This is a genomic window from Lentimicrobiaceae bacterium, assembly GCA_020636745.1.
GTDB lineage: Bacteria > Bacteroidota > Bacteroidia > Bacteroidales > Lentimicrobiaceae > Lentimicrobium.
Genome location: JACJXH010000002.1, coordinates 634,387 through 692,057 on the forward strand (window position 1 = coordinate 634,387; position 57,671 = coordinate 692,057).

41 protein-coding genes (2 of these 41 only partly in view) are annotated in these 57,671 nt (G+C 41.5%); 14 read left to right on the forward strand and 27 right to left on the reverse strand.

Going from position 1 to position 57,671, the window contains the following annotated elements; all coding sequences use genetic code 11:
• Positions 1 to 45: the 5' portion of a PorT family protein gene (locus H6541_05210; GenBank protein MCB9015175.1), read on the reverse strand. Its footprint begins 549 nt before the window's first position; 45 of the gene's 594 nt are visible here — the first part of the coding sequence; it begins with the start codon at positions 43 to 45; its stop codon lies beyond the left edge, outside the window.
• 266 nt (positions 46 to 311) lie between these two features.
• Between H6541_05210 and H6541_05215 the strand changes: the two genes are divergently transcribed.
• Entirely contained in the window at positions 312 to 1,007 is a 696-nt protein-coding gene (locus H6541_05215; GenBank protein MCB9015176.1) for a PorT family protein, read from the forward strand.
• Between the two features lie 42 nt (positions 1,008 to 1,049).
• Complete coding sequence (locus tag H6541_05220) at positions 1,050 to 2,699, forward strand: NAD+ synthase (protein MCB9015177.1); 1,650 nt, start codon at positions 1,050 to 1,052, stop codon at positions 2,697 to 2,699.
• Positions 2,700 to 2,751: 52 nt separating this feature from the next.
• On the opposite strand, the gene H6541_05225 is transcribed toward H6541_05220, so the two are convergent.
• The 3 genes from H6541_05225 to H6541_05235 form a co-directional block, all read right to left on the reverse strand.
• Entirely contained in the window at positions 2,752 to 5,157 is a 2,406-nt protein-coding gene (locus tag H6541_05225) for an ABC transporter permease (GenBank protein MCB9015178.1), read from the reverse strand.
• Positions 5,158 to 5,571: 414 nt separating this feature from the next.
• Entirely contained in the window at positions 5,572 to 5,820 is a 249-nt protein-coding gene (locus H6541_05230; GenBank protein ID MCB9015179.1) for a NifU family protein, read from the reverse strand.
• Positions 5,821 to 5,852: 32 nt separating this feature from the next.
• Positions 5,853 to 6,953, reverse strand: a complete 1,101-nt coding sequence (locus H6541_05235) for an Mrp/NBP35 family ATP-binding protein (GenBank protein MCB9015180.1) — start codon at positions 6,951 to 6,953, stop codon at positions 5,853 to 5,855.
• 242 nt (positions 6,954 to 7,195) lie between these two features.
• Between H6541_05235 and H6541_05240 the strand changes: the two genes are divergently transcribed.
• Positions 7,196 to 8,116: a hypothetical protein gene (locus tag H6541_05240; protein ID MCB9015181.1), complete on the forward strand. Its 921-nt coding sequence runs from the start codon at positions 7,196 to 7,198 to the stop codon at positions 8,114 to 8,116.
• 27 nt (positions 8,117 to 8,143) lie between these two features.
• Here the strand turns inward: H6541_05240 and H6541_05245 are convergent, their stop codons facing one another.
• A complete protein-coding gene (locus tag H6541_05245; GenBank protein ID MCB9015182.1) occupies positions 8,144 to 9,799 on the reverse strand; it encodes an ABC-F family ATP-binding cassette domain-containing protein in 1,656 nt (551 codons plus the stop codon).
• A 301-nt stretch (positions 9,800 to 10,100) separates the two neighbouring features.
• Between H6541_05245 and H6541_05250 the strand changes: the two genes are divergently transcribed.
• Genes H6541_05250 through H6541_05265 form a run of 4 tightly spaced genes read left to right on the forward strand, consistent with a single transcriptional unit; the run spans position 10,101 to position 16,447 of the window.
• On the forward strand, positions 10,101 to 10,808 hold the full coding sequence (locus H6541_05250) for a hypothetical protein (protein MCB9015183.1): 708 nt from the start codon (positions 10,101 to 10,103) through the stop codon (positions 10,806 to 10,808).
• Positions 10,805 to 13,579 carry a carboxypeptidase-like regulatory domain-containing protein gene (locus H6541_05255; GenBank protein MCB9015184.1) on the forward strand — a complete coding sequence of 925 codons (2,775 nt, stop codon included), beginning with the start codon at positions 10,805 to 10,807 and terminating at the stop codon, positions 13,577 to 13,579. Before H6541_05250 ends, H6541_05255 begins: the two co-directional genes overlap by 4 nt.
• On the forward strand, positions 13,566 to 14,726 hold the full coding sequence (locus H6541_05260; protein MCB9015185.1) for a DUF4249 domain-containing protein: 1,161 nt from the start codon (positions 13,566 to 13,568) through the stop codon (positions 14,724 to 14,726). The genes H6541_05255 and H6541_05260 overlap by 14 nt, the downstream gene beginning before the upstream one ends.
• Before the next feature lie 26 nt (positions 14,727 to 14,752).
• The gene (locus H6541_05265; GenBank protein ID MCB9015186.1) at positions 14,753 to 16,447 is read left to right on the forward strand and encodes a hypothetical protein; all 1,695 of its coding nucleotides are present in this window, start codon (positions 14,753 to 14,755) and stop codon (positions 16,445 to 16,447) included.
• A gap of 81 nt (positions 16,448 to 16,528) precedes the next feature.
• On the opposite strand, the gene H6541_05270 is transcribed toward H6541_05265, so the two are convergent.
• On the reverse strand, positions 16,529 to 17,308 hold the full coding sequence (locus H6541_05270; GenBank protein MCB9015187.1) for a hypothetical protein: 780 nt from the start codon (positions 17,306 to 17,308) through the stop codon (positions 16,529 to 16,531).
• Positions 17,298 to 18,092, reverse strand: a complete 795-nt coding sequence (locus tag H6541_05275; GenBank protein ID MCB9015188.1) for a sigma-70 family RNA polymerase sigma factor — start codon at positions 18,090 to 18,092, stop codon at positions 17,298 to 17,300. Before H6541_05275 ends, H6541_05270 begins: the two co-directional genes overlap by 11 nt.
• A 419-nt stretch (positions 18,093 to 18,511) precedes the next feature.
• On the opposite strand from H6541_05275, the gene H6541_05280 reads away from it, so the two are divergent.
• Positions 18,512 to 21,457: a CHAT domain-containing protein gene (locus tag H6541_05280; protein MCB9015189.1), complete on the forward strand. Its 2,946-nt coding sequence runs from the start codon at positions 18,512 to 18,514 to the stop codon at positions 21,455 to 21,457.
• 139 nt (positions 21,458 to 21,596) lie between these two features.
• Here the strand turns inward: H6541_05280 and H6541_05285 are convergent, their stop codons facing one another.
• From H6541_05285 to H6541_05295, 3 genes are read right to left on the reverse strand one after another with little or no spacing between them, the layout of a single operon-like run.
• Positions 21,597 to 22,544: a tetratricopeptide repeat protein gene (locus H6541_05285; GenBank protein ID MCB9015190.1), complete on the reverse strand. Its 948-nt coding sequence runs from the start codon at positions 22,542 to 22,544 to the stop codon at positions 21,597 to 21,599.
• 9 nt (positions 22,545 to 22,553) lie between these two features.
• A complete protein-coding gene (locus H6541_05290; protein MCB9015191.1) occupies positions 22,554 to 23,078 on the reverse strand; it encodes a hypothetical protein in 525 nt (174 codons plus the stop codon).
• Between the two features lie 53 nt (positions 23,079 to 23,131).
• Complete coding sequence (locus tag H6541_05295; protein ID MCB9015192.1) at positions 23,132 to 25,345, reverse strand: hypothetical protein; 2,214 nt, start codon at positions 25,343 to 25,345, stop codon at positions 23,132 to 23,134.
• A 357-nt stretch (positions 25,346 to 25,702) separates the two neighbouring features.
• Between H6541_05295 and H6541_05300 the strand changes: the two genes are divergently transcribed.
• Positions 25,703 to 26,728 (forward strand): trypsin-like peptidase domain-containing protein, encoded by a 1,026-nt coding sequence (locus H6541_05300; protein MCB9015193.1) that lies wholly within the window; start codon positions 25,703 to 25,705, stop codon positions 26,726 to 26,728.
• Positions 26,729 to 26,745: 17 nt separating this feature from the next.
• Here the strand turns inward: H6541_05300 and H6541_05305 are convergent, their stop codons facing one another.
• The 6 genes from H6541_05305 to H6541_05330 form a co-directional block, all read right to left on the reverse strand.
• The gene (locus tag H6541_05305; protein MCB9015194.1) at positions 26,746 to 27,099 is read right to left on the reverse strand and encodes an MGMT family protein; all 354 of its coding nucleotides are present in this window, start codon (positions 27,097 to 27,099) and stop codon (positions 26,746 to 26,748) included.
• A 3-nt stretch (positions 27,100 to 27,102) separates the two neighbouring features.
• Positions 27,103 to 27,759, reverse strand: a complete 657-nt coding sequence (gene trmB / locus H6541_05310; protein MCB9015195.1) for a tRNA (guanosine(46)-N7)-methyltransferase TrmB — start codon at positions 27,757 to 27,759, stop codon at positions 27,103 to 27,105.
• A 145-nt stretch (positions 27,760 to 27,904) separates the two neighbouring features.
• Entirely contained in the window at positions 27,905 to 28,894 is a 990-nt protein-coding gene (locus tag H6541_05315) for an HU-CCDC81 and SPOR domain-containing protein (protein ID MCB9015196.1), read from the reverse strand.
• Positions 28,895 to 29,019: 125 nt separating this feature from the next.
• Positions 29,020 to 29,766, reverse strand: a complete 747-nt coding sequence (kdsB, locus tag H6541_05320) for a 3-deoxy-manno-octulosonate cytidylyltransferase (GenBank protein ID MCB9015197.1) — start codon at positions 29,764 to 29,766, stop codon at positions 29,020 to 29,022.
• Positions 29,767 to 29,773: 7 nt separating this feature from the next.
• Positions 29,774 to 30,388: a deoxynucleoside kinase gene (locus tag H6541_05325; protein ID MCB9015198.1), complete on the reverse strand. Its 615-nt coding sequence runs from the start codon at positions 30,386 to 30,388 to the stop codon at positions 29,774 to 29,776.
• A gap of 181 nt (positions 30,389 to 30,569) precedes the next feature.
• Positions 30,570 to 32,093 carry a GH3 auxin-responsive promoter family protein gene (locus H6541_05330; GenBank protein ID MCB9015199.1) on the reverse strand — a complete coding sequence of 508 codons (1,524 nt, stop codon included), beginning with the start codon at positions 32,091 to 32,093 and terminating at the stop codon, positions 30,570 to 30,572.
• A 188-nt stretch (positions 32,094 to 32,281) separates the two neighbouring features.
• On the opposite strand from H6541_05330, the gene H6541_05335 reads away from it, so the two are divergent.
• Complete coding sequence (locus tag H6541_05335; protein ID MCB9015200.1) at positions 32,282 to 33,100, forward strand: 4-(cytidine 5'-diphospho)-2-C-methyl-D-erythritol kinase; 819 nt, start codon at positions 32,282 to 32,284, stop codon at positions 33,098 to 33,100.
• A gap of 7 nt (positions 33,101 to 33,107) precedes the next feature.
• On the opposite strand, the gene H6541_05340 is transcribed toward H6541_05335, so the two are convergent.
• From H6541_05340 to H6541_05380, 9 genes are all read right to left on the reverse strand, one after another.
• Positions 33,108 to 34,184, reverse strand: coding sequence for an LptF/LptG family permease (locus H6541_05340; protein MCB9015201.1), 1,077 nt, complete (start codon positions 34,182 to 34,184; stop codon positions 33,108 to 33,110).
• Positions 34,185 to 34,241: 57 nt separating this feature from the next.
• Positions 34,242 to 35,372, reverse strand: a complete 1,131-nt coding sequence (tgt, locus tag H6541_05345; GenBank protein MCB9015202.1) for a tRNA guanosine(34) transglycosylase Tgt — start codon at positions 35,370 to 35,372, stop codon at positions 34,242 to 34,244.
• A 190-nt stretch (positions 35,373 to 35,562) separates the two neighbouring features.
• Positions 35,563 to 37,893, reverse strand: coding sequence for a glycoside hydrolase family 3 C-terminal domain-containing protein (locus H6541_05350; GenBank protein ID MCB9015203.1), 2,331 nt, complete (start codon positions 37,891 to 37,893; stop codon positions 35,563 to 35,565).
• Between the two features lie 29 nt (positions 37,894 to 37,922).
• On the reverse strand, positions 37,923 to 38,945 hold the full coding sequence (locus H6541_05355; GenBank protein MCB9015204.1) for a glycoside hydrolase family 16 protein: 1,023 nt from the start codon (positions 38,943 to 38,945) through the stop codon (positions 37,923 to 37,925).
• 284 nt (positions 38,946 to 39,229) lie between these two features.
• Entirely contained in the window at positions 39,230 to 40,786 is a 1,557-nt protein-coding gene (locus H6541_05360; protein ID MCB9015205.1) for a RagB/SusD family nutrient uptake outer membrane protein, read from the reverse strand.
• Positions 40,787 to 40,804: 18 nt separating this feature from the next.
• On the reverse strand, positions 40,805 to 43,897 hold the full coding sequence (locus H6541_05365) for a TonB-dependent receptor (GenBank protein ID MCB9015206.1): 3,093 nt from the start codon (positions 43,895 to 43,897) through the stop codon (positions 40,805 to 40,807).
• A gap of 90 nt (positions 43,898 to 43,987) precedes the next feature.
• A complete protein-coding gene (locus H6541_05370) occupies positions 43,988 to 45,061 on the reverse strand; it encodes a glycoside hydrolase family 16 protein (GenBank protein ID MCB9015207.1) in 1,074 nt (357 codons plus the stop codon).
• 90 nt (positions 45,062 to 45,151) lie between these two features.
• The gene (locus H6541_05375) at positions 45,152 to 46,636 is read right to left on the reverse strand and encodes a PKD domain-containing protein (GenBank protein MCB9015208.1); all 1,485 of its coding nucleotides are present in this window, start codon (positions 46,634 to 46,636) and stop codon (positions 45,152 to 45,154) included.
• A 562-nt stretch (positions 46,637 to 47,198) separates the two neighbouring features.
• A complete protein-coding gene (locus tag H6541_05380; protein MCB9015209.1) occupies positions 47,199 to 50,147 on the reverse strand; it encodes a hypothetical protein in 2,949 nt (982 codons plus the stop codon).
• Positions 50,148 to 50,450: 303 nt separating this feature from the next.
• Here H6541_05380 and H6541_05385 point away from each other — a divergent pair, with 303 nt between their 5' ends.
• The 4 genes from H6541_05385 (at position 50,451) to H6541_05400 (ending at position 56,270) form a co-directional block, all read left to right on the forward strand.
• Entirely contained in the window at positions 50,451 to 51,587 is a 1,137-nt protein-coding gene (locus H6541_05385) for a glycosyltransferase (GenBank protein ID MCB9015210.1), read from the forward strand.
• A complete protein-coding gene (locus H6541_05390) occupies positions 51,581 to 52,168 on the forward strand; it encodes a sigma-70 family RNA polymerase sigma factor (GenBank protein ID MCB9015211.1) in 588 nt (195 codons plus the stop codon). The genes H6541_05385 and H6541_05390 overlap by 7 nt, the downstream gene beginning before the upstream one ends.
• A 255-nt stretch (positions 52,169 to 52,423) precedes the next feature.
• The gene (locus H6541_05395; GenBank protein MCB9015212.1) at positions 52,424 to 53,569 is read left to right on the forward strand and encodes an FIST C-terminal domain-containing protein; all 1,146 of its coding nucleotides are present in this window, start codon (positions 52,424 to 52,426) and stop codon (positions 53,567 to 53,569) included.
• 10 nt (positions 53,570 to 53,579) lie between these two features.
• Complete coding sequence (locus H6541_05400; GenBank protein MCB9015213.1) at positions 53,580 to 56,270, forward strand: response regulator; 2,691 nt, start codon at positions 53,580 to 53,582, stop codon at positions 56,268 to 56,270.
• A gap of 33 nt (positions 56,271 to 56,303) precedes the next feature.
• Here the strand turns inward: H6541_05400 and H6541_05405 are convergent, their stop codons facing one another.
• Both H6541_05405 and H6541_05410 read right to left on the reverse strand, forming a co-directional pair.
• The gene (locus H6541_05405; GenBank protein MCB9015214.1) at positions 56,304 to 57,218 is read right to left on the reverse strand and encodes a patatin-like phospholipase family protein; all 915 of its coding nucleotides are present in this window, start codon (positions 57,216 to 57,218) and stop codon (positions 56,304 to 56,306) included.
• A 12-nt stretch (positions 57,219 to 57,230) separates the two neighbouring features.
• Positions 57,231 to 57,671: the 3' portion of a 4'-phosphopantetheinyl transferase superfamily protein gene (locus H6541_05410; GenBank protein ID MCB9015215.1), read on the reverse strand. Its footprint extends 249 nt past the window's final position; the window shows 441 of its 690 coding nt (coding positions 250–690); the start codon falls outside the window, past its right edge — the gene reads right to left on this strand; its stop codon occupies positions 57,231 to 57,233.

Below are 57,671 nucleotides of genomic sequence, written 5' to 3' on the forward strand. Positions count from 1 at the left end.
ACTGCTGATGATTAAGGCAGCAGTGATTAAAATGAGTTTTTTCATAAGGTTTCTGTTTTGTGTAAGCAAATATAGTAAAGAATTGTATTCTTTTTTACATTCATCAGATGGCAACTGAATGGGTTCATGTTTTTTGTAATTTCGCATTGAATTCAGGGTTTCCGGTTGGCGCTGTCATCTGCATTAACTTACTGGTTTAGATTGGCTTTTCAACGAAAATCATAACTGATGATAGTGCTTCAGATGTGAATATTTTTAAATTCCTTGAAAGCCTCTGTCTGTTAATTATTGATTTTACAAATTCAAATAAAATGAAGCATATAAACTCATTGAGTGTAGTATTTATTGTAGTACTGATGCTATTTTCTCTGCAATCTGCTGCACAATATAAAAGTGTTTCGTTAGGGATTAAGGTGGCGCCGTCGCTGGGCTGGCTGAAAACCGATCAGGATGGTTACCGTTCTGACGGAGTAGTTCCGGGTATTGCATGGGGTTTGGTGGCAGAATTTTACTTTGCCGAAAACTATGCCTTTGGAACAGGCTTTAATTTTAATTTTCAAAATGGAAAACTTAGTTATCCTGATGAACAAGGTTTGTCAGGTGCCGGGGTTTTATCACGAAAGTACCGGTTTAAATACCTTGAGATACCGGCTGTTATTAAAATGCGCACCAACGAGATAAAAGGATTCCGGTTTTTCGGGCAGGTTGGTATGGGCTTTGGGGTGCGGCTTAATTCAAAGGCTAAAGATGTATTTGAAGTGAATGGCAGCCCTGATCAAACGGTTGATTTCAGATTGATTGATTCGCAAACCAACCTTTTTAAAGCTTCTATGATTGTTGGTGCCGGTGTTGAGTATCCGTTTGACAACAGTTCAGCCATCGTGGCCGGAATTAATTTCAACAATGGTTTTAGTGATGTACTCAAAGGAAAAAATGCCGTTTTCCCTGAACGCGAACATCATGGAGTGCCCAATTTTGTCGAAATCAGTTTGGCTGTTATGTTCTAATTCGTGAATCTAAATTACTTTTTTTGAAATTATTCATCCCACATGAAAATAGCCCTCGCACAGCTTAATTACCTTATTGGCGATTTTAAAGGCAATGCTTCTAAAATTGCAGATTCAATCAAAAAAGCAAAGGATGATGGTGCTGAACTTGTCGTTTTTGCCGAATTGGCCCTGACTGGTTACCCTCCGCGCGATTTTCTTGAATTTGATGACTTTATTCAGCAGTCGGAATTATTTATGAAGGAAATTGCGGCTGAATGCGTTGGAATTGCCGCTATCGTTGGTGCTCCGTCGCGCAATTTAACCGGCAGAGGCAAGCCGTTGTTCAATTCAGCGTGGATTCTTTATGATGGCGAAGTAAAGCATATGGTTCACAAAAGTCTTTTGCCCAATTATGATGTTTTTGATGAATACAGGTATTTTGAGTCAGGCAATGAATATGAGGTTATTCATTTAAACGGGAAAAAACTGGCAATTACCATTTGTGAGGATATCTGGAATGTGGGTGATATTCCGTTGTACAGGCAATTTCCACTTGATCAGCTGGCTGTGCAGTGTCCTGATTTTATTATCAATATTGCCGCATCGCCTTTTCATTACCATCAGGCGCTGATGCGCGGCGAAGTGCTTCGCGAAAATGCTGCAAAATACAAATTGCCCATTGTTTATGTAAATCATGTAGGTGCACAAACTGAACTGATTTTTGATGGAGGCTCTGTGGTATGTGATGCTGGTGGAAATATCCGCACATCGTTGCCACTTTTCAGTGAAGCTATTGCGCTGGTGGAGTTGAACGAAACCTTTTACAATACGCAACCTGCACCTCAGGCAGTGATTCCTGAGACAATTTCAGATATTGGGCTGGTGCACGATGCCCTGGTAACAGGTATTCGTGATTACTTTGGCAAAATGGGATTTACAAAAGCGATTCTTGGGTTATCAGGTGGTATTGATTCAGCTGTAACAATGGCTTTGGCTGCTGAGGCTCTTGGTGCCGCCCAGGTAAGGGGAATTTTGCTGCCTTCTGAATTTTCTTCCGATCATTCCATTCAGGATGCCCGGCAACTTGCGTTGAACCTAGGATGCCCGGCAGATCTGATATCTATTGAAGAAGCTTATAAGGCATTTCAAAACAGTCTTCAGCCATTCTTTGCCGGATTGCCTTTTAGTCTTGCTGAAGAAAATCTACAAGCACGAACCAGGGCCGTTTTACTCATGGCCATGTCAAATAAATTCGGTTATATTCTGTTGAATACCAGTAATAAGAGCGAGGCAGCGGTGGGCTACGGTACGCTTTATGGCGATATGTGCGGCGGACTTTCTGTTTTGGGGGATGTTTATAAGACAGATGTTTACAGGCTGGCCCGATACATCAACAGAGACAAGGAAATCATTCCGGAAAGTTCAATCAGCAAGCCTCCTTCAGCAGAATTAAGGCCTGATCAAAAAGACAGTGACTCCCTGCCTGAATATGAGTTGCTTGATCGTTTATTGTATCAGTATATTGAAAAACGCAAAGGCCCTCGCGAACTGGAAGCCATGGGATTTGAAAAAAATCTGGTAAGCCGGGTGCTTCGCATGATCAATATGAATGAATGGAAACGCTATCAGACACCGCCCATCCTTCGCATTTCGCCCAAAGCTTTTGGAATGGGCCGCCGAATGCCAATAGTTGGAAAGTACCTCAGTTGATGCCACAATTGATGTTGCCTGTAATTGCAGCTGCAGGTGTTTTTTTGCCTGATTACTCATATTTAAGGTTTTCAACCGGATTTAATGCAATGATTCGGCGCGACTGAATCCATACAGTAATGAAGGAAATAATCAGAACCATGATTGCCGGTGTGAAATATATCCACCACGGTATAGGTAGTTGCGTGGCAAATCCGGCAAGCCATTCATCAAATTTGATGTAAAAAACAGGCAGTGCTATTGCTGATGCAAGAACCCAAAGTAAAATATAATCTTTAAAGAGCAGCCAGAACAACCAATTGTCGGAAGCGCCCAGCACTTTGCGAATTCCTATTTCTTTCTTGCGTTGCTCAGCGGTATATGCCGAAAGTCCTATCAGTCCAAGAATGGTGATGAAAACCACCAGCGTTGAAAAAACCGTAAATACCAAAGTGTATCTTTTTTCCTGTTCAAACTGTAAATAGTAGTAGTCTTTGAGAAATGAAGCATTGAATGGGTTATTTGGAAAAATTTTGCTGTAGATATTCTCAATAACTTTTATCATTTGTTTGGTGTCTGATTTCCCTGTGTTTATGGAGAATTTTCCCTGAAACCTTTGAGGATATCTGAAAATTTGCGGTTCAATAGATTCTTTGGGCGAGCGTTGAAGAAAATCGATAACGACTCCTGAGATCATCCAGGGTTTTTGTTCCATCATAATTTTTTTTCCGACCGCGTCCTGAGGTTTGGCGTACCCCAGATTGGCTGCTGCGTTGGCATTGATAACCACCCGCTGACGGTCAATGGCTGCATTCCCTGTAAAGCCTTCTCCGGCAATGAACCTGATTTTATAAGTGTCAAAGAAAGCTTGTCCGGTTTCAGTAATCCGATAATTCTTAGCATCATTTTCACTTTGTCCTACCCTGTAAATTCCTCCCCTGTTGAACATATTAGCCTGCCCGGGAACAACAGATGAAAAGGCACAACCGTGTGTTCCGCTTAAGGCATTGATTTCATCGGTAAAACTTTTAAATCTGTTTAAAAGAGTTGAATCTCCTACAACAGGCGCTTTCACTACCAGTATATTGTCAAGACAAAAGCCTGTGTCCTGTTTGGTGATATATCTGAACTGAAGGTAGACTCCCATGGTTGCTGCAATGATTGCAATTCCAATGGCAAATTGTAAGGTAAGCAGCCCTTTTTTCATAAACCGGCCACTCTTTTGCCTGGCTTGCCCGGCTTTAAGCAATTGAATCACCTTGGCCGAATAAATACCTGAAACTGAATAAATACCTGCTGAAAATGTTCCGGCTAAAAATGCAAGTGCTATGGTTAAATAGAACCAGTATGAATGAATTACCTGAGAAGAAGGCGGGAGTCCGGTAAGCTGACTGAATGACGGGTAAATTATTTCGAAAATGCCTACGGCAATGATAACGGCAGCCAGATTGATAAATGCTGACCAAATCAATAATTGAAAAAGCAATTGGAACCTGCTTGCTCCGTTAACTTTTCTGATAGCCATTTCGCGTTGTTTGCGAAGTGAAGCTATGGTGGAAAGGTTAAAAAAATTGACCCATGCAATCACCAGAATAAACCATCCTACAATTCCCAGAAGATTGACAGCGCTTTTGTCGCCATTGGCTTCAAGTTCATGCATATAATGTGATGTAAGGTGAATGTCGCGCAATGGCTGAAGCCTGAATGACATTCCCATCTTGTATTTGGCCAAATCGCTGCCCAGTTCACGTTCAATAAATGCTTCAATTCCCCGGTTGATTTTCTCTGGGTCGGTTCCGGGGGCTAACTTGACATAGGTGTAAAATCCGCTGTTAAACCAGCCGTTTGAAAACAATTCAGGGTCGCGCTGCATCCAGGCTGCCAAAGCAACAAAAATGTCTGCTTTCATATGCATGTTGGGGGGGAGATCTTTGAAAACAGCTGTTACTTTCAGGTTTTGCTGTTTGTTGTAGCTGAGCGTTTTTCCTAAAGGGTCGTTGGTGCCAAAGTATTTTTTTGCAGTTGATTCGGAAATGGCCACAGATGTGGGCTCGTCGAGGCAATGGGCCGCTTGCCCCCTGATAACTTTAATTCCCAGCAGATTGAAAATACCCGACTCAGCTCTGAATACTTTTTGCTCCTCAAAATAGTGCTCATCCTTAAAAAAAATGCCTTCAGTTTTGTACGCTCTGGCAAAAGCCTGTACTTCTGGAAAATTAGTTTTAATGGCCGGCCCAATTGTAGGAGAAGCACTTGCAAATTCAACCCGGTCTTCGTTTTCGCTCCAACGTGAATATTGCACCCTGTAGGTGTCAGCATATGCTTCTGGCTGTTTGTCGAAACTCCTGTGAAATCTGACATAACTGCTTATCATCAGGCAGGCTGCCAATCCAATCGCCAGGCCAGAGATGTTGATAAAATAAAATCCGGGGTTTCTTCGTAAATCCCTGAAAACGATGCGTAGATAGTTCGAAAGCATTGATTCGGTTTTAACAGATGCAATGCTGTTCTCAAATCAAATGCCAGTAATTATAAAAACCATTACATCAAAGAGATACCTGTAAAGAGATTGATTATATCTGTTCGCTTTTGTACATTGGTTGTACGTTGGAGGACAGGGGTTGACAGATGCGGTATTCGGAGGTTGGGAGTTATGAGATAAAAAGTAAAGTAAGAATCAGAAGTCTATAGTTAATAGTCTGAAGCCGGTTTGGTGGAGAAATGGGTAGAGTCAGTTCATCAGTCGGAGGTTGGACGACAGAGATAAGAAGTAAAAAGGGATAATTATGGGGAAACCAATTTTCAGGTTTTCATTTGACTTCCATTCCCACAGGTAAAAAAAAGCCTGCTTTGAGCAAAGCAGGCTTTGAAAAGCATCTACTGGTTTGATATCTTAGAAAAGATTAAGAGCTTCTACAGATTTGATTTCAGGTAAGGCTTTTTTTACAGCTTCTTCCACCCCGTTTTTGAGAGTCATTCTGCTGAACGGGCAAGAGCCGCATGAACCTTGTAATTCGACATTCACCACTTTGTCTTCAGTGAGTTCAACAAAGCTGATGTCGCCACCGTCGGCCTGAAGGTAAGGCCTTATTTGTTCAATAATGTTTTTGACCTTAACGGTTAATTCTTCGTGATTTGACATGGTAAATTGTTTTTGAGTTTATGGCCTGGAATCTATTTTGTAATTTCTACAATCTTTGTGGCTTCAATAGTAGCATTGCGGATAGCAATTTGCTGAGCGGTATTTTCTGCCAGTAGTTTAAAAGCTACTGAAACCGGAGAACTGGAATCCAGGGCAATGGGGCTGCCTTTATCGCCCGATTCGCAAATACCCTGAACAATCGGGATCTGACCAAGCAGAGGTAGATTGTTTGCTTCGGCCAGTTTTTTACCTCCGTCTTTACCAAAAATGTAATATTTATTTTCAGGAAGCTCAGCTGGTGTAAACCAGGCCATGTTTTCAATAAGCCCCAGAATCGGAACCTTGATATTGTCCTGTGTAAACATCCCAATAGCTTTACGGGCATCAGCCAGTGCAACTTCCTGAGGTGTGGTAACAATACAAACCCCGGTAACAGGCAATTGCTGAACGAGAGTGAGGTGTATATCACCGGTTCCGGGAGGCATATCAATCACCATATAGTCGAGTTCGCCCCAATCGGCCTCACTAAAGAGCTGTGTGAGGGCGTTGCTGGCCATTGGGCCGCGCCATACCAGTGCTTTGTCCGGATCAACAAAAAAGCCGATGGAAAGGAGTTTGATGCCGTATTTTTCAACCGGAGCAACCAATGTTTTTCCATTTTTTTCGACACCTCCGGGTTTGGTATTTACCTCATTAAACATCAGTGGAACAGAGGGGCCATAAATGTCAGCATCAATCAGGCCAACTTTTGCACCGGTGCGGCTGAGTGCAATGGCCAGATTTGCAGCAACAGTAGATTTTCCAACGCCTCCTTTGCCTGATGCTACCGCAATAATGTTCTTAACCCCTTCAAGTAATGGGCGTTTTTCACTTCTTAAGGTGGTAACTTTGGATGTCATTTCTATGGCAATTTCAGCCATGGGGTCAACCAACTGCTGAATTGCTTTGATACAATCCTGCTTTATTTTGTCTTTTAACGGACAGGCCGGAGTTGTAAGTACTACTTTGAATGATACCTTATTGCCTTCAACTTTAACATCTTCAATCATGTTTAAGCTTACCAAATCGCGGTGGAGGTCAGGATCATTTACTGTGCGCAATGCATTTATAATCTGATCGTTAGTGTAGGACATGATAATTATTGCTATTTTAATTTAGAATCGGTAAAGATAATAGTTTTTTGCGATTCCGACGGGTTATTCTGGAAAATGAATTTACCATGTTATTTGGTACATGAGGTTTGTGTATTCCCGTTTAACTCATTATTTTACTTGTTTACCGGTGGAAAAAGCATATTCACCATGTTTTATTTTTCGCATGAAGGCTTGAAGTTTAATTTTGCCCACCTTCAGTCGATTTATTAAAAAAAGCAAAAATGACAGGAAAAAAGTTTCTTTATTGGGCTGTGCGGTTTATTGTTCTGCTGATTTTATATTATGTCTTCTTTTTTCTTGGCGCTCAGGCAGTGGCTTCCCTCATGCCGCCAACGATGTCAGAACCAGGACTCGTGGGTATGGGCACTGGGATGCTGATTGTTGGTGTAGCCCATACATGCATGATAATGGCACTTATTTTAAGTTCGCGGTGGAAAGGCCTGAAATTAATGCTCAGTCTTGCTTTAGCTTATTATGGAGCCGTCACATTTGTCATGCAAATTGAAACCTGGTACTTTTTATCAGATATTACAGTGAACCCGGGATTGCTTGCCCGGTTGTTTATCATGGGACTACCGGTCGCTTTTATTTATATTCCTTTGGCTGTGTGGATTTTGGGGAAGGCAAGGGGGCAAAATACAGATAATGAACGGGATATTAGATTTATGCCAGCCGGGCAGTGGTTATGGAAACTTGGTGTAATTGCAATCTCTTATGTGTGTCTTTATTGGCTGGCCGGCTATTATATTGCCTGGCAAAATCCTGAATTGCGCGCTTTTTATGGAAGTCCGGGAGATATTTTACCATTCTGGACCCATACTATTCAAACATTAAGCAACGATCCGGGACTTTTCCCTTTTCAGATATTGAGAGCCATGATATGGACAGTTTGTGCCTGGGTAGTTATCCGCAACTCAAAATTAAACATCTGGTGGACAGCCTTGCTGGTCGGATGCTTTTTTAGTGTGCCTCAGAACCTGGGGCATATTATGGAAAATCCGATATTGCCCTTGGCCAGCGTCAGGCTTAGTCACTTTATTGAAACAGCCACCTCAACTTTTGTTTTCGGGGTAATTATTGTCTTGCTATTGTACCGGAGGCATTATACGTTCAGTGACCTTTGGGAGTTCAAAGCTGACTGATTACAAATAAGTTCGGAGAGCCAGGTTTTACGCGCTTTTTGGCTTAGCGGTTGTTCTTTCCAGTTCACGCATGTTATCCAGTTTTTTCTTGGCCAAAAAGCTGCTGATATCGCCCAGGTGTTCTTTTACCTGTTTGTTTCCAAACTCAAAAACCTTACTTACCAGGCCATCAAGAAAATCGCGATCATGAGATACAAGTATGAGTGTGCCGTCGTAATCCTGCAAGGCGCTTTTCAGAATATCCTTGGTTTTCATGTCCAAATGGTTGGTAGGTTCATCCAGAATAAGGAGGTTTACGGGTTCGAGTAACAGTTTAATCATTGCCAGGCGGGTGCGTTCTCCTCCTGAGAGCACTTTAACTTTTTTAGTCCAGCTGTCGCCGCCAAACATAAAGGCGCCGAGAATATCTTTGATTTTTGTTCTGATATCGCCTTTGGCCACATCGTCAATCGTTTGAAAAACGGTAACTTCCTCATCGAGCAAAGAGGCTTCGTTTTGGGCAAAATAACCAATCATGGTATTATGCCCGAGCTGAACCTTGCCTTCAAAGTCAATTTCATTCATCAGGCTTTTCACCATTGTTGATTTGCCTTCGCCATTTTTGCCAACAAAAGCAACTCTTTCGCCCCGGGTAATGGTGATGTTGGCATCAGCAAAAACAAGGTGGTCGCCATAACTTTTCGACATGCCTTCAACCATAACCGGGTAACTGCCTGATCGGGGCGATGGTGGAAACTTTAACCGAAGTGATGAATTATCCTCTTCGTCAACTTCAATAATTTCAAGCTTTTCAAGCATTTTTACCCGCGATTGCACCTGATTTGTCTTCGAAAAAGTTCCGCGGAAGCGCTCGATAAAATCCTGGTTATCGGCAATGAACTTTTGCTGCTCATCGTATTGTTTCTGCTGTTGTTCGCGTCTTTCGGCCCGTAGCTGAAGATATTGTGAGTAATTGACTTTGTAATCATATATACGCCCCATGGTAACTTCAATGGTTCGCGTTGTAATATTGTCGACAAAGGCGCGGTCGTGAGAGATAACGATGACAGCTTTTGCACTGTTGATAAGAAAATCTTCAAACCATTGAATTGATTCAATATCCATATGGTTTGTCGGCTCGTCAAGCAAAATAAGGTCGGGTTTGCGAAGCAGAATTTTTGCCAGCTCAATGCGCATGCGCCAGCCCCCGCTGAATTCACCTGTCGGACGGTTAAAGTCATCGCGAACGAATCCCAGCCCCATCAATATCTTTTCTACCTCTGCATCATAGTTTATTTCTTCAATGGAGTAAAATTTTTCGCTCAGCGCCGAAACCTGCTCAATAATCTCATAATACTCCGCTGATTCATAGTCAGTTCGGGCGGATAACTGATTGTTCAGATCTTCAATCTGGCGTTCCATTTCAAAAATATGGGCAAATGCCTGTGCGGCTTCTTCGAAAACCGTGCGATTGTCCTCTGTTAATAAATGTTGAGGTAAGTATGCAATCACCGCATCTTTAGGTGCAGAAACTTTTCCCCGGGTTGCCGTTTTTGCTCCGGCAATAATTTTGAGTAAGGTTGATTTTCCTGCGCCATTCTTGCCCATGAGCGCAATTCTGTCTTTATCGTTTATGGCAAATGAGACATCTTTAAAAAGGGTTGTTCCTCCAAATTCTACTGTAAGTCCGTCAACTGAAATCATCGCAATTTTTTAATGAGGCGCAAAGATAATTTATTTTGTGCAGGCAGGCGCTTTTGTCCTTGTTGTCATAAAGGTCAAGAGAATATAAGTCTGATAGATAGCACTCAAGGATGGTTGTTTATGGCCATTTTCAGGGCCGATTTGAATATTTTGACCGGATATTGATTGTTTTTTATCTTTTCACCATCTAAAACGATTGATTTTCATTATGTTTGTGTATTAATCAATTCGAAATTAACCCGGTTAAACCGATAATTACGGTTTTACGAATGTGCAATGAGATTTTAAAATTTGTTCAGGCATGAAATTTCATTTTCGTTTTTGTTTGGTTTTATTGCTTTCGCTGACTGTTTTCCGGGGTTTTTCGCAGAGTATCGAAAGAGATGAACTTGCGCAAAAGACTTTTGGTTTGGATCCACTTTTGCACAATGGGAAAGTTTACCGGTTTTTTATTGCTCCCGGAACAAGGGGAACTCCATTTTTTAACGGGCCTGATTTTGTGAATGGTTCGGTAAAGTTACGGGGCATTTTATACCACGATGTTTTACTTAAGTACGATATTTATAATCAACAGCTTGTTTATCAGTATTATGCCGATAACGGCGGGGTTAATCAGATTATATTGTCAGATGCATGGCTTGAATCGTTCGATTTATTTGATAAGCATTTTGAAATAGTTGCAGCGAAGGATTCTGCAAAAAAAATATTTCAAACCTTGGGAAGGGGCAAGGTCAAGGCCTGTTTTTACTGGGATAAGAACTTGTATTTAAGTACACAGCTGGGTGCAACTAATTTTGAGTTTTCGGAACCTAATCGGTATGCATACTTGTTATTAGATAACCAACTCATAAAGTACAATAACAATAAGAGCTTTTTTAAAGCCTTCCCGGCCGGATATCAATCCGTGTTGAGAAAATATCTCAGACAACAGAATGTGAACATGAAAAAAGCGTCAGAAGAAGTCGTAATTCATGTGCTTGACTACTGCAATAAACTATTGGCCGAATGAAAAAAGGGATGATTGTCATTTTTTTATTTATTGCTTATTGTCAGGCATTCGGGCAAGACAATAACCTGATAATTTCCTGCAATTATCATCAAATTACTTTTGACAGCTTTAGCCGGGATCTTACAGCAAAGACCGGAGTAAGAATCTATTATCCAAAAGAAGAGTTTGCAAATTTGATTGTTAGCGTTAAATGCGATAGTCTGGGAATAGAAAAAGTTGTCGAAATGGCGGTCAAAGGTTCAGGTTTTGAAGTTTCATGGTGGAATCATCACCTGATTTTGCTCAAGGGCGAAAAACTGCTTACTGACTTGCCTGAATTTAAACAAAAGTCAAAAGAAACCGATACCGTTCAAACAGAAGGAGAGGCTCTTACGGTTTCGGAAGAGCGCTATCTGACAGGGCGAAAGGCTGATGTAATTCAAACAGTTAGGATTGGTAAAACCGGAGCTTTGCTGAGTGGAACAAAAGCAAAAGTTCTGGGCCGGATACTGGATGAAGAAACCGGAGCGCCCATTTACAGTGCTACCATTTATATTACTGAACTCAGAACCGGAGAGGTGTCTGATGTAAATGGCTTCCTAACCATCATGTTAAAACCCGGGAAGTACAATGCGGTGTTTGAGTTTCTGGGTTATGAGAAAAAGAAATACCTGCTTGATGTAATTTCCGACGGAAGTTTTGTAATTCAAATGAAAAGAGCTGTTATTACAATGAAGGAATTTGTCGTATACGGCGACCGGCAAATGAACATGAAAATTAAAGATCCGGGACTTGATAAGATTTCAATGAAAACCATCAAGGAGCTGCCCATGATGATGGGTGAACGCGATATATTAAAGGTTTCAGGCATGCTTCCCGGCATTGTAAGCACTGGAGAAGGAGCCTCGGGGTTGAACGTACGCGGAGGGAGCTCTGACCAGAATGCTTTTTATATCAATAAAATTCCTGTGTATAATACAGCACATATGTTTGGGTTTTTCCCGGCATTTAATTCTGACATTATCAAAGACTTTGCTATTTACAAGGGGCATATTCCTGCTCAGTATGGCGGCCGGCTATCCTCTGTTTTCAACATACTCACCCGGCAGGGAAATCGCAAAAGGTTCACAGTTCATGGTGGTTTGAGCCCTATAACCGGTAATCTGGTTGTTGAAGGCCCTTTGAAAAAAGATACATGCTCTATTTTGTTAAGCGCCAGAACCAGTTATTCGGACTGGATACTGAAACAAATTGAAGACCCGGATATCAGATCCAGCTCAGCCAATTTTTACGATTTTTCAGGAGCAATCAATTATGACCTCCGCAAAACACAAATGTCGCTGTTTGTTTATCATAGTAATGATAGGTTCAGACTGTCTGATATCAACAAATATTCTTATTCAAATAACGGAGGAGCGCTTACCTTTAGTCATGTATATTCAAATTCACTCAGAGGTGAGCTTACGCTGATTGGCTCCCGGTATAATTTTGAGACAACATATCGCCAGGAAGTTTCAAGAGCTTACGAACATGCCTACAAAATGGAGCACTATGAAGCACGAGCAGATATTAAACAGGTGGTGAGTGATGTTCATTCTTTGGATTATGGTGTCGGATTTATCTTATATAAACTCAACAGGGGGGATGTAAAGCCATATGGAATCAATTCATTGAAAACGCTGGTTGAGTTAGGTAAGGAGCAAGGGATTGAAAGTGCTGCTTATTTTTCAGATTCATATGACTTCAAACCTTGGCTGAATTTGACATTAGGGGCCCGTTATACGCTGTTTAATCCCTTGGGTGAAAAAACAGTTTATACCTATGCTGACGGAGCGCCCCGCGATATTCGTTATATAAATGATACGCTGCAGTTTGGTGCAAATGAGCCTGTCAGGTGGTATTCAGAACCTGATTTCAGGGCTGCTATCAATATTGAAACAGATATGGATGGTTCTGTTAAACTTGCATTTAATCAAATGCACCAGAACCTTTTTATGTTAAACAATACAATAACTGTTGCCCCAAATACACAATGGAAACTTGCCGATTATCATCTGCAACCATCGCGCAGTCAGCAGTTTTCACTGGGTATTTTCCGGCTTTTTGTCCAAAGCGGTCTTGAAGCTTCACTTGAGGGATATTACAAAAAGACATTCAATGCGCCTGAATTCAAAGATGGGGCCGACTTCCTTGAAAGCCCGCTTGTTGAAACAACTGTTTTACAGGGAGCTCAGCGGGCATGGGGGCTTGAGTTTTACCTGAAACGCAGTAACCGGAAACTTGAAGGCTGGTTTTCATATACATTTTCCAGATCTTTTGTAAAAATTGATGGTGAAAATGCCTGGGACCAGATAAACTCCGGCAAATCTTTTCCGGCTAATTTCGACATACCTCATGCCCTCAATATTGTGCTGAATTACCACCTCTCCCGTAGAATCACTTTTTCGTCAATTCTTACTTATCAAACCGGGAAACCCATCACTTACCCTGTTTCTGTTTACTATGTTGATGGCGTGCCTACGCTTGATTACTCTGCCAGAAATGCTTATCGGATTCCCGACTATTTTCGCACCGATGTTTCACTTGCCATTGAGGGAAACCTGAAGAAAAACAAACTGTTGCACAGCTCTCTTATTCTAAGTCTTTATAATGCTACCGGGCGCGACAATCCTTATTCTGTTTATTTTAAAACTGAGCATGGTCGCATTAAAAGTTATCGTTATGCTGTGATTGGAGTACCCGTTTTTACAGCAACATGGATTTTTAAACTTGGAAATTATGCATCGGAATAGATTCGGACTTATGCTTTTGATGCTGATAACCACGATGATCTCGTGCATAAAGCCCTATGATCCTGAAATCAGAAGCAATGACGAAAGGAAACTGGTAGTGAATGGCCAGGTTACCGATGGTGACGGATTTCAGAAAATTAACATTACCTGGTCTTCTCCCATTGAATCACCTGGGTACATTCCGGTGTTGGGATGTACAGTAACAATTAAGGATGATAAAGGTCATGAATTCTCTTTGTCGGAAATGGGGAATGGTGATTATACCACATGGATTGATCCTTCATTGCTTGGGGCTGGCTCGAAATTTATGCTTGAAATTTTTACACCCGACGGAGATAAGATTGTTTCTGATTTTGATCAAATATCGGCTTGCCCTCAGGTTGATTCAGTTTATTATGAAGTTCAGCAAATTGAAGGTAGCATTCCGGGAAAATATACGCTGGGAATTCAGTTTTTTCTTGATTTGGCAGGCACCGTTACTAACAGTCGTAACTATCGCTGGGAAGTCTTTGAAACATGGGAATATCATGCCGATTATCCTCTCGAGTGGTATTATGATGGTACTGTTCACCATGTTTCTCCGCCTGATTACTCACGTATGGTTTGCTGGAGAACATTACAAATACCAAACATTTTTACCTTATCGACTGAAAAACTGGTGGTAAATGCATATAAAAGATTCCCATTGCATTTTGTTACAAATCGTACATCCAGGCTGATGTATGGTTATAGTCTGCTGGTTGCTCAATACGCTTTAAGTGAAGAGGCTTATATCTATTGGGACCAGCTGCGGATTAACGGTTTTGAGCAAGGTGGATTGTATGAAAAACAACCCCTGGCCATTCAAGGCAATCTGCATAATCTGACTCACCCCGACAAAAGTGTTCTGGGCTTTTTCAGTGCTTCTTCAGTCAGGACGAAAAGAATTTTTATTCAACAGGTTCCCGGTTTGCCTCTCGATTTTTTTAACGGATGCAGTCCGGCTGTGATGAGAAAGGGACTGGTTGAGATTACGCCACGCGATTACCCGGGATACCTGATGGGCGATGAAACCGGATACCGTTTGGTGTGGCTCAATGAAGAGTGCGTCAATTGCTTATCATTAGGTGGTATCAATATAAAACCTGATTTTTGGCCCAACGATTAAATGTTGTAATTGAATCACATAAACAGATGAAAGCAAAATTTATTTTCAAACAAGGGCTGTTGTTGCTGTTGTTGCTGGCTTCAATAAGGCTCGCAGGACAGCAGAACGAGGGTTTTTCTCTGTTTGAAAAGGTGAATTTGATTACCGACCGATCTTTTTACATTTCAGGTGAACAAGTTTGGTTTAAAGCATGGGTATCTTCTTTTACAAAAAATGATCTTCCCCCAAGCGGCATTCTTTATATCGAAATTATCTCACCTGATGGTAAAAGTATTTCGAGAGTAAAAAGCTTGATTGAAGATAGCCAGGCCAATGGCTTTGTAGAAATACCTGATGATGTGATTACAGGAACTTATTATGTGCGCGCTTACACAAAATATATGAGAAATGCAGGGCCCGAATCTTTTGCCTGTGTTGGTATCAGAATTGTTAATCCGCAACGCAAGGATTTTTTATCGGGTTCCGATACAATGGCGTTTCAGGCAATGGGAGAAGTTCCGGCTGTTGATGGTAAGTTGCTTGTAATCAATCATTACAAGCAGTCATTTCAGCCAAATGAAAAGGTTGATGTGTCTGTTGTTTCAGCGGTTTCACAAAAAATGCATCTCCATGAATTGTGCATCTCGGTAGTTCCTGACTGGACTTCCTCTACAGCTGTTGTTTCTTCCTCAAACCGCAAGCCTCAGCCTGAAACCGAAGTGTTTTTTCCTGAAATCAGAGGTCTTACCATTTCCGGCAAACTCATGGATCTTTCAACAGAAACAGTAGTAAGAAATTCTCGTGTAAATTTATCTATTATTGGCCCCGGCAGGGATTTTATGTCGCGGTTTACTGATTCAGCCGGGCGTTTTTCATTTGCACTGCCAGCATATACCGGTTATAGAGATTTGTTTATTGGGGCTGAAAAGTCAGATCTTGCCAATCAGGCAATACTGGTTGATAATGACTTTTGTGCTATGCCTGTCAGGCTGCCTGAACCTGAATTCAGGTTGTCGCCCGATGAGCGTAAACTTGCCATTAAACTGGCCGCCAATGCCCGGTTAAACCGCATTTTTAAAAATGAAAGTTCGGCCATTCAGGCACAGGCCGATACTTCAGCTGCAGCATTTTATGGAACTCCTACTGATGTGCTCAAATTTGAAGACTATATTCAATTGCCTACTCTTGAGGAGTACTTTAATGAGTTGCCCGGCCTCGTTAAAGTGAGAAAGCGAAACGGACAGAAGTATTTTAAAGTAATTGGTGATCAGCCTGAGATGCTTGTGTTTGATCCGCTTGTACTTGTTGACTGGGTTGCGGTGGACGATCCGGAGAAAATATTGGCTGCGGCACCCACCGACATTTTGCGAATTGAAGTGGTAAACCTGCCTTACGTGAAAGGAGATCTTACTTTTGGAGGCATTATCAGCATTATTTCAAAAAAAGGCGACTTTGCCGGCGTTGACCTGCCTTCTTCCGGTATCTTTTTAAATTATCTTTTTCTTCAGGAACGCTATACGAATGGCAATAAACTGATTGCTCAAGAGGGTATTCCGGACGCAAGAAACACAATTTACTGGAATCCGGCACTTGTGCTCAATCATGACGGGAGTGCTAACTTTTCATTTATTACGCCTGAAACACCCGGAAAATACGCCATTGTGATTAAATGCCTGACAGATGAAGGAGAACTATTCAGCGATAAGCTAACTATTGAAGTTAAGCCTGGTAATGGAAATTGACAGAAATGTTGTTTTTTGTTATTATTGGAAGTAGCGCCGCACTCGTGCATGATTCTGATTTGGCAGATTATTCAGAAAAATTTATCTGACAATTATTTTTCCTACATACAATAGATCATAATCCTGGTTTATCAGTTTCCAGTAATACAAGCCGCTGTTTTGGACAGGGATTTTTATACCTTGTTGATGTGTTGACTGTATTGATATCTTTTTGCCAGAATGGTCATAAAACTCTACCACAAGTTCTTCGTGCCCGGGGTTGCTCCATTTCAGGGAATCACTACCGGGGACCTCCAGAATGGTATTTGTAATAACCTTAACAGTTTCGCCCCTGTATGTGCTTTTAAAACTGTTATACAATTTTTCGAGCCTTTCGTCAGGCGTGTATAAAGCAAGCATTTCCTTTTGCTGCAAAGGTTTTTCATGCTGATTTGCCGCTGTTGTTTCAGTGGGTTTATTATCAGAACTCAGTGGTTTGCCTGCAGGCGTAATTTGTTTAGTATTATCGGTTATCCTGTTTTTTTTAGTTACTATCTGATTTTTGGTGGTGGTTGCAATTTTTTCTGATGAAGAGGTTTGGTGGGCAGGAATTAACTTTAGAATGACCATCACCGTAATTCCGGCAGCAGCAACAGCACTAACAGGCAGCAGCCAGCTTTTCGAATTCAATTGTTTTTTTCTATTGGGTTTAATGGAAAGTTCTTTTGAAAGTTCAGCCACAATAGCTGCTTCAGCATAACACTGTTCACAACTCTGAATGTGAGCAATCAGATTTTGCGGAACCAAATCCCAGTTATTGTCATTGATGGCATCTGCATAAATGGCAATTTCTTCTTCCGATAAATGCTTCTTAATATCCATATCCAGTTATAAGAAATAGAATCATTAGCGCAACAGGAATAGTATTCATGACCGGGCATAATCTTGCATAATGCATTTCAATGATTATTTCCAGACTCTCTCTTGTATATTCGGTATCACCACTTTTGTTAAGCCTGCTCAATAAGGTTTCAATTTGTTTGTGAAGCCACATTCTTACAGCATCTCCTTTAACGTTTTTCTGTTCAACAAGGTTTACAGCTTCAGCTAATTTGTCAAATATCTCACTTTTTGCAGTTGTTTCTTCCCTTCTCAGGATTAGCATCAATTCATTTGCTTTATCAATACTGTATTTTTCAAAGTCCTTTCTGCTTAAAGTGAGATGAAAGTAGAATTTTAAAAATAGAATCAATTTTCCTTCTTCATCCTTGAATGAATGAATAATGCTATCCAGGCGTTTCTCTTCAAGATGGAAGATGGTGTTTTTTTCAGTTTCAATATTTAAAGTGATTGGGTCAGATTCGTAAAGTTCTTTTTTGTCTTCATTTACCGAATACCAATGCTTGCTTTCATGTCTTATCACTTCACAACACATCCTGTTCATAATGGCAATGTAATAAGTTGAAAGCTTCGATTTCCCTTCAAAGGCCTTGTCAATTTTCTTCTTTTGGTTGATAAATTTCTCAACCACCGCCATCTTAACATCCTCTTTCTCACGCGATGGGATTATGTTACGCGCTGCGTATCGTGAAATAACAATATTTGCTATATCTAAAATTGATTCAATTGAAAAGGCTTCTGATTCTTTGTTGCGGGTAAGCTTCATTCCTGAAATTATTTCAGTACAAAGTTGCAATTTTTTCTTGCACTATCAGGGGAGTTTTCTTGTTGCTTAACCAATAATTAACAGAAGTTGTGATAACCGGTGTTTTTAATAGGGCTGTTTCCGGCTTATTTTATATTTTTGGCAAGGGATAAATAATTGCATTTTGATGAATTAACTTGTTGCCAGTGAGTTATTTATGATTTTTGATTGTCAGATCATGCACTGGTAATTTGAAGCATCTTTATTCAGACAACAACTTTTCAGCCTTTTGTTGATAAATCATAAGCCTTAGGTTTAATTTTCAACCTGAACGGCTTGGATAATTTTTTTCTGAAAGAGATGAATGATTCTCATTTATTATTAGGAACACCCGCAACTACTATAAACTATCCATTTGGCTAAAGGGCGAAAACTCGACTATGACATTTAAACAAATTACAGCGTCTATCATTTCCAGGTTAATTCCGCTCAGAATCATCAGAATTATTTTTTTTCTTTTTATTGGTTTAGCTCTTGAAATTCCGGAGGGTTTTGCCCAGTACGGACCGCTTTACTGGCAATTGCGCGGGTACGATAGCATTCCTGATTACAGGAAGGCTATGCACGCATTCAGTAGCAAGGATTTTACACAGGCGCAAATGCTTTTGGACTCAATAGGCAATACTTTTATAACTAAAAAAAACTATCGGAGATATTATCAGGTTCAGAATGAAAAGGGGGTGATGCTTTATCTGACCAAACAATACGATTCGTCTTTCCGTGTTTTCAACCGAAATGTTGATTTGATGATCTCTCATCAGGATACGCTTCATTATGAATTTGCCATAGCTATGCGTATTATGGGATATCTGGCCAATGCATGGGATGGTGTAAGTCAATCCAAACTGTATTTTTTGGAGCGTCAATGTCAGGCTTTAAAAAAGATGAACGATAAATCGCCTGTTTATGTTGATTGTTTAGGCGATTTGGGCCTTTATTATGTTAATACGCCGGAAATGCTAACCGGAATTAATTATTTGCTGGAAAGCAAGAAAATGGCTTTGGCACTTGGTTTAAAACATACAGTTCTTGTTAACGATCATACAATTACCAATAAGCTGGCAGTTGAACAGCCCTACCTTGCTCTTGAAATATTTGAAAATCAGTATAAAACGGCTGCCAGAAAATACTATCGCGATTCAACCGCTTTGATAATTCTGGCTTATACCATCGCTGACAAACTGCACGAAACCGGCAATTTTTCAAAAGCTGTTGAATATTTGAATGAGGCTGATGAAATTCAACAGGCTACAAACTATCCGCATATTAAGTTTAAGGCTGCCATTCCTGTTGATTTGGCAGTTAATTACAGTAAGCTTGGCGATGCCGAAAACTTTATGAAATATGCGGGCATTGCCTTGTCAGCCTACGGGCAGATTATCGAAAACAGACCTTTCCCACGACACTACCTTTATTCAGTTATTGGTGAAGGCTATCTTCCTTTTCAGATTGACAGTGCTTTGTTTTATTTGGATAGAGCCTGCGATTTGCTGTTGTCTCAGGATGTTCAGGAAAATGATAAACTGGCAGAAGTGCTTGCTTTAAAAACTGAGGCCCTGTTGGCTGGCTCTGATGCGGCAGGCGCTGAAAAAATGCTCGTTAAAGCCTTAAATTTACTTACCATTTCTCAATTTGACAGCCTCCCTGCATTTACCTGCTCATCGGCACATAAAGAGGTACTGCGCAGAATATACAACCTGGCCAATAATGTTTATTTGCAGAAATATATGCTCACTCATGAAAAGATGGCTCTGCAAATGGCACTTCAATCTGCTTCGTGCTATGATACACTCACGCGTATGCTCGCCCGCAATATTTCTGATGCTGATGCCATTCGTGATTTTGCTAAGGAATATAAAACTGTGGCTTCCCGGATTTTTGATAATCTGGATATTGCAGATATCCCTCAGCAAATGGCGTTTCGCTTTGTTAGTACGGCCAAAGCTTTTCAATTGATGACTGAAATTGAAAGGTATGCATACGCTCAGGCTGTTTCAACTCATGACAGCCTCTGGAGATCTAAGCTGGAACTGGAAAAAATGGTCCGCTTTCTGAAAAACCAGAAAACATCAGCATTGATTATGAATGATAGCTTACTGGCTGATAGTCTTGGCATCGAAATCAGAAATAAACTGATTGAAATGCTGATTGTCAATTACAGCATTATCAGAAGTCAGTCATCGGTAAGTAGTTTCTTGGATCTTGACAGCGATTTCTCTTTGCCTGAAACAAAACTCAATGACCGGCATTTGGTGTTGGATGTTTTTCATTCCGATAAAAAAGTGATTTTACTGGGTATTGATCAGGATGGTACAAAGTTGGCACGCATTGATGAACAGGGGCAATTTGATACAGCTGTTCAGGATTTTCTCAGAGATGTGAGAACAGGAAATCAAACAGATGATTCGGGAGGTGCTCTGGCAAACCTGCTGCTGAAACCAATGACACAAAAAATTTCTTTGGCCGCGAAAATTACTTTTATACCTGATAATTCACTTTTACAAGTGCCTCTTGAAGTATTGCCCAGTCCGGTGAATGGCAAAATGTTGATTGAAAATCAGTCAATTGCGTATAATTATTCTTTTGCATTGTGGAATAAATCATCACAAAAGGCCGCTGCTGAAAATAATCATATTTTGGCACTTGCACCCGTTTTTGAAACGGAACAACCTGTCGATCAGGTAGCTTATTCGCGGGGTGAAGCACCGGATGATGCCGGTTTTGACTTTTTATTCAGTGCTGACCATCTGGTGCCGTTGCCATTTACGAAAAGGGAGGTGAGGAAGCTTGACAGCTTATTTACAAGCTGCAGGATTGATCACAGGGTATTACTAAACAAGGATGCAACTAAATCAAATCTTAAAAAATATGCTGGCGATTACAGCATTATTCATATTGCTTCTCATGGTTTTGCTTCAAAAAAAGAGCCTGAATTTTCAGGTGTTTTCTTAGCTCCCGAAAAAATAGCTGATACGTGTCGGGGCGTTTCTGATAATGGTTTCTTACATATAGGAGAGTTGTCAAGCTTAAAAACCAATGCCAGCCTGGTGGTGCTTAGTAGCTGTAATTCAGGCGTCGGTGCGATATACGAAAGCGAAGGTGTAATGGCTTTGCCGCGGGCATTTATGTTTGCTGGTGTGCCCAATGTAATGGCCTCTTTGTGGAGAGTGAATGACGCTAAAACCAGTGTTCTTATGGTTGCGTTTTATCAATACCTTTTACAGGGAAATGATTATGCAAACTCATTGCGATTGGCAAAACTTGATTGTATTGCCAAAGGATACCTTCCGTTAAACTGGGCTGGTTTTGTACTTATAGGGAGTTAGCAAACTTCTAAAGCAGAAATCAGAGCAGTTGACTGTTTGTAATGTGTTGAATAATAATTGAATAGCCTGTTTTTCGGGTGATAAAAAAAGTGCCTTGATTGACTTGTCAAGGCACTTTTTTATAATAAGGCTGGTTATACTAAAAATCCTCTACTATCGGATTGGCGCCGATTTCATTCAGATAATCGAATAGAATCTGGTTTTGTTTCATTCTAACTTTAGCGTGAAAATCAGGCATAATGGCATAATATTCCTGAGCTTTTGCATAATTGCCTATCAGCTCATAGCACATGGCTGTATTAAATGCAGCTTCTTTATTGTCGGGTTCGGCTGAATATATCCTCTGATAAAGATTTCCCAGTTTTTTGATTTCACCGGATTCAAAGAGGACTTTAGCTGAAGATAGCTCTTCTTTTAAAGTTTTGTCTTTCACTTTTACACTAAGAAATTTGTACCAAACGGGCTCATGGCTATAGAATTTAAATGTGTTGTAAAAGCCGGGCTTCAGCGACGATTCACATTTGGCGAGCAGATCACTTACCGGCAGCAGTTTTTTGCCCGGCTTCCGTTCAGAATCAAACTGGATGTTAATGGTATCGTAATCAGTGGTTTTGTCTTTATACGTATAAGTGATCAGGACATTAATTCCGGCGGTATTTATTTGCCGGGTTTCATAGTACGGAATGGCACCGCCTACGCTATTTGCCTTTTCAAAATAGAGGTTTTCTTCAACTTCTTCTGAAGTTTTTATCAGGTAGGAGCCTCCGATGATTACATCTGCTTCTGATGCGTTAGTTACTTCTTCAAAAAGCGGATGAGTTGTCCAGCTGATGTGGTTCTGTATTTTTTTTGCTTTTACACCACTATACGTGTAGTAGAATATGTCAATGCCGGGTTTGGCCAGTGCATTAACATCAATCTGGCTTTCATTGCCTTTGTTGGTGAATCCTTCGAAATAAATCTTGCTCCCGCGTACTTTGGTCTCTTTTTCGAGTGAAAACTGGTAAAATTCACCTTGTTGAGCGTAAATGGCCGGAATGGTCAGGATATAGGCGAGAATAAATAGAAGTCCTTTGTAATTTTTCATCATCTGCAGTTAAAATATGTGAATCAATTTCCAGTGACTGGCTTCGGCTTCATTTTCAACAGCAGCGTATGAGCCATCAGGGTTCATTTTGACATATGAGCCTGTTCGTTGATTTTGTAAAAGAACGCGTTCGCCCCGCACAACCATTCTCCAATGCATGGATGGCTTTTGTATAACAAAATTGCTGCGTGAAAAAAAGATGGCATTTTCATCGGCATTATCTTCCAAAACCCAGTCATATTCATCGCCACCGTTGCTCTCGGTCAGGTTATGAATGGTAAATGAGCGTTGTTGAGTTGGTAAGATATCAGAAAGGTCAAGCGTAAAATAATTCACCGGCATCTCCTTTGAAGCATCGTAAATAGCGGGAGTTTTTGCAAGTACATAATGTGTGGCTTCATCCACAACAATAAATTTTGTGTACTTTTTATTTAAGATGGCATCATCCTTTTTAGTCACAATGGAATAAAGCGAGCCATCCAGGCTTGTTCCCGCCATCAATAGCGGAAGCAGTAAGTTAAACAGGTTTCTCATATCAGTATTATGTTAAAGGGCTTCCCCTAAGAGAAGCCCTTCTGCTATTCGGGTTAGTATTTAAAAGTTCTGGTTGCGGTATATGGGCCGACTTTCATTTCAATCCAGTTTCCTTGCTCATCATATTTGAATGAGCAGGGCCATTCAAGGCTTGAACCAAATTCAAAACTATCCTGGCTTACTTTATTTTTAGGCGCTCCACCCTGAGCATATGATTCGGTAAACCATTCTTTAAAGCTCATCTTTTGCGCGATATTAAGGCTTCCCTTCATGTCAAAGTTGTATTTAACTTTTGTCGGATTTCCTTTGTCGTCCTGGTCAAGAACAATGATTTCGCGCAGCAGTTTGGTCGCCTTTATTGACTGTTCCCTTGTGGAGAAACTTGCGCCGAAAGAGGTGGTAACATCGCCATCCCAACTCCAGCTGGTAAATACACCATTTTCGTTGATGGTAGCTTTTGTGAGGAATTTTGATTTGGTATCCGTGCGTTTGGCTTCAATACCGTTTGAAGTGAGTATGTCTTTAAAAATGGCATTTGCCTTAAAATAATTGTTGTTTCCAGCAAAATAAATATTTCCGTCAAGGTCAACTTTTAGCTGAACAATCTCATCAGACGTTTTACTGGAGAAGATACCTGCTTTTTTGGTAATGTTATTGGCGCTGCGCGAGGTTTCTTTCAATAACGGGTCATAAATTTCATTCAGTTTACCCGAAAAGTAAATGTTTGAAGCCATGCTTTTTTGCCACATTCCTGCATCAGTAACAATGTCAAGAAATTTTCCTGTTACCTCGTCATAGGTGGGTTTTAATTCCCTCGAAAAGAGTTTCTCTTTTGAACCATCATCTCCGCGGCTGATTTGATCGGTTTCAAGCTGCTTGATTCGGCGATCAGAATCAAATTTTACCTGAAAACTAATGGGCTCATCGCCTTCTTTGGTTAATGTTCCTTCCATTTTTTTGGGCAAACCGGCAAAGTCCTGCAATGGGAAAAACTGAAACGGATAGTCAATTTCATATAGCGAGCACAACAGGTCGTTGTGAGCATAAAAATCAACAAATTTGCCCAGGTCGCGGTTGATGGTTGTCATCAGTTTCTCATAGCGTTTGGCTCCGGCAGGGTAGTAGGTAACAAATGTTTCGATGTCTTTATAATTTCTGAACTTTTTCTGATCCTTCATGCCAATAACCAGTCCTTTTCTGTCTTCTTTGGGTAGTTTTCCCTGAAGCAGCAGATTCCATTTGGCCATTTCATCAATGGTTTCCTTGATTTCTTCGCCGTATTTTTTATAATAGGCCGAAGCTTTTTCCGGATTTTCGAGCCATGCATAGCAAACCGAAAGATTATGGTAGGCAACCCATCTTGATTTTTCGGTACAATTACCCAGATTGGATTCTATAATATCCACAAAGTTCTTGACCTCTTCCTTCTCTTTTGCATTTAATAGCAATGCATTCTTGTTTTCAAAAACTGAAAGTACAGGTTCAATAAATTTCTTCGATTCTTTAATTTCTTTGATAACACCCAGTTTGATAGGGGATGAGAAGGTGCCAAAGCCAAAGCGGCCAAAAATATCCTGACGAACCCTGTTGTAAGCTACGCTGATTCCAATTCTTTCTGACTCGGTAAGTTCATCGCTCTCTTCTACTGTAACACTCATTAAACCTCCTGATGAAGGTGCTGGTGCTTTGTAATTCTTCGATTTCATTGTGCCTGAAAGTGTTCCCAGGTTTTCTTCTGCTAAAACATCACCTCTTGGCGTGGTAACTTTGTATCTGCAGTTGATGTAATAAGGAATGTCATAATACCCGTTCTTGTCAGGGCTCAGTGGCGACATTCCTGCGCTTGGACTGGGGTCTTCGTCATTGAGTACATATATCTCAACTATCATTGTTGATTTGATGTCGGAATTGGCAATAATATACTGTGGTACAAAGTTCCAAACAGCAAAACGGCCTTTGTCATCCTTCAGCGCATCAATGGCTTTCGACATTTTTGCGGTATAGTCCATTGTTTTATTTACCATTCCGGCAGTTGCCTGTCCTAATGCCCCGAATTTGGAGCCCAAAGCCGAATTTTTTTCTTTCTGGGCTTCAAGTTTGGCTTCTTCAAGCACCTTATCAGTCATAATATAGACATCTGCCTGTTCATATTTTACACCTTCAGCAGGAACCTGAAAGTAGGAAATCTGATCAGGACCTTTGATGGATTGAGCTCCCAAATGCCCAATCGCAAAAATAGCGGAAACCAACAAGAGGATTCTTTTCATTGAGTTTTGTTTTAAAATGTGTTTAAATAGCTGATAATTAGTTTGATATGTTCAGGGCGGTTTTTCGTTTTGCCCAGCCATGGTTCTACCAATAGTTGGTTGCTGGCCAGGCCGTTTTTTGAAAAAAATATGGCAGTTTTTTCTGCTATTTTATTCTGCACTGGTATTCGGGCAGGTAGATTTATTGTCAGGTTGTAATTTTGAGATGAGGGTTATTTGAAGCAGGCTCATGCTTTGCCTTTGATTTGTTTATTCTTTTCGTGAAAAATAACGATTTGATTTTATGCGTCGGAATTGCTTATATTTAGTTTCTTTTTGCCTGGAGGCATTCCGTTTTAATCCGACAAAATCAATGACATGAATAGGTTAGGGCCAATACTTATATTTCTGATGTTAATGAATGTTTCCTGCAGTGTATATCATCAGGGGACTGCTGATGTATCGCAGTGCGGGTTTTCAGGTATTTTTGAAAATCGTGAAATGCAGCAACAGTACAAGGAGCTTACAAATTCGGTTCTGAAACTTTCGGTTTTTGTAAGTTATCAGTCACAGGTGTTTGAACCTGATAGTTTGGTTACCCTTGCATCCTATAAGTCAGGCAGAGCACTTGGGGCAACACGGGCCAGATTTGTTCAAAATGAATCGTTTAGCGGAAGTGCTACAGCAATTGATAAATCAGATAATAAAATACTGCTGCTTACCTGTGCACATCTTGTTCATTTTCCCGATACTATTTATACCTATGATGAAAGGCTGAGTGCTGATGGCAAAAGATACTTGCTCGGGTTGTCGGTAAAAACAGGGTTTGTGATGAAAATAAACAATGTCGGTGGAAATTTGCGGCCGGCTATTGTTGCTATTGATGCGGGCAACGACCTGGCTTTGCTTGAAATAGTTTCACAAAGCAGGATGGAACTTCCCGTTTCAACAACACTCAAATTGGTTTCAGCTAAAGATTTAAACTGGGGGGATAGAATCTGGCTTACCGGCTTTCCATCCGGACGATTTATGATGACCACAGGTTTAATCAGCAACCCTGATAATAAAGAAGGTATTTTGTTTACTGATGCACCTTTTAGTGAAGGCTACAGCGGAGCTCCGGCTTTGGTCTATCACCGCCAGGCTTCCTGTTTTCTGCTGGCAGGTGTTGGGCGCTCTGTTGCTGCACGTTCAGATTACGTGTTGAAGCCCGAAAAGAAAATGCATGAAACAGTTTATAATACAGCTCTTCCTTATACTGGCCAGGTTTATGTTGAAGTTGAAAAACAGCCTGCAGCTGGCGTTACTTTTATTGTTGGACCTGATTTGATTCAATCTTTTATGATGGAAAATGCACAAAAACTGGCTTTGTCAGGTTGGGATTCAGCCATTTTAAAACGCTAAGGTGTTGCCGGTTAACTTTATAGGGAAAGTTCAATAGCAGGATCCCAGAAAAGTTCCCTGAAATTGGTAATCCTGTCATCTTCAATCAAAGCTCCTTCGCTTTCGAGCAGTTGCTGCATGAGCTCATAGCCTTCAAAATGATGTTTTCCGGTGAGTATACCATTCCGGTTAACCACCCGGTGTGCCGGAACAGGTTGCGACGAGTTGTGTGATGCATTCATAGCCCATCCGACCATACGCGCCGAGCCCCTGCTGCCCAGGTAAGCGGCAATAGCCCCATAGGTGGTTACCCTGCCCAATGGAATAAGTTTTACAACCTCATATACTTTTTCGAAAAATGAAAGGCTTTCGCGGCTGTAATATTGTTGCATGATTTATTTGAGTATAAATCGCAGATAATTAATGGGAATTCCCTGTCCAAGAAATATCTTTTCGTAATGCGTCTGCGTAAGCATCACATCTTCCTGCAAATTGCTGTTGTATAAATCGAAAGTGTGCATCAACAACTGATGACCTTCTTCTTGAATTGTTTGAAGCGTAAAATCAAAAAAAGCCCGGTTGTCGGTTTTAAGGTGAATGATGCTGCCGGGTTTAAGCAAAGTTTTGTACCGGTTCAGAAACATAGGAGAAGTCAGACGTTTGCGGGCTTTTGCGGGTTGAGGATCAGGAAAGGTAATCCAGATTCCGCTGATTTCTTCAGGTGCAAATGCATCCAGAATCATGTCGATGCGGGTGCGTAAAAAAGCCACGTTGGTGCTTTGTCTTTCGGCTGTGGTTTTTGCCCCTCGCCATAAGCGCGCTCCTTTGATATCAATTCCTATATAGTTGTTTTCGGGATAGCGGGCAGCCAGGGCAACCGTATATTCTCCTTTGCCACAACCCAGCTCAAGGGTTATCGGGTGGTCATTGCCGAAATATTCATGCCAGCAGCCTTTCATGTTGAAGCCGGCTTTTAGTTCGTCGAATGTGGGCTGAAACAAGTGCGGGAAAGTCGCATTTTCAGCGAATCGTTCAATTTTTCTTTTTGCCAATGGGGTAAAGTATAGTATTGCAGTTTTGCAGTTGAAATAAATGGTGATTTCTGAAAATCAGGGTGCAAAAATAAACTAAATGGTGTAAAAATAATGCCGGAGTTATAAAAATCCGGCATGATATGTTTTATGTAAAATCAAGATCTTATCTCATGGTGAGTAACCATGCTCCGGGGAACTCGCCAAGTCTGAATTCTTCCACTTTTTGCATAGCCAGTTCTTTATCACTGTACCCCTGAATGCTTACCCTGTATAGCCCATTGCTGTTTTGACCGGCAATGCTGGCATCATAGCCCTGTGATTTCAATTCATTCACCAGCGTTTCGGCATTTTCCTGAATGCCAAATGCCCCGGTTATAATAAAAAACACATTTTTAGCCGCAGGTTGAATTTCGGATGCTTTTTCAGTTTCGGTAAAAGCCGGAACAATAGAGGCTGTGGCTACCCGGTTTTTATTCATTTGATAAACAGAAGCAGATTCCGTTGCTGAATTTCTGGAGCTGCGTACTTCAAGCGCTTTTTCCTTTGTAGGGAATAATGAAGCATAATTGTCATATAGCCCGTTGATTTTTTCGGGATGAAGAGCGCTCCAGATAGAAATGCTTGCAAGTGGCAGGATTACTGCAGCCCATTTGAGTGCCGACGGAAGTCGTCTTAATGAATGAACCGGTTGTGGTGGCATAAGCCTGCGGCTGATTTTTTCCTGAAGGCCGGCACGCTTTATGGATGGTGATGTAAATGTGGAAAGGCCGAATGCATCTGCATGATAATTCATGTCTGCATCAGGTTCAAACTGGATGTTTTTTTCGCGGTCTATTGATAATGTGCCAATTTGCTTAAGCATCAGGTACCTGCCACTGTTTATTCCTGCTTTGATTTCTGATACATCTCCATGAATGATTTCAATGGCTTCCTGAAAACTTATTCCTAATTCAGTCTTGATGGAAGTGGCAAGCAATCCGTCGTTGTTTCGCAGGCTGGCGTTAAATGCCAGTGTTCGTGAAGGTGGTGAAAAAGTATGATGTACCGGATGTATTGATGCCGGAGAATAGTTGGCTATAAATCCTCCTAAACCGGGTACGATCACGCAGTCGTGTTCAAATAACAGCTTGCTGATGTGTTTTTCGGTAATCATAGCGTTTGTTTTTTCACTTTAAAAATTGATATGCCTGCTGGTCATCAATACTTTGTAATAAAAGCGTTGCTTTTGCAGATATTGATATTTTGAACTGGCTAAGATAAAGCGAAAGGGCTTAATTTTCAACTATTGTTGGTAAGTTTTGATAAATCTTCGGGGGTGTCTATTCCGAAGGTCTCAAACTCAGTAGTTTCGGTGTAAATTGCATATCCGTTCCATAACCAGCGAAGTTGCTCCAGCGATTCTGCCAGTTCGCCTGGCGCTGGTTCAAGCTTTACCAGTTGTTCGAGTATTTGTGTTTGGTAAGCATAAATGCCTATATGTTTATAAAACGAATGCTTGTTGATCCAGGTTTTTTCCTGTTGACCTCTGATATATGGAATAGGAGAGCGGCTAAACAGCATGGCTTTGCCGTTCTTGTCTGTTACTACTTTTACAACATTAGGATTAAATAGTTCCTCTTCAGTTTCAATTTTCTTAATCAGGGTGGCAATTTGCGTGTGAGAATGGCTGAACAAACCGATGACTTTCTCAATCTGAGCCGGTTGTATAAAAGGTTCGTCGCCCTGAATGTTTACAGCAATATCAAATTTTTCTCCAACTCCCGCTAATTTGTGGATGGCTTCGCCAATCCGGTCGGTACCGCTTTGATGATTGGGCGAGGTCATGATTACCCGGCCTCCAAAATTTTTTACATGCTCAAAAATGCGTTGATCATCTGTGGCAACAACTGCTGCATTTATCAGGCTGCAAGCTGAAACCTGCTTGTAAACGCGTTCAATCATACTCACTCCGCTAATCATGGCCAAAGGTTTGCCCGGGAAGCGGGTAGAGGCGTAACGGGCAGGTATAATGCCCGCCACCCTCAACGGAGATTTAGAAAAGTCCATTGATTTCAGCGTTGATTTTTTCAATTACACCCGCAAGATCCTCTGGCTTTTCAGAGAAATTAATGTTGTCAACTTCTACAATCAGCAGTTTGCCCAGTGTATATTTATTGATCCATGTTTCGTATCTTTCATTCAGGCTTTTCAGATAATCAATGCGGATAGAATTTTCATAATCTCTGCCTCGTTTTTGAATCTGACTCACCAGCGTAGGTACACTTGCTCTCAGGTAGATGAGCAAATCAGGCGGTTTTACAAATGTGCTCATTAACTCAAACAGCGAAGTGTAATTGTCAAAGTCCCTGCTGGTCATCAGGTTCATTGTATGCAGGTTAGGTGCAAAAATGTAGGCATCTTCATAAATGGTTCTGTCCTGTATCACTGTTTTTCCACTGCTGCGGATTTCAATTATCTGACGAAAACGGCTATTCAGGAAATACACCTGAAGATTGAATGACCATCGTTGCATATCTTCATAAAAACTCGGCAAGTATGGGTTTGTTTCTACATCTTCATAATGGGGTTGCCATCCGAAATGCTTGGCCAGTAGTCCGGTAAGGGTGGTTTTTCCTGAACCTATATTTCCTGCTATTGCTATATGCATGACTTGTTTCTCTGGATTGGTGAATGAATTTGTGCTGCGTTTGTTAGCCCGTCAAATGTAAGAAGTAATGGAATAACTCTGAAATTTTTTACGTTGAAATGGATGTGTATTCTGCCAAAAGCTTTCGTTTTGTGCATGACCATTTCAATGAAAGAATGCAAAACCATACACTTGCCCATGATTAACTTTCTGCGTGTTTTCCTGCCATGTCAAGAATTTCATCAACATAAATGCGGTTGTTTGATAAACGGGGGATTTTGTATTGCCCGCCCAGCCTGTCGCGCTTTTTTAGCCAGTTATAAAAAGTTCCATAAGGCAATTCCCTTATAATGGGGGCATTGAGCACCATGTTGTGATAGCGTTTGGCTTCGTAATCTGAGTTAAGCGACTTCAGCGCATTGTCGAGCAATTCAGTGAAATAAGCAATGTCATCAGGTCTTTTTTCAAATTCAATGAGCCATTCGTGTGCTCCGCTGCTGCTTTCGCTAAAATAAACTGGAGCTGCTGTAAATTCATTAATCATGGCTCCTGTTTTGTCACAGGCGCTTTCAAGTGCTTTTAAAGCATTGTCAATAATTATTTCTTCCCCGAATGCATTGATGAAGTTTTTGGTCCGTCCTGTAATTCTTATCCGGTAAGGTTCTGTTGAGGTAAATACAATGGTATCGCCAATCTGGTAACGCCATAAACCGGCATTGGTGCTGATGATCATGGCATAATTTACCCCTGTTCTGACTTTGCGCAATGGAATAGCCTCTGTTTCTGATTGCCCTATATCGTTCAGCGGCAGAAATTCATAGTAAATGCCATAATCCAGCATTAAAAGCATATCATCGGCCTCGTTTCTGTCCTGAATCCCAAAAAAACCTTCTGAAGCATTATATGTTTCAAGATAATTCATCGGATTTGAAATCAGATGACGAAACTGATTTTGGTAGGGAGTAAAACTAACCCCTCCATGAATAAATAGCTCGAGATTGGGCCAAACTTCTTTGATATTCTGCTTGCCGGTAATTTCAAGTACCCTTTTGAGTAAAACCAACGTCCATGAAGGAACTCCGGTTATGTTGGTAACGTTTTCATGACGGGTAATCTGCGCTATTTTTTCAATCTTGCTTTCCCATTCCGACATCAGCGCAATGGATAAATCAGGTGTTCGGATAAGTTCTACCCAGCTGGGCAGGTTTTCCATTATAATGGCCGAAACATCTCCGACAAAAGTGCCGGCTTCAGGATTGTCAGGGAAATGACTTCCTCCCATTCCCAACAATCGGCCTGAGAAAATTTGGGTATCGGGATGATTGTTGCAATAAATCGACAAAAGATCCTTGCCGCCTTTAAAATGGCACTCATCCAGGGCTTCCTGACTTACGGGAATGAATTTACTTTTATCGCTGGTTGTCCCTGATGATTTGGCAAACCATTTTACTTCAGAGCTCCACAATAAATTTTGTTCACCCTGCCGCAACCTGTCAATATAGGGCTTTAAATCATTGTATTCATTAACCGGAACCCTGTTAACAAAATCTTCGTAAGTGGTGATGGAAGTATAATCATGTTTTTTGCCCCATTCAGTGTTGCGGGCAGAGAGAATGAGTTTCCTGAATAATTCATCCTGAACATCGTGCGGATATTTCATGAAAAGCTCAATCTGATGCATCCGCTTCTTCATGAACCATGCTATCACTGAGTTTATTATGGTCATATGGTGTAGTTGGGTTTTCTAAACAAATTTAAAGGTAAATCATGAATAACGGTGGTTAAACTTTTGAAATTTCAAAGTATGCTGCTTGCATCGCCTGCTTTACTCATAAGCTTATTCGTTATGCTACTTCGTTGTTTATGCTGTATATTTGCATTTATTCTTCTTCTGCGAAATAAACCGGCTGAATTATGATAGTTTTTCCTAATGCTAAAATCAATCTTGGTTTGCGCGTTGTTGCCCGCAGGGGGGATGGCTATCATGATATTGAATCTTTATTTCTCCCGGTAGGTTTGGCTGATGCGCTGGAAATTACGCCATCTGTTGATGGGCGTTTCAGTTTTTCATCTTCAGGCATTGCTATTGGTGGTGATGTTGAATCTAATTTGTGTGTGAAGGCTTTCAGACTGATGCAGCGAAAGTTTAATGTTCCGGCCTTGAAAATTTTTCTACACAAGATGATTCCTCACGGAGCCGGGCTGGGAGGCGGTTCTTCTGATGCAGCATTTACATTGAAACTGATAAACAGGATGTTTTCGCTTAAAATCTGTAATCAGGAGCTGAAGGAACTTGCCGCTGAGCTGGGCAGCGATTGCCCTTTCTTTATTGAAAACAGACCTTGTCTGGCCACCGGCAGAGGTGAGCATTTGCAGCCGCTTGATACCTTTTACGGCCAAAAATATATTTTGGTCGTTAAACCTGATGTGTCTGTTTCCACTGCATGGGCTTACGGGCATGTAATCCCTTCCGGAAAGCATCTGCCCCCGTTGGCTGATATTACTGTTAATCCCAGTCTTTGGAACAGTTTGTTGCCCAACGACTTTGAAAATGCTGTTTTTGACGAATGGCCTGAAATCGGATATATAAAGCAGCAGCTGCTTCAGATGGGCGCTGTATATGCAGCCATGAGCGGAAGTGGCTCAGCTGTTTTTGGATTATTTGATCAGGAACCTGAGATTGCGGAACAGTTGAAAGGATTGTTTGTGTGGAGCGGAAAACTGATGCAATAGCGACCGCTTACTTTGGTGCAATTTTTAAAAGGTAAATGCCTAACAGCCCAAAAATAAAGTTAGGTATCCACACCGCAATGACCGGAGGCAGGTTTCCAAAAGTGGCAAAAACAGTAGTTACCTGCATAAACAGGATAAAGGCAAAACAAATGGTAATTCCGATACCCAGGTGAAATCCGATGCCGCCCCTCACTTTTCTGCTCGAAAGCGCTACTCCGATAATTGTCAGAACAATGGTGGCAAAGGGGAACGCGATTCGCTTGTGTTTTTCGTTTTGAAACTTAATCAGATTTCCTGAACCTCTTAGCTTCTCTGTTTCGATAAATTCGCGCAGTTCTCTGTAATTCATGTAAACAGCATCGTCTAAATCAACCGTAAAATCATCCGGCTTCAGATTAAGTAATGTGTCTTTTGAGGCTCCGCGGGTAATGATTTCTCCTTTTTCCTTAATCTGTCTTTTGACCCAGTTTTCAATTTTCCACATTCCGGTTACACTGTCCCATTTAATATTGTCGCCGGTGATTTTGTATTCCATTCCTTTTTCGTTAAACCCTTCGAGAGAAAACCGGAAGCCTGAATTGTCAGTTTTATTAAAGCTTTCAACATAGGCAAAAACACCCGGGCTAATCTGCATATGTAAATTGTTGTCGCTGTTTCTTTTCTCTTTTTTCAGATACTTTTTTTGAAATTCCTGCATGTTTTTACTGGTCTCAGGAATAACAAAATTGGTAAGAACAAAAGACATGGAAGCCAGAAAAAATGCTGAAATCAGATAAGGCCTCAGCATCCGTTTAAAGCTGATTCCACTGTTGAGTATGGCTACTATTTCGGTATCGGAAGCCATTTTTGACGTAAAGAAGATAACTGCAATAAATGTAAACAGGTAGCTGAAAAGGTTGATAAAGTAGGGGATGAAATTTGCATAGTACTGAAAAACAATGGCTTCCAGCGGGGGCTTGCGTTCCAGAAAGTCGTCAATTTTTTCAGAAATATCAAAAATGATAATGACTACGGCCAGCAAAGCTATCGCGTAAAAGAAAGTGCCCAGAAACTTACGGATAATGTACAGATCGAGTTTTTTCATGCGCTTCCGGTAATATGATGGCCGGTTCGTTTTAACGGATTATTTGATGCTTTATTATCAGAGTCGTTGCGACAGTTTAATGACCATCTGAGATTTCCAGGAGGCAAAAGTGCCATCCATAATTCTTGTCCGTGCTTCGTCAACCAACCAAAGATAAAAAGCAAGGTTGTGCTGACTGGCAATCATTGGGCCCAGCATTTCTCCGGCAATAAACAGATGTCTGACATATGCACGAGTATAAGCACTGTCGACAAACGAAGGCCCTTCAGCGTCGAGGGGTGAAAAGTCGGCCTTCCATTTTTCGTTTCTCAGATTTACAATGCCATTGCGGGTAAAAATCATACCATTACGGCCATTTCGGGTGGGCATAACACAGTCAAACATGTCTACTCCCTGTGAAATTCCTTCCAGAATATTGGCAGGGGTGCCAACACCCATAAGGTATCGGGGTTTGTCTTTGGGTAGTATATTGCAAACAAGCTCCGTAAATTCATACATTGTTTCTACCGGTTCGCCTACAGCCAAACCTCCGATGGCATTCCCGTCGGCCCCGCATGAAGCTATTTTTTCAGCCGATTTTATCCTTAAATCACGATAAACACTTCCCTGGACTATGGGGAATAGTGTTTGCCGGTAGCCATAAAGATTGTCGGTTTCGTTAAAACGCAAAAGACAGCGATCAAGCCAGCGGTGTGTCATCTCCATTGATTTACTGGCGTAATCATAATCGCATGGATAAGGTGTGCATTCATCAAATGCCATGATGATATCAGCTCCAATTACACGCTGAATATCCATAACCCTTTCAGGACTGAACATATGGCGTGAACCATCAATATGTGATTGAAAAACAACCCCTTCTTCTTTCATCTTGCGACGGTCGGTGAGCGAATATACCTGATAGCCACCACTGTCGGTTAATATAGGCCGGGTCCAACCGTTGAATTTATGAAGGCCGCCGGCTTCTTTCAGTATGTCAAGTCCGGGTCGTAAGTATAAATGATAAGTGTTGCCCAGAATGATGCGGGCTTTAACATCCTGTTCCACATCGCGGATATGCACGGCTTTTACTGTTCCTGCAGTGCCTACCGGCATAAAAACAGGTGTGGCTATTTCACCATGATCGGTGGTTATGATACCTGCACGCGCATGTGATTGCGTGTCAGTGGCAGTGAGTTTAAAATCCATTAAATGCAGTTAAAGTCTGACTTCTTATTCAGGCGGCAAAGTTAGCAATCTTCTGTGTTTGTTCAATATATTGCTGATATTAAGCTTTAGCCTGCAATTGAAGCGATAATCAATGGTTAATGGGGATGATTCAACCTTAATTGACGGGTAATTTTATCTTTAAGCCTGCATTATCCATAAAAACAGCAGTTCAGAGCCCGGTTTTGCTTTCGCTTATTTTAAATGTTTGCGAGAGCTGGTTAATAGTGAGTGTAAATTCACCTTTTTCGATCAGCCATTGTTCCTGTTGGTTTACAAAGGCAAGATCATTCACCGGAATTTCAAATTGTACAGTCTGCATTTCACCGGGCTGTAACATTATTTTGCTGAAAGACCTTAGCCGTTTTACAGGAGGTGTTAGTGAGGCCACCAAATCCGACACATAAACCTGAATAACTTCCATGCCGGCCCTTGTTGAATTATTCAGCACTTTTACACTGCCCTTGATGGTTTCGCCCGGTTTATACATGGTTTTGCTAATTGAAAGTTCGCTGTACTCAAACTTTGAATAGCTTAATCCATACCCAAATTCAAATTGCGGATTAAAAGCCTGGCCATTGCCTGAACTGGCATCTTTAAGTTGCTCGGTATAGGCATGATAGTATAATTCAAGGCTGTTTGGATATCGCGGATAGGTATATGGAAGTTTCCCTGAGGGATTAACATCCCCGTAAATGATAGAGGCAAGGGCCTGCCCGCCATAGTTTCCCGGAAGGTAAGCATGAAGGATTCCTGATACCAGTGGTTCTGCTTTGCTGATAATGCGCGGCCTGCCTTCAACCAGTATGAGAATTACAGGTTTACCTGTTGATGCTGCTGTTTTTATTAGCTCCTGTTGATTATCAGACAGATACAAGTCGTTTAGATTGCCGGGAGTTTCCGTGTATGAGTTTTCTCCAATACATAAAAGTATATAATCGGCTTGTAAGGCTTGTTGTTTAAACTTTTCAAATGAATCAACCGTTTCGCCTCTGTAGTCGCCTGATGTATTGTACCTGACTGTTTCACACAAAACAACATTCTCCGGACGTGCAGCATTCATTTGCAGTGCTTCAAATATCGTATGATAATCTGCGGCAAACTCATCTGTCATGTCTCCCTGCCAGGTATAAGTCCATCCGCCGTTCAAAGGGCGCATTGAGTTAGCGGCCGGGCCGGCTACAAGAATTTTTGCATGTTTATTCAATGGAAGTATATGGTCATTATTTTTGAGCAGAGTGATGGATTCTTCTGTAGCCTGAAGTGCCAATGCTGCAAATCTTTCTGAACCGAAATCAGGATAATCTGCTGCGAGTGTATAAGGTTTTTCAAATAATCCCAATAAGAATTTCACTCTTAGAATCCGTCTGACAGCATCGTCAATGCGTTCCATTGGAACTTCGCCTTCGTTTACAAGTTCGAGAAGATAATCAGCAAAATCAAAGTTAAATGGTACCATTGACATATCAACCCCTGCATTTACTGCAATTTTCACAGCTTCTTTAGGGCTTTCGGCAATCTTATGGCGTGTGTGCAAATATTCAATATCCTGCCAGTCGCTGACGGCAAACCCCTGAAAATTCAATTCTGTTTTTAGTATTCCACTGATGAGATTTTTATCAGCATGGGCGGGCAATCCATTAATAACAGAAGAGTTTATCATAACTGTTAAGGCGCCTGCATCAATGGCTTTTTTAAAGGGAACAAGATGATATTCGCGCAGCATATTCGAAGGAATAAGGGCAGGAGTTCTGTCTTTTCCTGTTCTTGGTTGTGAATATCCCATAAAATGTTTCAGACAGGTGGCCACGTGGTTTGATGCTCCTATGGTATTGTTTGCACCCTGGGCGCCGGTAATAAAAGCTTTTCCGGTGATAGCTGCCAGGTAGGGGTCTTCACCGAATGTTTCCCAGAATCTTGGCCAGCGAGGATCAACCCCCAAATCCATCACAGGGCTGAAAATCCAGCTTGCACCTGTTGCTTTTGTTTCGTAGGCTGTTATTTCTCCGGCTATTTTGGCATGTTCGGTATTCCAGGTGGCAGCAAGCCCGGTTTGTTGTGGAAACAAGGTTGCCCCTACAGCATACGACGCTCCATGAATCATATCCAACCCATAAATAACAGGTATTTTATTGGGTGATTCTTTAATGCAATAATCCTGAATCTGCCCAATCAGCCGGTTCCATTGCTGCGGGTCGCGTGCGCTGTTATTGGCTGTATTCAATACTGAACCAATATGATATTGGGCAAATGCCTTATGAAGCATGGCCGTGTCGAGCATTACAGGTTCATAGCTGCTCTGCGGGTTTTCTCCGTATGTCAGTACATCCAGTGTTACCTGCATCATCTGCCCTACTTTTTCTTCAACCGACATTTTTTGAAGAAGGGCTTCCACTTTTGCTTCAACGTTGTCGTTTGTGTGTGTGGTTTTTTGATTAAACCGGCATGACACTGCCAGAAATGCAGCGATGAGAAAGATAATAAAGTGAGAGATTTGCTTCATTGGCGGCGAGTTTCCCGATGCAGAAAGTGTTATTTTATTGTAACTTCAAATGGTTGGGCTGTTACCTGGCCACATGGCTTAACAATAGTAGCATTGACTTTGCCGGATGTTTTTCCCCAGATTGCAGTAATGTGGTGGCTTCCTGCTCCGTTCTGTATCCGGGCATCTTCAGGTAAATTCCATGTGTAGCTGGCTCCGGAAGTAAAAGGCAATTCAAAGGTGAGGGTTTCGCCGGGTTTTGCAACGGAATTTCCTGAAATTACCGGTTTATCATCCTGCGCATATACTCTTACATAGTCCACCTCCATGGATAATTTACTCAATTCAGGGTCAACTCCCTGCTGGCCGCCCCAGTTTCCACCCATGGCTATGTTGAGAATAAAATGAAACTTTTTATCAAAGGGCCATGTGTCGGTATTGCCTGAATGATCGTTTTCAAATGTGAAGTATTTCTCATTGTCAAGAAAGGCATCAATTTTGTCTTTTGTCCATTCAATGGAATAAGTGTGAAAAGCGGTATCAAAGTCAGGCACCTGAATGCTTTTGCCAACCTGGGTGCCAAGAGAGCCATTGTAAGCTCCTGTATGAACGGTAGCATGTACATTTCCCGGGTCAAATCCTACGTGTTCCATGATGTCAATTTCGCCGCTGGCAGGCCAGTTTCCATATTCCCAGTCGGTTGGGAGCATCCAGATGGCGGGCCATGTTCCAGTTCCTGCCGGCAGTTTGGCTCTGATTTCCATCCGGCCATAAAGGAAATCGGCTTTGTTTTTCGTAACCAGCCGTGCCGAGGTCCATTTGTTGTTTTGCTTGATGGCCGTTATGATAAGCTTGCCATCCTCAACATATGAATTGAGGCTTGAGTTGGTGTATTCCTGCAGTTCATTATTGCCCCAGCCACTTGCACCTAAATCATAACTCCAGTTTTCAGAAGAAGGTTTTCCTTCGTTGTTAAATTCATCGGCCCAGATGAGATGATAGCAATCTTGCGCAGGAGCTATTTTAAGAGTATACGTGCTGATAGCAATCAACAGAAAAATATATTTTTTCATTCCGGATGATTTTAGGGTAAAAAACAGGATGTAAAAATTTATTGGATGAGGATTTCAACCCGGGAAAAATGGCTGATTTAAGACAATGGATTTTCAACCAGTGAATGAAAACCGGGGGTAGGATATAAAGATGCAAAGAAAAGACAAAAACCAACCATCATCCTGTTTGCAATTATTCAGAATTTCTTCTGCTTTATATCCATCCCCGTTTTCATCAAGCACAAAAACCAACCATCCAACCAAGGTCTTTTTTTGTTTTTGGCATTTTTAGGCTTACTCCTGAATTAGTAGCCCACATTTTGAATCAGTACACCTCCCGAAAGGTCAATTTCCGTTTGTGGTATGGGCAGGAAACCTTTGGTAGCAGGGTTAAATGTTACATCAAATATTTGCTGATCACCCACGTAATTGGGACCCCTGATGCCTGAATAGGTCAATGCCTGATTTGCATAAGTGACACCTTTGCGCAAAAGATCGAAATATCGGATGCCTTCAAGTGAAAGCTCAAGTCTGCGTTCTTTGTATATGTTATCAGGCGTGGCCGGAATGCTTCCGAGGCCAACGCGCGACCTTACCCGATCGAGATATTGCTGAGCATTCGGACTGCCAAGTTCGGCAGCCATCAAAAGAACATCTGAAAAACGGATTACGCGATGGTTACAGGTTCTGTTGAGCTCAAACTGCCCGTCGGCACCCCAGTGCTCAGCATCGGAGCTGTATTTTTTCGAAAAGTATCCGGTATGCTGATAGCCAAGTGAAAGTGAACCGTCAAGTTCTTCCTGCTTGAGTACTGTTAGCTCAAGCCGCGGGTCACCAGCCATGTCGTTCACCAGCTTTTGACTTACTGTGGCAAAACTCCAGCCTCTGTTCCAGTTGGTAGATCCGGTTACCCTTGGGCCCTGCATCTGAGCAGACAAGTTGCCTTCGCCACCACTCGGGTAGCCCCAGTCCCACCATGCCGGAGTGTCGCCGTATGAAATTTCAAACACAGATTCTTTTCCAAATTCACCTGCCAGATGAAAGTTCTCGGCATAATCGTCAAACAAGTCGTGACCACTATTGGCAATCAGGTCTTCAAGGTAGTTCAGCGCAACAGTTCGGTTTACAGTAGTGCTGCCTGCTTGCAGTTCGCTGTTATAAACACCGTTGTAGAATAAATAAACCCTGGCCAGTAAGGCTTCAGCAGCCCATTTGGTAATTCTGCCGGCTTCGGCAGCTGGAACATTCTCAGGCAAAACTTCAATTGCTTCGGTAAGATCAAGCGCTATCTGGTTGTAAACTTCAGCCGGAGTGCTTTGAGGCTGATTGTATTCCGAAGGTCCTTTAAGCGTATTGGTGAGTAAAGGAATGTTTTCAAAGTAGCGTACTTGCTCAAAATAAAAGTAGGCCCTTAAAAACTTGCTTTCAGCTATCAATCTTGCTTTAAATTCATCAGATGCCTCTACACCGTCAATTTTTTCAAGCAACAGGTTAGCTCTGTATATGCCAATGTAATTCTTGATCCAGATGGTATGAACAATCTGACTTGTAGGAGGAATGTTAAAGTTATTTAGTTCGTCTTCATCCTGTCCGTCATTGGCATCGCCGCCACCAGCATAGGCATCGTCAGATAAAATATCGGTGATGGTGATGTAAGGCGCCCATGAAACACCAGGAATAGATTGATAGCCTAATACATCGTAAACCGCAACCAAGGCCTGGAGTGCCTGTTCTTCTGTTTTATAAAAAGAAGTGGTCACTTCCTGATCCAATGGTTTCAGATCCAGAAAATCTTTGCTGCAGGCTGTAAATAGCATAATAAGCAGCAATGCCTTGACTGATTTATATATTGTATTTTTCATGTTACTGTCGTTTTTGAGTTAGAATGAAATGGTTGTTCCTAAACGCCATGTTCTTGCCTGAGGATAAATTCCCCTGTCAATACCAATGTCAAAAGAGCTTAAGGCACCAATTTCAGGATCCGCTCCGGTGTATTTGGTCAGTGTCAGCAGATTTTCGGCTGATATGTAAAACCTCCATGCTGATGCTCCAATTTTTTTCAGCACTCCTGCAGGCAGGTTATAACCAAACTGAACGTTTTTCACCCTGATATATGAACCATCCTCAATGTAAAGGTCTGATACCCGGCTATTGTTGTTGATGTCAATCCAGGTGTATCGGGGTATTTCGTTTGAAGTGCCTTCAGCTGTCCAGCGGTCAAGTATGGAAACAGGCCTGTTGGTGTACCTTAAATCCTGTCGCTGGCTGCCGTTGAAAATGTCATTTCCGTAAGTGCCGGTCAATAACATGGCAAAATCAAATTGTTTATAATCCAGATTGAAGTTCATACCAAATGTCCAGTCAGGTGTTGGATTCCCGATTTGGGTGCGGTCGTTGGCATCCAGTACTCCGTCTCCGTTTACATCAACAAAGCGAACGTCGCCGGGTTGTGCATTTTTCTGAAGCAGTTGTCCGGTGCTTCCTATATGCTGATACACTTCGCTCATGTTCTGAAATATACCATCTGTTTTATAGCCCCAGAAATAAGCAATGGGCAGGCCTTCTTCGGCCCTGGTAACCATTCCGGCAATTGCCCAGGTTGCTCCGGGAAGTACTTTCTCTTCATTGCCGATTTTGGTCATTTTGTTTTTATTATATGACCCGTTGATACCAATGGAGTATTTAAAGTCCTTGGCCATATTCCGCCAGTTTAAAGCAATTTCAATACCCTTGTTCTGAACGCTTCCCACATTTGCAACAGGGGCGTCATTTCCGACATGAGCAGGTATGGCCACTTTTTCAAGCAGGCCACTGGTGGTTTTTACATAGTAATCAACGGTAGCTGTAAGGCGGTTATTAAATGCGCCAAGGTCCATGGCAATGTCAATCTGCTCCGACTCTTCCCAGCGGATATCAGCATTTTCAATATACGAAGGAGATGCACCGGTAATTCTTCCAGAACCAAATATATAGCCCCGGCTTTTGTCAATGGTCGAAATAAACTGGTAATTGCCTATTTCCTGATTTCCGTTTATACCCCAGGATGCTCTGAACTTCACTATGTCAATCTGGTCAATTTTCGGGAAAAACGATTCATCGCTGGCTACCCATGAAAATCCGAGTGATGGGAATATGCCGTATCTGTTGTTGGCTCCGAATTTTGAGGACCCGTCTCTGCGTAAGATTCCTGTAAATGCGTATTTATCCTTGAAGTCGTAAGTAATACGGCCAAAGGTTGACAATAGGGCTGAGTGTGCTGCACCGCCGGTTGCAACCCATACGGTATCGGTAGCCATATTCAGGTATACATTGTCGGGGTCGAACAATGGTACTTTGGCATTAAAACCTGTCAGATTTTCATAATTGTATTTACTGGCAGTTGTTCCGAGCAGAACGGAAATGTTATGATCTTTATATTTTTTGGTGTAGGATAAGGTGTTTTCCCATTGCCATGTAAAGTAACGATCGATAGACTTGTTGACCGAAGTTTTGTCAACATTCAGCTGTGCTCCATTGAGATAAAACAGTGGTCTGAATCCATCATTCAGCACATAAGCCAAATCAATGCCCAGATTGGTGTTCACCTTTAATCCTTTCATCAGTTCAACTTCTCCAAAAATACTTCCTACCAGTTTGTCAACCCTGGTTTCACCGTTCTGGATTTCGAGCAGTGCAAGCGGATTTACAACCTCAGCACCCACATAGTTTGAAATTCCATAAACCTGACCTGAGCTATTGGTTACAACCGGTTCGTTGGAATAGGGTGGGAGGGCTAAAATATCAGGATTTGTTTCGTAAAGCGGAGTGAGCGGATCGAGGTTCAAGGCGCTGCTGTATGCTCCGTTAAACGATTGATTACTGCCAATGCCCCTGCGGGTGATATGAGAATAGGATAAAGTGTTTCCAAAACGGAATACTTTGTTTACCTGGTGTTTGCTGTTTAGTCGTGCAGTTATACGGTCGAATTGTGATTTGTCGCCCCCGATGATTCCTTGTTGGGAAAAATATGACATGGATGAGGCGTAAGTTGATTTTTCGTTTCCACCGCTAACAGAAATTTCGTGATTCTGAATAGGTGCGTTTTTCTGAAATAGCTCGTCCTGCCAGTTGGTGTTGTGCTGTGGAATTTCGTTAAGGTCAAAAGGCTCGGTAAGTCCTGCATTTCTGGCTCCTTCATTCATCAGCATACGATACTGGTCGGCATTAAGCATATCAATTGTATTGGCTACATTCTGAATGCCTGAATATCCTGAATATGTTACGGTCATTTTGCCCTGTTTACTGCCTTTGGTCGTAATAAGTACCACTCCGTTTGCAGCTCTGGCACCATAAATGGCAGCAGAAGCGGCGTCTTTCAGAACGTCGATGGATTCAATGTCACCGGGGTTCAGATAGTCTATTCCGCCTACGGCCAATCCATCAACAATATAAAGCGGATCAGCATTGCCGGTGGTTCCTGCACCTCTGATACGGATTGTTGGAGCTTCGCCCGGCTGACCTGACAGGTTGGTTACCTGTACGCCGGCTGTGCGCCCCTGCATTGCCTGATCAACGCGCAAAACCGAGGTGGAGGTGATTTCATCGGAGCTTACGCTGGCAATGGCGCCGGTAACCACTTTCTTTTTCTGTGTGCCGTAACCAATAACCACTACCTCACTCAGGTTTGTAACTTCTGGAACAAGTGTAATGTCAATGGTTGTTCTTTTATCAACAGGAACTTTTTGGGTTTGAAATCCAATGAAGGAAATTTCAAGAATTGACGAAGGGCTGGCAACTTTTAACATAAACCGCCCGTCAATATCAGTAGTTGTCCCGTTCAGGGTGCCTGATTCCAGCACGGTTGCACCCGGTATTCCAAGTCCGGATTCACCGTCTGTAATTTTTCCGGAAACACTATGCGATTGAGCAAACAGGAGGTTTGCATTCAGCATAATCACCAGAAAAAGTATTATTTTTTGTATGTGTTTTTTCATCAGATTTACAATTGAGTTTCTAAAATCGTGACTTAAATTCGGTTAATTGTGTTTCATCCGATTGCATTGCATTTTTGTCTGATTCTTGTGTTAGTTCGCCTGAAAAACGCGGATATAGTCTACATTCATTTGCTGGGGAAATACGGTGGATCCGTCCGGGTTTCCGGGCCATGCACCGCCGACAGCAATATTGAAAATAAAGAAGAACTGTTCGTGAAATTCAGTCATGTGGGCTGGGGTAATGTCTACTTCGTTGTATTTGATGTCGTTGACATACCATTTGATTTTGTTGGCATCCCAGATGATAGAAAAGACGTGATATTCATCGCCGAAATTTCCGGAAGGCAGCGTGTAGCTTTGTCCGTATTGTGCATGGCTGTTATTGTTATCCCAGTGCAAGGTTCCGTAAACCGTATTTTCACGGCCGCTTCCACCTATCATTTCCATAATATCTGTTTCGCCGCATTTGGGCCATCCAACAGTCTGAATGCTATTTCCAAGCATCCAGAGCGCAGGCCAAATTCCCTGACCTTCAGGTAATAATGCTCTGATGTCAACTCTTCCATATTGAAAGGATTTTTTACCCAGGGTAACCAGTCGTGATGAGGTGTAAGGGCTGTTCTGATAGGTTTCCTTGCGGGCTTCAATGGTAAGCACACCGCCTGAAACAGATGTGTTTTCCTGCCTGTAATATTGCAGTTCATTGTTTCCCCAACCGCCAGCTCCGGTTTCGTAACTCCAGTTTTGGCTGTTCAGTGCATTCCCTTCAAATTCATCATTCCACACCAGCTGATAACCGTCATATTGCATGGGAGTTACATATCCTTCCCCCACTGTAACTGGATCGTCATCACTAATGCTTATTTGTTTGTCTGCTTTTATGTACCTGCCGGATGTTCCGTATGCCCTCACGCTAATCATATAAGTGCCCGGATTTGAAAAGGTGTATTCAAAGGCTCCGCTCGTGTTTGAAGCAGCTGCCTGAGTTTCAGTGCCAATATATAAACGGTATTCAATGGTATTATTGGCCTGAGCCTGAATTTGAACTACACCGGTGCCTGATTGAGGAAGGGTAACTTCAACAACCAGATTGGATGGTTCACCCGAATCATCTGTTTTTTCATCGTTGCAAGAAGCAAAAAATATGAGCAAAAAAGACACCATGAGGTATCTGAGAAATCCTGTTGGTTTCATAAGCAGAAGTTTAAAAAGCTATGATCGGTTTGAACCGATCATAGCTTTGCATATGGTTGTTTATTCAAATTTTAAGTTACGGATGTAGAAAGTGCCGTCTATTGCATGGCCTGAGCCCCCGATTGCAAGACCCACCAGGTCAAGATCTGTGCGTGTTTTTGGTGTTCCTACTCCTGAGGTTGGTGATTCCAGCTGGAAAGTATAAGTTTTCCATTCGTCAGTTACCACATCTGCCAGGTTCACATCATATTGTACCCAGCTTGTCCAGAATTCCTGTGTCTGACTGGCATCGGCAATCCATAATGAAATGTTCTTGGTTAAGCCACCTTCGCTATATGTATTGGAACTTGGAACATACACATCAATGGAAACCGTAGTGAAATTGTCAAACTGACAGTCATAAGCCAACTGAAATTTCAGGTCGGGGTACATTTCAGTGCTTCTCTGGTATTGACCAACTTTTGGATTGGCAGCATTGGCAGGGTCGTCAACGCCAACAGTAAGAACTACAGCTGAAGTAGTAGGTACAAGTTCCTGAACATTGGCCGCATCAGCTGCTGCAAATGTATTGAACATGGCTGTTGGAGTAAAGTCAGGTAAATCTTCGCCAAATGGAATTTCTTCTTCAACTACTGCAGGTTCAAGAGCAGGGTTAGAATAGGAAGCATAGGAGAAGTCCCAGTAAACACCTTCCCACTGGTAAGAGATGATCATCAGGTCATAACCGGTTTTCTGTTCAATGGAAATTTTGAATGTTCTGCTATCAGGCAAGGTAGCTGATTCTCCCGTGGTGGTGATTTTTGCCAATCCCATCCAGGCACCTTTTCCAATCAGGGTAACTTCATTGGTGGTAGGTTCGTAGGTGTAAGCATGCGTACCACTCAGCAATGAACTTACATCATCGCCATTGGCATTGATCATATTGGCTGCTGTTGCTTCAAAACAAGTGCCAATTACAGGAGTTCCGTCAAACATCAAATCTTCGCCCCAGAATGAGCCTTTGTCGTCAAATACAAAAGAACCGTCGCGGTTGAAGGTAAAGGTGTGGTAGTAAATACATGGCCTGATGCCTGTATTGTCGAGTGACCACCATGAACGGGCAGCTTCGGCACTTGGGCCTACTCCCATACATGTGCCTTCTCTGAAAAGTTTCCAGGTTTTTGAAGTTTCACCAGCCAGCAATGCCAGCGCTGAATTAGGATCTCTTATCTCTATGGTTTGCGTAAAGTTTGCAGTGGCATTGGCCGAATTTTTCGCTGTAAGCACAACTTCAAATGTCCCGGCTGTCGCATAAACATGTGTCGGGTTTTGTTCTGTTGATGTTTGTCCGTCGCCAAAATTCCAGCTGTAAGAAGTGGCATTTTGTGAGTAGTTGGTAAAGACTACTTCCAGAAAATTAGTTGTACCGACTGCGTACTGAAAACTGGCAATTGGATTTTGAACCGGATCTTCCTTGTCATCTTTACATGATGAGAATGTAACGAGTGAAAGAACTCCGATGGTGAGGAGAAATTTTGCTCCCCATTGTGAAAATCTGTTTTTCATTTGTTGGTGTGTTTGGTGAATAATTAATGTTGATGTTGGTAATGTGTTAAACAATTAATATGGTATTTAAGTTAATGTTTCCTTTGCAAAATCCTGTTTTTATTTTTTTTCTTCAAGTGTCGGAGTCGTTATAAAGTAGTTGCTTGTGTATGGTGGACACTAAGTAGGGCAAATATATATCCGTAATTAGATTTCCGGTCTTTTTTTTACACATCAACTATTCATCATGGTATAATTTATATTACATCAATACTACATCAAAGAGGATATAAATATCATTAAAACAGTATGATAGATTGATATAGCAGTAAATTAGCCTATTCATCAAAGGCAATATTTGCCTTTGCTACCGGAAGTTGATTGATTTCAACTTTTAAAATGCAAAATCAGGGAAGACGGGCTTAGTTAGAGAAGGCAGTAGTGTCCATCATGCTTTAATTTTTGCATCATTGTAATGGGCAGTTCACATGTAATAAAAGGTTGGTTCAAGGCATGTGGTTGCAGAGCCCGGATGAAAATGACTGATTGCAGGTGGAAGAAAAATGCTTTGCTTTGAAATGTCTTAAAACGACAAAATAAAATCAATCAGGTTAACATTATGGTCAAGCCTGAGTTTCTTTCTTAAGCGATACCGGCTGATTTCAAGTCCCCTGACAGAAATGTTCATCAATGGGGCTATTTCCTTTGATGTAAGGTTCATCCTCAGGTATGCGCACAATCTGAGCTCCTTGGGTGATAAATCAGGATATACCTCTTTTAATCTGGAAATAAAGTCCTGATGTACATCATCAAAATAAGAATCGAATGCTTCCTGATGTTTTTCGTTGCTTAATTCCTTGTTGATTTTTTTGATAAAGGACGAAAGTTGATGCTTCAATTCAGGGTGGCCCGAAGATTTCTGCACCAAGTCAGATATTTGCAATTTAAGGTTGGTCAGGAATTTGTTTTTTTGAAGAAGACTCAGGGTAGAATTGGCCAACTCTTTATTCTTGTGAGTCATTTCATTCTGCAAGGTTACATTGCGTAATTTTATAATCTCTTTTTCCTGTATCAGCGCCTGCTCTCTGAACTCTGTGGCCTGGCTGGCCAGTTCTTTCTCATGCTTCAACAGTTCGTTGGCTTTGGCTCTTTCAATTCTTTTTTTCTGGTAGTAAAGATTGCCAATCAGTAAAATTATAAAGAACAAGGTATAAATGCCATAAGCGATACCCGAGCGGTGAAATGGTGGCTTTATTTTAAACGAATAACTACTTATTCGACCTGTTGAACGATAGGAATTCATGGCTCTTACCTCAAATGTGTAAATGCCTTCTCTCAGGTTTGTATATTCTTTGAAGCTGCTTTTTTCCCAGTCCGACCAGTTTTTTTCAAAGCCTAGTAATCTGTAAGAGTAGAGTGTTCCGTTTTTGGCTTCAAAGCGCGGACAGGCGAAAGTAAACTGAACGGAATTGTTTTTATACAACTGCTCGGTTTCATAATGATCGTCAGGCTTTTGCGAATCATCTGCAATGCTGAGTGGTGGATTTAGTATTGAGACCGGATAATTGGTTTTGCCAAATTTCACCTCCCTGATATAAACAGGTTCCGAAAGGCGGTAGTCTGTTGTAAATTCAGGATTGTAGTGGATAAGCCCGTTTTGTGAACCAATATAAATGTTTTGCTCGTCGTAAAGATAAATACTCTCGAATGTTGGAATCAATGATTTGTTTATGGGGTAGAAGGGGGATTCTATGTTATTAAAGCTTCCATCTTCCATAAGCCTGTATACGCCTGTTTTATAGATTGAAAAATACCATAGATTGCCTGCTTTATCTTTTGTAATTTCACTGATATAGGGCTGGTTTTTAAAAATCTCGTTGTAGTTTCCTTGTTTTACAAACTTTTGTCGTGTCTTGTTAAAAGCGTAAAACCCTTCTTTGGTGGTAATAAGTATTTCTTTGTCAATCTTATTTAGGTTGTAAGGGAACTCATCGGGCAACCCATGGCCTTTATTGTAAAGCACAACTTTGCTGATACCCGTAAGATCTTTTTTGAGTTCAAGATGAAACAATCCTTTGTATCCGTGAGCCATCCATAAACTTCCGTCTTCATCCTGCTCAAGAAAACGGCATGATTCATTAAACCCCATGATTTTTTGACGGACTTTCCACGATTGTTTGTCACGCACAAGAATAAAAATGCCTTCGTATGTGCCAGCAATCAAGGTGTCGCTTTGCCCATTATATTCCATTATATTCCAGAAACCGGTAATGTCTGTTATTTTTATTGCCTGGTTTTCATCAATTAAAAAGCATCCGTAATTATGTCCGCAAAATAGTTTGCCATCTATAATTTTAAGCGACCAAACCTGCCCCTCAGTGCCTTTAATCAGATGAAATTTGCTGTCGATAGAGCTGTTTGTCAAATGGTTGAGTTTCATATGATAGAGCCCCTGGTTTGTGCCAACAAAAAGTTTTCCCTGATATTCAATGGCACAGTAAGTGCTCTCAATGTTGTAGTTGTAGTTGATAATACTAAGAGGCGAGTTTAATTCAACATAGTCAATTCCGTTGTCGAGGCCAATCCACAGGTTGTGGCGCTTGTCTTCAAAAAGGCTTAATACAGTGTTGTTCTCCAGTCCTTTTTGTCTGTTCAGGTGCTGATAAACAATGCCTTTGCTGTTGGTGATATAAATTCCGTTGCGAATGGTCCCAAATGCAAAAAATCCGTTTGACAGTTTAATGCCTGTGTATAAAATATTGTCGGAAAGTTCTTTGTTAAGGGTTGTTTCCCAGGGCGTAAGCGTGTTGTTGCGGAGTAAAAAAATGCCATTGTTAAAAGTACCCACCAGGTATTCATCGTCATTTAAGGCCAGTATACATCTTACTTCTTCGCGCATAAAGGTAGGATGATTGCTGATAAATTTTAATCCCGAAGGGGCCACCTCAAAAAGTCCGTACTCCTTGTCAACGACCAGCAGTTTCTTATCTACCAGAAAGGAATAGAGAAATGAAGTTCTGGGTTTGATTACCCTGATTTTATTGTTCTGATAAATAAAGATGTATCTGAATGATTGAAAAACAATGCCTTCTGAAGTTTTATGAATTTTCCAGATTTCATCGAATGATTTGTAGGGCTGTGGAATGAGCGGGGTAAGAGACTGGAATTCCATTCTGCCGGTTGCCGAAGGCGCAAAGTATCCGATTTGCTCAAAAGAGCCAGTGTAAATGGTGTCACCAACGGCTAAAACTGATCTGATAATGCTTTGAACCGGAAGCTGATATGTTTGCCATTCCTGGCCATCAAATTCAAGTAACCCGTCATTATTTCCAAAATATACAAAGCCTTTGCTGTTTTGGGTTATTGCCCAGTTTTGAGTGCCGGCATTGTACACTGATTTTGGGTATTGATTGATAAAGGGAATGCCGGTTTCTTTAATTTGAGCCAGCAACAATAGCGGCATAAGGCCTAACAGCATAAATGCCGGTATTCCAATTATGGTTTTGAAGCGTCTTTTCAATAATCTGAACATGCAATGGCAAATTGTACGGGGTCAGCTGGAATAGCGGTTAAAAATAGTAAAAATCTTTGGATGTCCTGTTTTTGCCAACGAATGAAGCTTCATTTATCATAGCAGCCTGAGCAGGGGTGTTTCATGCACTGAAGCATTTGTTTACTGGAAGGTTGCCGATTCTCTTTTTTAATTTGCCCGATTGGATAAAGTATCCTTCGGATAAATGAATGGGTAAGAATAAACGGGTTTATTTGTTGTTGAAAACTTGTCGGCCTTTATTCGGGTGCTTTGGGTAAATTTGCTGTTCGAAATTTTTGAACAATGATTTGGGTGCAAAGTATTTTATCGTCTCCTTTTTTTATCGCTATTCTCGCCTTATTGGTGGCCCTGCTTATTCAATTGGCGTATTTCTGGCTGATATTCAGCAGGCTGGCGTTCTATAATTCGGCTAAACGGCCCGTGAATGAGGCTAAAGAGCCCGTTTCTGTGATCATTTGTGCAAAGAACGAATACCATAATCTTGTTCGTTTTCTTCCTGCTATTTTAGAACAGAATTATCCCGAATTTGAGGTAGTAGTTGTGAATGACGCATCTGACGATGATACTTTTTATCTCTTGCGCGAACTGGCCGATAAGAATCCGCGGCTGAAAGTTATTAACATTACTCAGAATCTGAATTTCTTTACCGGAAAAAAATTCCCGCTTTCTATTGGCATCAGATCGGCCAAATACGATGTTGTGTTGCTTACCGATGCCGATTGTTATCCGGCAGGGCCTGAATGGCTGGCCGGCATGCAGGCTGCATTTACAGGCAAAACCGAAATTGTGCTCGGTTATGGCCCTTATGCACCACAGCCGGGGCTCCTTAATAAACTTATCAGATTCGACACGCTAATGGTGGCAGTTCAATATATGTCGTTTGCCCTTTCAAGAATGCCATATATGGGCGTAGGCAGAAATCTGGCCTATCATAAATCATTGTTCTTTCAAACCGGCGGTTTTGTCAAACATTATAAAATTAGCTCGGGTGACGATGATTTGTTTATCAATCAGGTAGCCAAAGGAAGCAATACCAGAATTCAGGTTTCTAAGGAAACTTATACTTTTTCAAAATCCAAACAAACTTTTGCATCATGGTTCAGGCAAAAAAAACGCCATCTGACAACCGGCGGCCTTTACCGTACTAAGCATAAACTGGTGTTGGGCTTGTATTCTTTTAGTCAACTGTCGTTTTTTGTTTTGTTAATCGCACTGGCATTGCTGCGTGTCGACTGGATATTGCTGACATCAGTTTTTGTTATCAGGCTTATCAGTCAGTTGATTATCGTAAAAAAGAGCATGTTCCGGTTGAATGAAAAGCATTTTTTCTTACTTTCACCATTGTTTGAAATTGTCCTGATGCTCATCAATCTTCTGCTAGGTTTTGCAGGGCTGTTTTCACGAAAAACCCAATGGTAAACGATAATCTGTCGAAAGAATCATTTATTCGCGACCTGAACCTGGTTGAGAAGGCTGTAAAAGGCGATCAGAAAGCGTATGCTGAACTGATGATGCAGTATGAAGATTCACTTTATAATATGATGTTAAAAAAAGTGAATGATCCTGTTGTTGCTGAAGATTTAACGATTGAAGCATTTACCAAAGCTTTCCAGAATTTAGCGAAATTTTCCCCTGATTTTGCTTTCAGCACCTGGCTTTACAAAATTGCCATCAATAATTGTATTGATTATCTGCGAAAGAAAAAAAACGACCCTTGTGCCCGCGACAAAAACAACCATATTCCTCAACCTGAGGCGATTGACCTGGCTATTGACCCTGAAGAGAATTTTATCAGGGATCAGAGGCAGAGATTGTTGCGCGAGGTTGTTGATAAACTAAACCCTCGTTATAATCAGCTGATTAAGCTTCGCTACTTTGAAGAGCTCTCGTATGAAGAAATTGCCGCACGACTTGAGCTGCCGCTTGGTACTGTTAAAGCTGGCATTTTTCGGGCAAAGGAATTGCTGTATCTCATATTGGTAAAGTCAAAAGACATATAAAGTATAAAGGTATATGGTCTCATTCCTCTTATTATTATCCCGTAATTGAAGATAATCTTAACATTAATTGAGTTACTTTCTGCTATCTTTGCTCATTATCTGCTATATTAGAATTAATTTCTGTGGTTCAGTATTTATTATTGAGCCTTTTATCACTCATGGTGAGAATTTTTAGCTGATAATGCCGGCAATATAAATGTTTTTTTTCGGTCTTATCTTTTTTATAATCAATGGTGTACATAAAGTGTTTCAGATATGAAGACAGAGCAATCAATTTACACTGACAGCCCTGGTTGGGAAACAAAACATAGTTTCACAGGAGATTGTAAGGCTGATCTTGTATTTTTATTCGGCAGTCGCGAGTTGTTGAAAAAAGATGACCTTTTTAGTGATGTCAGGCAAAAATACCCCCATGCTCAGATTGTTGGTTGCTCCACAGCTGGTGAAATATTGAACGAGGAGGTGTTAGACAATAGCATTGTTTGTTCTGCCATTAGTTTCAGTTCTTCGTCTGTAAAGGTTTATTGTGAATCGATAGGTTCAATGGATGAAAGTTATCAGATTGGGCAATCGCTTTCATCAAAAATAGACAAAACAGGTCTTAAACATGTGATGTTGCTTTCAGAAGGGCTTAACATCAATGGAAGTGAATTGATTAAAGGCATTTATACAGGACTTGAAGGAGCACCGGTTACGGTTACAGGTGGTCTTGCTGCCGACCAGTCGGGGTTTGAAGAAACTGTAGTTGTGTGTAATGCCGCCGGGAAGTCAAATCTTGTATTGGCTATTGGTTTTTATGGAGATAAACTTCTGGTAGGTACAGGCTCAAAAGGAGGGTGGGACTCATTTGGCGTGGATAGGTTGGTTACCAAATCAAAGGCCAATATCTTATATGAGTTGGATGGTCAGCCTGCGCTTGAATTGTATAAAAAATATCTGGGTGCTCATGCTGCTGCTTTACCAGCCTCTGCTTTGTTATTTCCGTTGAGTGTTAAGTTGGGCGATACTGATATTTCTCTTGTACGTACCGTTTTATCGGTCAATGAAAAAGATGGAAGCATGATTTTTGCCGGCGATATTCCTGAAGGCGATTATGTAAGATTGATGAAAGCCGGGTTCGAAAAACTCATCGATGGTGCTGCTCAGGCTGCCGAGCTTTCTGAAATCAGTCTGAACAGTGATGCGCCTGATTTTGCTGTTCTCATCAGTTGTGTTGGCCGGAAACTGGTGCTAAAACAGCGGGTGGAAGAAGAAGTGGAAATTGCAAGGGAAATTTTTGGACAAAACTGCCTCTTATCCGGTTTTTACTCTTATGGAGAAATAGGACCCGGCACCCCCGAAAGCCAGCGGTGCGAGCTCCATAACCAAACAATGACCATTACACTTTTCAAAGAATTATAATATTATCATAATGGGAAATAACCTGAACAAAATCCTTCTCAGGCAGATAAAACGACATTTTGGTTCAATTGAAAATCTGCCAGCTGAAATAAGTGGATTTATTCGCGATGTGAGTGATACTTATGAAAGTCTTGAAGAGGATGCCCGGCTGGTGCAGCATTCGCTTGATTTGAGTTCTCAGGAGCTGAGAGACGCTTATCTGAAGAAGAAAAAGGATGCTGAAACTCAGCAAAATACCATCAATAAAATACGTGAAGCCATTGCCGCTTTAAATCCCCCCGAAAATCAGGAATCTGAGATCAATACTGATACCGGCTCGCTTGTCGAATCTTTATTAAGCCTTATTGATGAGCACAAACAAATGGCGGCATCTTTAAGAGAAAGTGAATTTTATCTGCGCGAAATTCTTGATTCTCAAGAAGTAGGAGTTACTATTATTGATTCAGAAACACACCAGGTGTCTTTTGTAAATAAAAAAGCTGCCAGTCTTTACGGCGCTCCTAAAGAAGATATTATTGGAAAGGTTTGTCACGGCTTTATTTGTCCTACACCCTGCGATAAATGCACCTACCATGATCTATCAGGCTCATTGATTTCTACCGAAAAAGTGTTGCTCAACGCAAAAGGTGAGGAAATTCCTATCCTTAAATCCGTGGTGCACTCAACTTTTAATAGTCGCAAATGCCTGGTTGAGTCTTTTGTAGATATTACCGCTTTGAAAAAAGCTGAGATGGAGCTGGTTAAAGCCAAGAATGACGCTGAGGCTGCCAATCAGGCAAAATCTGAATTTCTGGCCAATATGAGTCACGAAATCAGAACTCCGTTGAACGGCGTTATCGGTTTCTCGGATTTGCTGATGAAAACCAACCTAACAGAAACACAGTTGCACTATATGCAAACCGTGTATTATTCAGCCAACTCATTGCTCGACCTGTTGAATGATATTCTTGACTTTTCAAAAATCGAAGCCGGAAAATTTGAACTCAACCCCGAAAAAACGGATTTGATTGAGCTGTCGGAGCAAATTATTGATATTCTGAAATATAAGGTTCACGAAAAAGGAATAGAGCTTTTGTTTAACCTCGACCCTGAGCTTCCCCGATATCTGTTTGTTGATCCTGTGAGGCTCAGACAGGTGCTGGTTAATTTGCTTGGCAACAGCCTGAAATTTACCGATGCCGGCGAGGTTGAATTCAAGGTAGAAACGCTTGATTTTAAAGCTGATACAGGAATGGCTAAACTCCTGTTTTCAGTAAGAGATACCGGGATTGGAATTAGCCCTGAAAAACAGAAAAAAATATTTGAATCTTTTTCCCAGGCTGACTCTACCACCACCCGGCAATATGGAGGTACCGGACTCGGCCTCACTATCTCAGCGCGAATTGTTGAAATGATGGGTGCTGAACTTATGCTTGAAAGTAAGCCCGGAGCTGGCAGTACATTTTATTTTACCATTGAAGCTGAAGCTGAACATGATAGTTCTGTGATAAGCTCAGGCCTCAGGGAGATTAATAAGGTGCTGGTGGTTGATGACAACAAGGTGAATCTGGAAATCATGAAGCATATGCTCGAGAGCCAGGCCATTCATGTTGATATTGCGCTGGGTGGCGATACGGCATTGGCTCTCATGGGCGCTGACAAGGAATATGATCTGATTATCATGGATTACAATATGCCGGGAATGAATGGTATTGAAGTCATCAGAAACATTCAGCACAAATTCAGAACCCGGGCATGGATGCAGCCGGTCATCTTTTTGTTTAGCTCTTCCGATAATGAGTCTGTGATTAAAGAAAGTAAAATCCTGGGAGTGAAAGTTACTATGGTAAAACCGGTAAAGTTTACTCAACTGATGGAAGCCCTTTCAAAGGTTTTTGGAAAGCAGGGAGCTGGAAGCACTGGTGCAGCCTTTGAATCTCAGGCAACAGACACCTTCCAGTTCTTCGGAAATTACAAAGTGATGGTTGCCGAAGATAACAAAACAAACATGATTCTGGCTAAGGCCATTCTTGCCCGTATTTTACCTGAAGCTGAAATTATTTTGGCCAATAACGGCAGAGAAGCGGTTGAACTTTATACAAGCACTTCGCCTGATCTGGTGTTTATGGATATTCAAATGCCTGAACTCAACGGATATCATGCCACCAGAGAAATTCGGCATTTCGAAAGAGGAACAGGAAAACGGGTGCCTATCATTGCACTTACTGCGGGTACGGTTAAGGGAGAAGAAATCAGGTGTATGGATGCCGGCATGGATGATTATATTACCAAACCGGTTGTGGAAGAAACTATCAGGCGTATTTTGTTTACCCATTTGCTTAACGGTTCTGCTGTCAGAGAAGAGGATGCCCATTCTCCTGCTTTAACTGAAGAAAATCTGTATCATTTCAATCAGTCAGAACTTATGGAACGCTTAATAGGCGATGAGGATTTATTCCGGGAGCTGCTGATTACGGCCAAAGTTACTTATACTGATTTGATAATGCAGTTAAGTGATGCCTTTAGCAGGGGCGATTGCCGCGATGTGAAATCCATAGCCCACTCTATCAAAGGTTCAGCCAGAAGTATGTGCTTTCAAAAACTGGCCGATATTGCCGAACAGCTTGAATTTGTTCCCGATACCGAAAAAAACAGGGCCGAACTGCTGATTGGTCAGCTAAACGAAGAATATGAATTGTTGAAAACCGATTTTATTGCCTGATGATTGATAAAGGCATACAGGCTCCTTTCATGATTAAATGTGCCACTCTTCCACCATGTGTGAAGCCATTGGTTTGTGATTTTCAAAGTTTTTCAACTCTTCTGTCATCTTTTCATAGCCAGCTTTAATCAACTCGTCTGCCTTGTAAAACTCAAACATATCCGCACTGTTTACAGGTATATTTACCATCATGTCGGGTTTCATCTCATGCAGGGCATATTCGGTTAATTTATGCTGCATCATCTCAATTGAACCACTGAGAATGTCAAAAAAACCTGCATCAATGGTGCGTTTGGGCTTTTCATGCAACAGGTTGTTCCAGTTCCTGTTAACCAGATTCAACAGCTTTTTGTACGATTTTTTTTCTTTCGATTTATCAGCCAGCAGTGCTGTGGTACGTGGCGCATTTACATTTATGGCTACCAGCAGGTCGCCGGCCCGGCGGTTTACCCGGTTAAGCGGCAATGGATTTACAATTCCTCCGTCAACCAATATGGATTGCTCATGATTGAATGGTAACAGTACTGTTGGTACAGCCACAGATGCGCGTATGGCATCGAGCAGGCAACCATGATTAAAAATGACTTCGCGATGAAAAGTAAGGTCGGTGGCGATGGCTGTATAAGGAATCGGAAGATCTTCAATATTGATATCTGCCACAAACTTCTTCATTTCAGTAAAGACTTTTTCACCCTTGATGATTCCTTTTTTATTGATTGAAAGATCCATCAGGCGAAGTACATCAACTTTGTTGAGACTGGTGATAAACTCTTTGAATGCCGGCAGGTTGCCACTGGCATAAACACCGCCCACCAATGCTCCCATAGAAGTGCCGGCAACTGACCCTATCACAAATCCGTTTTCAAGCAATGCTTCTATGGCTCCAATATGGGTAAGTCCTCTTGCTCCTCCGCTTGAGAGTACCAGCGAAACGGTCTTTTTGTCCATGTTTTCAAAGTGTTAGGGGGTTATCAATGCCTTTGCCGGCAGTATTTTTACTTCCTGGCAAAATTCAGGGTCTGATGAACAGGCCGATAGTTTATATCCTTCAGCAAATGAGAAGTTGTGCAAATAAAAACCTTCAGCTTCAGGGTCGCCGGCCAGCGTAAAACTGCCGATGCTGGTTTCATTTATGGTAAATGAGCTGAGCTTTTTTGTTAGTCCTGTGCCTATTGCTTTTAAAAAACTCTCCTTCAGGGTCCAGTATGTAAAGAAGATTTCAGCTTTTTCCTTTTCATCAGATGCCTGTTCGATGCGTTGGTTTTCTGCGTCTGAAAAAAAACGTCGGGCTACTCCTTCCGGTACTTTGCGCATTTTTTCAACATCAACGCCTACAACAGCCTTTGAGAGTGATACTACCACCCAGTTTCCCGAGTGTGAGATGTTAAAGTGTATGCCCTG

Excerpts from the sequence above, each read along its gene's own strand:
- H6541_05215 (MCB9015176.1), top strand. The coding sequence starts at position 312 with ATGAAGCATATAAACTCATTGAGTGTAGTATTTATTGTAGTACTGATG.
- H6541_05220 (MCB9015177.1), top strand. The coding sequence starts at position 1,050 with ATGAAAATAGCCCTCGCACAGCTTAATTACCTTATTGGCGATTTTAAA.
- H6541_05225 (MCB9015178.1), bottom strand. The coding sequence starts at position 5,157 with ATGCTTTCGAACTATCTACGCATCGTTTTCAGGGATTTACGAAGAAAC.
- H6541_05230 (MCB9015179.1), bottom strand. The coding sequence starts at position 5,820 with ATGTCAAATCACGAAGAATTAACCGTTAAGGTCAAAAACATTATTGAA.
- H6541_05235 (MCB9015180.1), bottom strand. The coding sequence starts at position 6,953 with ATGTCCTACACTAACGATCAGATTATAAATGCATTGCGCACAGTAAAT.
- H6541_05240 (MCB9015181.1), top strand. The coding sequence starts at position 7,196 with ATGACAGGAAAAAAGTTTCTTTATTGGGCTGTGCGGTTTATTGTTCTG.
- H6541_05245 (MCB9015182.1), bottom strand. The coding sequence starts at position 9,799 with ATGATTTCAGTTGACGGACTTACAGTAGAATTTGGAGGAACAACCCTT.
- H6541_05250 (MCB9015183.1), top strand. The coding sequence starts at position 10,101 with ATGAAATTTCATTTTCGTTTTTGTTTGGTTTTATTGCTTTCGCTGACT.
- H6541_05255 (MCB9015184.1), top strand. The coding sequence starts at position 10,805 with ATGAAAAAAGGGATGATTGTCATTTTTTTATTTATTGCTTATTGTCAG.
- H6541_05260 (MCB9015185.1), top strand. The coding sequence starts at position 13,566 with ATGCATCGGAATAGATTCGGACTTATGCTTTTGATGCTGATAACCACG.
- H6541_05265 (MCB9015186.1), top strand. The coding sequence starts at position 14,753 with ATGAAAGCAAAATTTATTTTCAAACAAGGGCTGTTGTTGCTGTTGTTG.
- H6541_05270 (MCB9015187.1), bottom strand. The coding sequence starts at position 17,308 with ATGGATATTAAGAAGCATTTATCGGAAGAAGAAATTGCCATTTATGCA.
- H6541_05275 (MCB9015188.1), bottom strand. The coding sequence starts at position 18,092 with ATGAAGCTTACCCGCAACAAAGAATCAGAAGCCTTTTCAATTGAATCA.
- H6541_05280 (MCB9015189.1), top strand. The coding sequence starts at position 18,512 with ATGACATTTAAACAAATTACAGCGTCTATCATTTCCAGGTTAATTCCG.
- H6541_05285 (MCB9015190.1), bottom strand. The coding sequence starts at position 22,544 with ATGAAAAATTACAAAGGACTTCTATTTATTCTCGCCTATATCCTGACC.
- H6541_05290 (MCB9015191.1), bottom strand. The coding sequence starts at position 23,078 with ATGAGAAACCTGTTTAACTTACTGCTTCCGCTATTGATGGCGGGAACA.
- H6541_05295 (MCB9015192.1), bottom strand. The coding sequence starts at position 25,345 with ATGAAAAGAATCCTCTTGTTGGTTTCCGCTATTTTTGCGATTGGGCAT.
- H6541_05300 (MCB9015193.1), top strand. The coding sequence starts at position 25,703 with ATGAATAGGTTAGGGCCAATACTTATATTTCTGATGTTAATGAATGTT.
- H6541_05305 (MCB9015194.1), bottom strand. The coding sequence starts at position 27,099 with ATGCAACAATATTACAGCCGCGAAAGCCTTTCATTTTTCGAAAAAGTA.
- H6541_05315 (MCB9015196.1), bottom strand. The coding sequence starts at position 28,894 with ATGATTACCGAAAAACACATCAGCAAGCTGTTATTTGAACACGACTGC.
- H6541_05325 (MCB9015198.1), bottom strand. The coding sequence starts at position 30,388 with ATGCATATAGCAATAGCAGGAAATATAGGTTCAGGAAAAACCACCCTT.
- H6541_05330 (MCB9015199.1), bottom strand. The coding sequence starts at position 32,093 with ATGACCATAATAAACTCAGTGATAGCATGGTTCATGAAGAAGCGGATG.
- H6541_05335 (MCB9015200.1), top strand. The coding sequence starts at position 32,282 with ATGATAGTTTTTCCTAATGCTAAAATCAATCTTGGTTTGCGCGTTGTT.
- H6541_05340 (MCB9015201.1), bottom strand. The coding sequence starts at position 34,184 with ATGAAAAAACTCGATCTGTACATTATCCGTAAGTTTCTGGGCACTTTC.
- tgt (MCB9015202.1), bottom strand. The coding sequence starts at position 35,372 with ATGGATTTTAAACTCACTGCCACTGACACGCAATCACATGCGCGTGCA.
- H6541_05350 (MCB9015203.1), bottom strand. The coding sequence starts at position 37,893 with ATGAAGCAAATCTCTCACTTTATTATCTTTCTCATCGCTGCATTTCTG.
- H6541_05355 (MCB9015204.1), bottom strand. The coding sequence starts at position 38,945 with ATGAAAAAATATATTTTTCTGTTGATTGCTATCAGCACGTATACTCTT.
- H6541_05360 (MCB9015205.1), bottom strand. The coding sequence starts at position 40,786 with ATGAAAAATACAATATATAAATCAGTCAAGGCATTGCTGCTTATTATG.
- H6541_05365 (MCB9015206.1), bottom strand. The coding sequence starts at position 43,897 with ATGAAAAAACACATACAAAAAATAATACTTTTTCTGGTGATTATGCTG.
- H6541_05370 (MCB9015207.1), bottom strand. The coding sequence starts at position 45,061 with ATGGTGTCTTTTTTGCTCATATTTTTTGCTTCTTGCAACGATGAAAAA.
- H6541_05375 (MCB9015208.1), bottom strand. The coding sequence starts at position 46,636 with ATGAAAAACAGATTTTCACAATGGGGAGCAAAATTTCTCCTCACCATC.
- H6541_05380 (MCB9015209.1), bottom strand. The coding sequence starts at position 50,147 with ATGTTCAGATTATTGAAAAGACGCTTCAAAACCATAATTGGAATACCG.
- H6541_05385 (MCB9015210.1), top strand. The coding sequence starts at position 50,451 with ATGATTTGGGTGCAAAGTATTTTATCGTCTCCTTTTTTTATCGCTATT.
- H6541_05390 (MCB9015211.1), top strand. The coding sequence starts at position 51,581 with ATGGTAAACGATAATCTGTCGAAAGAATCATTTATTCGCGACCTGAAC.
- H6541_05395 (MCB9015212.1), top strand. The coding sequence starts at position 52,424 with ATGAAGACAGAGCAATCAATTTACACTGACAGCCCTGGTTGGGAAACA.
- H6541_05400 (MCB9015213.1), top strand. The coding sequence starts at position 53,580 with ATGGGAAATAACCTGAACAAAATCCTTCTCAGGCAGATAAAACGACAT.
- H6541_05405 (MCB9015214.1), bottom strand. The coding sequence starts at position 57,218 with ATGGACAAAAAGACCGTTTCGCTGGTACTCTCAAGCGGAGGAGCAAGA.